39 protein-coding genes are annotated in these 53,199 nt (G+C 45.2%); 22 read left to right on the top strand and 17 right to left on the bottom strand.

Annotated elements, in window-relative coordinates; all coding sequences use genetic code 11:
- Window positions 1–182: 182 nt before the first annotated feature.
- From lysS to brnQ, 3 genes are all read right to left on the bottom strand, one after another.
- Window positions 183–1,700, bottom strand: a complete 1,518-nt coding sequence (gene lysS / locus QTN94_RS09645) for a lysine--tRNA ligase (protein ID WP_138972125.1) — start codon at window positions 1,698–1,700, stop codon at window positions 183–185.
- A 38-nt stretch (window positions 1,701–1,738) separates the two neighbouring features.
- Window positions 1,739–2,837 (bottom strand): peptide chain release factor 2 gene (gene prfB / locus QTN94_RS09650; RefSeq protein ID WP_138972126.1). Its coding sequence is split into 2 segments (ribosomal slippage): window positions 1,739–2,761 and window positions 2,763–2,837, totalling 1,098 coding nucleotides; the frame shifts between segments, so codons are not numbered across the junction.
- A 160-nt stretch (window positions 2,838–2,997) separates the two neighbouring features.
- Window positions 2,998–4,311, bottom strand: a complete 1,314-nt coding sequence (gene brnQ, locus QTN94_RS09655) for a branched-chain amino acid transport system II carrier protein (RefSeq protein ID WP_331427526.1) — start codon at window positions 4,309–4,311, stop codon at window positions 2,998–3,000.
- A 316-nt stretch (window positions 4,312–4,627) separates the two neighbouring features.
- On the opposite strand from brnQ, the gene QTN94_RS09660 reads away from it, so the two are divergent.
- Window positions 4,628–5,335 (top strand): tRNA1(Val) (adenine(37)-N6)-methyltransferase, encoded by a 708-nt coding sequence (locus QTN94_RS09660; RefSeq protein WP_331427527.1) that lies wholly within the window; start codon window positions 4,628–4,630, stop codon window positions 5,333–5,335.
- An 89-nt stretch (window positions 5,336–5,424) separates the two neighbouring features.
- The gene (srmB, locus tag QTN94_RS09665; protein ID WP_331416856.1) at window positions 5,425–6,663 is read left to right on the top strand and encodes an ATP-dependent RNA helicase SrmB; all 1,239 of its coding nucleotides are present in this window, start codon (window positions 5,425–5,427) and stop codon (window positions 6,661–6,663) included.
- Between the two features lie 303 nt (window positions 6,664–6,966).
- Here the strand turns inward: srmB and prfC are convergent, their stop codons facing one another.
- On the bottom strand, window positions 6,967–8,556 hold the full coding sequence (prfC, locus tag QTN94_RS09670; protein ID WP_331416857.1) for a peptide chain release factor 3: 1,590 nt from the start codon (window positions 8,554–8,556) through the stop codon (window positions 6,967–6,969).
- Between the two features lie 211 nt (window positions 8,557–8,767).
- Between prfC and QTN94_RS09675 the strand changes: the two genes are divergently transcribed.
- Window positions 8,768–10,819, top strand: coding sequence for a putative bifunctional diguanylate cyclase/phosphodiesterase (locus tag QTN94_RS09675; RefSeq protein WP_331427528.1), 2,052 nt, complete (start codon window positions 8,768–8,770; stop codon window positions 10,817–10,819).
- 7 nt (window positions 10,820–10,826) lie between these two features.
- Here QTN94_RS09675 and rimI read toward each other — a convergent pair whose 3' ends face one another.
- Both rimI and QTN94_RS09685 read right to left on the bottom strand, forming a co-directional pair.
- Window positions 10,827–11,270 (bottom strand): ribosomal protein S18-alanine N-acetyltransferase, encoded by a 444-nt coding sequence (rimI, locus tag QTN94_RS09680; RefSeq protein ID WP_331416859.1) that lies wholly within the window; start codon window positions 11,268–11,270, stop codon window positions 10,827–10,829.
- Between the two features lie 2 nt (window positions 11,271–11,272).
- The gene (locus tag QTN94_RS09685) at window positions 11,273–11,671 is read right to left on the bottom strand and encodes a DNA polymerase III subunit psi (protein WP_331427529.1); all 399 of its coding nucleotides are present in this window, start codon (window positions 11,669–11,671) and stop codon (window positions 11,273–11,275) included.
- A 55-nt stretch (window positions 11,672–11,726) separates the two neighbouring features.
- Here QTN94_RS09685 and QTN94_RS09690 point away from each other — a divergent pair, with 55 nt between their 5' ends.
- The gene (locus tag QTN94_RS09690; RefSeq protein ID WP_331427530.1) at window positions 11,727–12,176 is read left to right on the top strand and encodes a hypothetical protein; all 450 of its coding nucleotides are present in this window, start codon (window positions 11,727–11,729) and stop codon (window positions 12,174–12,176) included.
- A gap of 58 nt (window positions 12,177–12,234) precedes the next feature.
- On the opposite strand, the gene glmM is transcribed toward QTN94_RS09690, so the two are convergent.
- The 4 genes from glmM to rlmE form a co-directional block, all read right to left on the bottom strand.
- On the bottom strand, window positions 12,235–13,575 hold the full coding sequence (gene glmM / locus QTN94_RS09695) for a phosphoglucosamine mutase (RefSeq protein WP_331427531.1): 1,341 nt from the start codon (window positions 13,573–13,575) through the stop codon (window positions 12,235–12,237).
- A gap of 30 nt (window positions 13,576–13,605) precedes the next feature.
- Window positions 13,606–14,436, bottom strand: a complete 831-nt coding sequence (folP, locus tag QTN94_RS09700) for a dihydropteroate synthase (protein WP_331416864.1) — start codon at window positions 14,434–14,436, stop codon at window positions 13,606–13,608.
- A gap of 66 nt (window positions 14,437–14,502) precedes the next feature.
- Window positions 14,503–16,467 carry an ATP-dependent zinc metalloprotease FtsH gene (ftsH, locus tag QTN94_RS09705; protein WP_138972136.1) on the bottom strand — a complete coding sequence of 655 codons (1,965 nt, stop codon included), beginning with the start codon at window positions 16,465–16,467 and terminating at the stop codon, window positions 14,503–14,505.
- A gap of 108 nt (window positions 16,468–16,575) precedes the next feature.
- The gene (gene rlmE, locus QTN94_RS09710; protein ID WP_138972137.1) at window positions 16,576–17,205 is read right to left on the bottom strand and encodes a 23S rRNA (uridine(2552)-2'-O)-methyltransferase RlmE; all 630 of its coding nucleotides are present in this window, start codon (window positions 17,203–17,205) and stop codon (window positions 16,576–16,578) included.
- Between the two features lie 113 nt (window positions 17,206–17,318).
- Between rlmE and yhbY the strand changes: the two genes are divergently transcribed.
- Complete coding sequence (gene yhbY / locus QTN94_RS09715; protein WP_138972138.1) at window positions 17,319–17,615, top strand: ribosome assembly RNA-binding protein YhbY; 297 nt, start codon at window positions 17,319–17,321, stop codon at window positions 17,613–17,615.
- An 88-nt stretch (window positions 17,616–17,703) separates the two neighbouring features.
- On the opposite strand, the gene greA is transcribed toward yhbY, so the two are convergent.
- Window positions 17,704–18,177: a transcription elongation factor GreA gene (gene greA, locus QTN94_RS09720; protein ID WP_138972139.1), complete on the bottom strand. Its 474-nt coding sequence runs from the start codon at window positions 18,175–18,177 to the stop codon at window positions 17,704–17,706.
- A 537-nt stretch (window positions 18,178–18,714) separates the two neighbouring features.
- Between greA and QTN94_RS09725 the strand changes: the two genes are divergently transcribed.
- Entirely contained in the window at window positions 18,715–19,683 is a 969-nt protein-coding gene (locus QTN94_RS09725) for a porin (protein ID WP_331427532.1), read from the top strand.
- 104 nt (window positions 19,684–19,787) lie between these two features.
- Window positions 19,788–21,218, top strand: coding sequence for a serine-type D-Ala-D-Ala carboxypeptidase (gene dacB / locus QTN94_RS09730; protein ID WP_331427533.1), 1,431 nt, complete (start codon window positions 19,788–19,790; stop codon window positions 21,216–21,218).
- 479 nt (window positions 21,219–21,697) lie between these two features.
- Here dacB and tyrS read toward each other — a convergent pair whose 3' ends face one another.
- The gene (tyrS, locus tag QTN94_RS09735; RefSeq protein ID WP_138972143.1) at window positions 21,698–22,885 is read right to left on the bottom strand and encodes a tyrosine--tRNA ligase; all 1,188 of its coding nucleotides are present in this window, start codon (window positions 22,883–22,885) and stop codon (window positions 21,698–21,700) included.
- A gap of 129 nt (window positions 22,886–23,014) precedes the next feature.
- On the opposite strand from tyrS, the gene QTN94_RS09740 reads away from it, so the two are divergent.
- Entirely contained in the window at window positions 23,015–24,301 is a 1,287-nt protein-coding gene (locus QTN94_RS09740) for a peptidoglycan DD-metalloendopeptidase family protein (protein WP_331427534.1), read from the top strand.
- 32 nt (window positions 24,302–24,333) lie between these two features.
- Here the strand turns inward: QTN94_RS09740 and QTN94_RS09745 are convergent, their stop codons facing one another.
- The 3 genes from QTN94_RS09745 to erpA all read right to left on the bottom strand — a co-directional run bounded on the left by QTN94_RS09745 (window position 24,334) and on the right by erpA (window position 29,138).
- On the bottom strand, window positions 24,334–27,450 hold the full coding sequence (locus QTN94_RS09745; RefSeq protein ID WP_331427535.1) for an efflux RND transporter permease subunit: 3,117 nt from the start codon (window positions 27,448–27,450) through the stop codon (window positions 24,334–24,336).
- Between the two features lie 11 nt (window positions 27,451–27,461).
- On the bottom strand, window positions 27,462–28,544 hold the full coding sequence (locus QTN94_RS09750) for an efflux RND transporter periplasmic adaptor subunit (RefSeq protein WP_331427536.1): 1,083 nt from the start codon (window positions 28,542–28,544) through the stop codon (window positions 27,462–27,464).
- A 252-nt stretch (window positions 28,545–28,796) separates the two neighbouring features.
- The gene (gene erpA / locus QTN94_RS09755) at window positions 28,797–29,138 is read right to left on the bottom strand and encodes an iron-sulfur cluster insertion protein ErpA (protein WP_006878298.1); all 342 of its coding nucleotides are present in this window, start codon (window positions 29,136–29,138) and stop codon (window positions 28,797–28,799) included.
- A 252-nt stretch (window positions 29,139–29,390) separates the two neighbouring features.
- Between erpA and hemL the strand changes: the two genes are divergently transcribed.
- The 14 genes from hemL (at window position 29,391) to QTN94_RS09825 (ending at window position 51,831) form a co-directional block, all read left to right on the top strand.
- A complete protein-coding gene (gene hemL, locus QTN94_RS09760; RefSeq protein ID WP_331427537.1) occupies window positions 29,391–30,683 on the top strand; it encodes a glutamate-1-semialdehyde 2,1-aminomutase in 1,293 nt (430 codons plus the stop codon).
- 257 nt (window positions 30,684–30,940) lie between these two features.
- Window positions 30,941–32,026, top strand: a complete 1,086-nt coding sequence (locus tag QTN94_RS09765; protein ID WP_331427538.1) for an AI-2E family transporter — start codon at window positions 30,941–30,943, stop codon at window positions 32,024–32,026.
- Between the two features lie 79 nt (window positions 32,027–32,105).
- The gene (rsmC, locus tag QTN94_RS09770; RefSeq protein WP_331416878.1) at window positions 32,106–33,128 is read left to right on the top strand and encodes a 16S rRNA (guanine(1207)-N(2))-methyltransferase RsmC; all 1,023 of its coding nucleotides are present in this window, start codon (window positions 32,106–32,108) and stop codon (window positions 33,126–33,128) included.
- Between the two features lie 209 nt (window positions 33,129–33,337).
- Window positions 33,338–36,724 (top strand): response regulator, encoded by a 3,387-nt coding sequence (locus QTN94_RS09775; protein ID WP_331416879.1) that lies wholly within the window; start codon window positions 33,338–33,340, stop codon window positions 36,722–36,724.
- A gap of 656 nt (window positions 36,725–37,380) precedes the next feature.
- Complete coding sequence (locus QTN94_RS09780) at window positions 37,381–39,063, top strand: ABC transporter substrate-binding protein (RefSeq protein WP_331416880.1); 1,683 nt, start codon at window positions 37,381–37,383, stop codon at window positions 39,061–39,063.
- 172 nt (window positions 39,064–39,235) lie between these two features.
- Window positions 39,236–40,222, top strand: a complete 987-nt coding sequence (locus tag QTN94_RS09785) for an ABC transporter permease (RefSeq protein WP_331416881.1) — start codon at window positions 39,236–39,238, stop codon at window positions 40,220–40,222.
- A 2-nt stretch (window positions 40,223–40,224) separates the two neighbouring features.
- Complete coding sequence (locus tag QTN94_RS09790) at window positions 40,225–41,250, top strand: ABC transporter permease (RefSeq protein WP_331416882.1); 1,026 nt, start codon at window positions 40,225–40,227, stop codon at window positions 41,248–41,250.
- A 2-nt stretch (window positions 41,251–41,252) separates the two neighbouring features.
- Window positions 41,253–42,236: an ABC transporter ATP-binding protein gene (locus QTN94_RS09795; RefSeq protein WP_138972153.1), complete on the top strand. Its 984-nt coding sequence runs from the start codon at window positions 41,253–41,255 to the stop codon at window positions 42,234–42,236.
- A gap of 41 nt (window positions 42,237–42,277) precedes the next feature.
- Window positions 42,278–43,273 carry an ABC transporter ATP-binding protein gene (locus tag QTN94_RS09800; protein WP_331416883.1) on the top strand — a complete coding sequence of 332 codons (996 nt, stop codon included), beginning with the start codon at window positions 42,278–42,280 and terminating at the stop codon, window positions 43,271–43,273.
- Window positions 43,274–43,342: 69 nt separating this feature from the next.
- Window positions 43,343–45,064 carry a glycoside hydrolase family 9 protein gene (locus QTN94_RS09805; RefSeq protein WP_331427539.1) on the top strand — a complete coding sequence of 574 codons (1,722 nt, stop codon included), beginning with the start codon at window positions 43,343–43,345 and terminating at the stop codon, window positions 45,062–45,064.
- A gap of 1 nt (window position 45,065) precedes the next feature.
- Window positions 45,066–45,941 (top strand): N-acetylglucosamine kinase, encoded by an 876-nt coding sequence (locus QTN94_RS09810; protein ID WP_331427540.1) that lies wholly within the window; start codon window positions 45,066–45,068, stop codon window positions 45,939–45,941.
- Window positions 45,942–45,950: 9 nt separating this feature from the next.
- On the top strand, window positions 45,951–47,864 hold the full coding sequence (locus QTN94_RS09815; RefSeq protein WP_331427541.1) for a beta-N-acetylhexosaminidase: 1,914 nt from the start codon (window positions 45,951–45,953) through the stop codon (window positions 47,862–47,864).
- An 88-nt stretch (window positions 47,865–47,952) separates the two neighbouring features.
- Window positions 47,953–50,361 carry a GH36-type glycosyl hydrolase domain-containing protein gene (locus tag QTN94_RS09820; protein WP_331427542.1) on the top strand — a complete coding sequence of 803 codons (2,409 nt, stop codon included), beginning with the start codon at window positions 47,953–47,955 and terminating at the stop codon, window positions 50,359–50,361.
- A 57-nt stretch (window positions 50,362–50,418) separates the two neighbouring features.
- The gene (locus QTN94_RS09825) at window positions 50,419–51,831 is read left to right on the top strand and encodes a phosphoglucomutase/phosphomannomutase family protein (protein ID WP_138972159.1); all 1,413 of its coding nucleotides are present in this window, start codon (window positions 50,419–50,421) and stop codon (window positions 51,829–51,831) included.
- Between the two features lie 226 nt (window positions 51,832–52,057).
- Here the strand turns inward: QTN94_RS09825 and QTN94_RS09830 are convergent, their stop codons facing one another.
- On the bottom strand, window positions 52,058–52,471 hold the full coding sequence (locus QTN94_RS09830) for a hypothetical protein (RefSeq protein ID WP_331427543.1): 414 nt from the start codon (window positions 52,469–52,471) through the stop codon (window positions 52,058–52,060).
- Between the two features lie 166 nt (window positions 52,472–52,637).
- Window positions 52,638–52,760 (bottom strand): hypothetical protein, encoded by a 123-nt coding sequence (locus QTN94_RS09835; RefSeq protein ID WP_267967714.1) that lies wholly within the window; start codon window positions 52,758–52,760, stop codon window positions 52,638–52,640.
- Window positions 52,761–53,199: the final 439 nt, after the last annotated feature.

Here is a 53,199-nt window from a genome sequence, read left to right on the forward strand (position 1 = left end):
AAGCTTGATTGTATCTACTCATGTTATTTGTCCTCTTTGACTTCTGGAAAAATCAAAGACGCATTTAGCATGAGTAGTTTTACAGGCAAAGCCGAAACGGATGATAACCACCTACTGAAGTAGGTGGTTTAGGGCTGAAAATAAAAAAACCACCCGAAGGTGGCTTTTTAACTAATTGGTACTTACGCTTGAGGACGCATCGCAGGGAATAAGATTACGTCACGGATTGTATGAGTATTGGTAAATAGCATCGCTAGACGGTCGATACCAATACCTTGACCAGCTGTTGGTGGTAGGCCGTGCTCAAGAGCGGTGATGTAGTCTGCATCGTAGTACATAGCTTCATCGTCACCTGCATCTTTTGCATTTACCTGAGCTTTAAAACGCTCATCTTGGTCTTGTGCATCGTTAAGCTCAGAGAAGCCGTTTGCTACTTCACGACCACCAATGAAGAACTCAAAACGGTCAGTAAAGAACGGGTTATCATCACTACGACGAGCCAACGGAGAAATGTCCGCTGGGTAACCAGTAATGAAGGTAGGTTGAATTAGCTGAGGTTCTGCTGTTTCACCAAAGATCTCTTCAAGTAACTGACCACACGTCCAGAAAGTTTCCACTTCAACATGAACAGACTTGGCAATCGCAACCATCTTGTCGCGATCTTGAAGATCCGCTTCCGTTAGAGCTTGAATTTCTGCATGCTCAGGGTTGTAATGTTTGATCGCTTCAAACATGCTCATACGAGCGTATTTACCACCAAACTCAACCGTTTCATCACCGTAAGGCATTGATGTCGAACCTAGCACGTCCATCGCAACCGTACTTAACATCTCTTCAGTCAGATCCATCAGATCTTTGTAATCAGAGTATGCTTGGTAGAATTCCATCATAGTAAATTCAGGGTTATGACGTGGAGATAGACCTTCGTTACGGAAGTTACGGTTGATCTCGAATACGCGATCAAAACCACCAACAACTAAACGCTTTAGATATAGCTCAGGCGCAACACGCAAGTACATGTCGATGTCGAGTGCATTATGGTGAGTAACGAATGGACGAGCCGTCGCACCACCAGGAATAACATGCATCATTGGTGTTTCAACTTCTAAGTAGCCTTTTGAGCTCATAAAGTTACGAATCGCTGAAACCAATTTAGAACGAATGATGAATGCTTCACGAGAATCTTGGTTAACAATAAGATCAACATAACGCTGACGGTAACGCATCTCTTGGTCAGTCAGACCATGGAACTTCTCTGGAAGTGGACGAAGTGCCTTAGTTAGCAATTCGTATTCTTCCATGTTCACGTAAAGATCGCCTTTACCAGATTTATGTAGCGCACCTTTAACACCAACGATATCGCCGATATCAAGACCTTGGTATTTGTCTTTTAGAACTTTTTGAACGTCTTTATCTGCGTATGCTTGGATACGGCCAGACGTTTCTTGAATCACTAGGAACGGACCACGCTTAGCCATGATACGGCCTGCAACCGCGACGACATGGTTTAGCTCTTCTAGCTCTTCCTTGGTCTTTTCACCGAACTCTTTTTGAAGGTCGCCCGCTAGCGCGTCACGACGGAAGTCGTTTGGGTGGCCGTTTGCTTTACAGCTCTTACGGATCTCGTCCAATTTAGAGCGGCGTTCTGCAATCAGCTTGTTTTCTTCTTGTACGTTGTCGTTTTGAACAGCATCAGTCATTTTCGATGTATCCTGTTTCGTAAGTGTCGGTGAAAAGCTTAAAGACCTGATTTCAGGCTAGCTTCAATAAATTTATCTAAATCGCCGTCAAGAACCGCTTGAGTATTACGGTTTTCAACGCCAGTACGTAAATCTTTAATGCGAGAATCATCCAATACGTAAGAACGGATTTGACTCCCCCAACCAATGTCAGATTTAGCGTCTTCGTTCGCTTGTTTTTCCGCATTTTGCTTCTGAATCTCTAGTTCAAAAAGCTTGGCGCGAAGCTGCTTCATTGCTTGGTCTTTGTTCTTATGTTGAGAACGGTCATTCTGACACTGCACAACCGTATTGGTTGGTACGTGAGTAATACGTACCGCAGATTCTGTCGTGTTGACGTGCTGACCACCAGCACCAGATGCACGGTAAACATCAATACGCAGATCAGCAGGGTTAATGTCGATCTGGATGTTGTCATCAATCTCAGGATAAATAAACGCAGAAGCAAACGAAGTATGACGGCGGCCACTTGAATCGAATGGCGATTTACGAACTAAACGGTGAACACCTGTCTCGGTACGTAACCAACCATAAGCGTACTCACCAGAAATCTTAACCGTCGCGCCTTTTAGACCTGCAACTTCGCCTTCTGATACTTCAATAACCTCAGTTTTAAAGCCTTTTGCTTCAGCCCAACGCAAGTACATGCGCAGCATCATTGAAGTCCAATCTTGCGCTTCTGTACCACCAGAGCCTGATTGCAAATCAATGTAGCAATCCGAAGCGTCATGGTCTCCAGAGAACATGCGACGGAATTCTAGCTTTTCTAACTTAGATTCAAGCTCAGCAAGTTCAGGCTCGATCTCATCAAACGTTTCTTGATCTTCTTCTTCTACAGCCAGCTCAAGTAGCCCTTCAACATCTTCCACACCTTGAATGAGAAGGTCGATAGTTTCTACAACCGCTTCCAATGATGAACGCTCTTTACCTAGTGCTTGAGCACGTTCAGGTTCGTTCCATACATCTGGCTGTTCTAATTCTGCGTTGACTTCTTCTAGACGCTCTTGTTTTGCGTCATAGTCAAAGATACCCCCTCAGGATATTCGTGCGCTCAGACACATCCTTTAGGCGGTTTTTAATAGGATTGATTTCAAACATGTTTGCTCAACATTTATGAGTAGAATTTAACCGAGGAATTGTACTCAAAAGTGTGATGAAGATACAGGAATTTTTTATCGCTGCATAAAAACTCAAATGCAAAAAAATCCCCTGTCACGCCTTACGCGACAGGGGATTGTTAACTAGATAAGATGAGAAATTATGCGTTCTCTTCCGCCAATACTGGCTGTTCAACTTTGCCAACAAATAGCATTGCAACCATAGCCACAACCGTTGGTAGTAACCAACCCATACCGATATCAAATAACGGCAACATGTTTAGTGCTGACACATCAACACCCGCAACCTTCGCAGCGTCGATCAATGCAAACAGTAAAGAAACAAGGATCACCACACGGTATGCCGCTTTAGGGTTTGGTAATTTCTTGCGAAGGAAAGTCAGTGCCACCAACGCAATAGCAACTGGGTATAGTGCGAATAGAACCGGTACCGACAGAGCGATCAGTTGTGAAAGACCCACATTAGCAACAACCGCACAGGCTACACCGTTGATAATAACCCAAGTCTTGTATGAAATTGGCGTCAGTGAACTAAAGTAATCTGAACACGCTGACACAAGACCAATAGCCGTTGTCAAACACGCTAACAATACAATCACAGAAAGCACAAGCTGACCGTAAGGACCAAACAGAGACTGCACATAGAGGCTCAAGATCACGCCACCGTTATCTGCACCTGATGCAACCGTTGCACTTGTCGCACCAAGATAGAACAGAGATACGTACACAAATGTCAGGCCAGCCGCAGCAATACAAGCTGCACTGATCAAGTACTTAGACGTTGCTTTTTGCTCTGTAATGCCTTTCTGGCGAAGTGCATCAACAATCAATACACCGAACATTAATGAGCCGAAGGTATCCATGGTGTTGTAACCTTCAAGGAAACCTTTTTGCAACGGATGAGTAAGATATTCGCCCTGAGCCGCGATTAACTGACCTTGTGGATCAATGAATACCGCAACAGCCAATACGATCAGACCTAGGAACAAGACAGGTGTTAGAACTTTACCAATCACATCAATCAGCTTGCCTTGTGACCATGCAAAGAACATAGCAACAGCAAAGAAAAGGATTGAAAATAGAGTCAGATGAGACTGCGCCGCGTCAACAAAGAAAGGTTTCACCGCCATTTCGTATGCAACCAAGCCTGTACGTGGTGCCGCGAATGCTGGGCCAATGATGATAAAAATCAACACAGCCATAATCATGGCACCGCGTTGCGGAAGATCCTTAGTCAGATGCTCCCACGAGCCTCCAGCAACTGCAATAGCAACGATAGTAATAAGAGGTAGACCTACTGCAGTTAGAAGAAAGCCTGACATTGCAGGAATAACGTTTTCACCAGCCAATTGACCAGCTAGAGGTGGAAAGATGATGTTACCTGCACCCAAAAAGAAAGCGAATAGCATAAAGCCTACCGCAAGAATATCTGTTAATTTTAAAGTCTGATTCACTGTCGACCCTTTACTTATAATCTAATGAATGTTGTGTTTGTTGGATGGTCAATAATTGCCGTCCACTCTTTAAATTAAGGCGCGCATAATGACGAAAACCTCATCAACTCGCAACCCAAAGGCGAAAAACACCATATAAATTTATAATAACAAGCAAAAAACAGCATATATCACTATATCAAGCAGATTAAACAGTCGCATAAACCAGCCAAAGGCCGTTACACACTGAGAGCAAACAGCACAATAAACCACACAAATTATTAACAACAGATCAATTAACTCAAAAAACAACCAATTGACGATAAAGATAAAATTAATGAATAAAACTAAAAGCTTTGAGTTCAAACAATTTAAAATTGATGGTGGCTATTCTGGCATGCCAGTAAGTACTGATGGAGTCTTACTTGGTGCGTGGATGGATCTTAGCGAGTGCGCATCACTACTCGATGTGGGCACGGGAACAGGTCTACTAAGTTTGATGTGCGCTCAGCGTAAACCGACATTGTCTATCGAAGCGATCGACATAGAAAAAAATGCCATTGCAGCCGCGAATTTTAACTTCTTATCTTCGCCTTGGTCTGATCGAATAACACTCCATCATAACGATGTTCTCAAACATCAATTTGATCGTAAATTCGATGCCATCATCTGTAATCCACCTTACTTTAATAATGGAGAACAAGCAGAAAATAGCGCTCGGGCCTTGGCGAGACACACCGACAGCTTAAATCACACTCACCTCATTGAGCGCTGTTGGTCACTGCTGACCCCGACAGGTTGTGCCAGTTTTGTTCTACCTATTGTTGAAGGTGAACACTTTATCGCTATCGCGCTATCGCTCGGTTGGTCTATAAAAAGATGCTGCTCTATCAAACCAACCACCAACAAGCCGGTGAGCCGATTATTATTTGAACTGAGTAAACAATCCGTTGCGACCCAATATCAAAACCTGACAATTCACCAAGCTACTGGCTATTCAAGTGAGTTTATTGACCTAACCAAAGACTTTTATCTCAAGATGTAAAAAATAAGGTGTGATCCTTATCACCGATCACTCTATAATACGTCCCCTTAAATTATTGCTCACACCAACTCGCTTGTGGAGACATCATAGTGATCAGAAATTTTGCTGAATTAGAGTTAGATCCTAATCTACTCCTCGCAATTGAAGAAATGGGTTATGACCGCCCGACACAAATTCAGGCTGAAGCGATCCCACAAGCTTTAGATGGCCGTGACGTATTGGCTTCTGCACCTACTGGCACAGGAAAAACAGCAGCATTTGTGCTGCCTGCATTGCAGTTTTTGCAAGATTTTCCGCGTCGTAAACCAGGGCCAGCGCGTGTTCTTGTCCTGACCCCAACCCGTGAGTTGGCAATGCAAGTAGCCGATCAAGCACGTGCGCTAGCGAAGCACACAAGCCTCAACATATTTACCATTACTGGTGGTGTTCAATACCAAGAACACGCAGATATTCTTGCAACAACTCAAGATATCGTGGTTGCGACACCAGGTCGTTTGATGGAATACATCGAATCTGAGCGCTTTGATTGTCGCGCGATCGAATGGTTAATTCTGGATGAAGCAGATCGCATGTTAGACATGGGCTTTGGTCCAACCGTTGATCGTCTCTCATCAGAATGTCGTTGGCGTAAACAGACCCTACTCTTCTCTGCCACATTAGAAGGCAAAGGTGTTGAGGGCTTCACAGCCGATCTACTTAATGATCCAGCACAAGTTGATGCAGAGCCATCGCGTCGCGAGCGCAAGAAAATTTCTCAGTGGTACCACCGCGCAGACGATATGTCGCACAAACTGGATCTCCTGAAGAAGATCCTTACCGAGCAAGCAGAACGCTCCATCGTCTTCTTGAAAACACGTGAACGTCTCGCCGAGCTGCGTGTCGAGCTGGAAAAAGCACAAATTGCTTGTGCTTGGATCCAAGGTGAAATGCCACAAGATCGTCGTAACAATGCCATCAGCCGCTTCCGCGATGGAACGGTAAACGTATTACTAGCAACTGACGTTGCCGCTCGTGGTATCGACCTTCCAGATGTGAGTCACGTCATCAACTTCGACATGCCACGCAGTGCTGATGTTTACTTACACCGTATTGGCCGTACTGCCCGTGCCGGTAAGAAAGGCAACGCAGTTTCTCTAGTAGAAGCCCATGACCAACCAATGATGGATCGTGTAGCACGTTACGTTAAAGAAGAGATCAAAGAGCGTTTCATTAAAGAGATGCGTCCTAAACATAAAAAACCTGTGTTTAAGAAAAAGAACAAAAAGAAAGATGACAAGAAAAAAGTAGCGGCAAAAGGTAAGAAGAAAGTCGCTAAGAAAAAGAAATAGTTTCGAGTTTCGAGTGTCGAGTTTCGAGTTTCGAGTTTCGAGAAAAGTTTGAAGGGTTGGCACTTAGTGCCAACCCTTTTCTTTTAAAGTCAGATAATTAGGCTCAAAAAAGAACTAAAAGCTAGCGACTAACTCGATTCTCGGAGCGAAGCGTTCTCGCAGGGCGAAGCCCGATCTCGACTCTAAAAATAGTTGGAGTTCTGGCAAGGCAATGAACAAATCCGGCCCCATGAGCATAGTCCACTATGTGATTGGGGTGAATTTGCGAAGTTAACGCAGTTATCACCCCAAATACGACGAAGATTAGTGTTCGCGTGTTGCGCGGAACTCCACATCTGGGAAACGCTCTTTCGCCAAATTCAGATTGACCATAGTTGGGGCGATGTAAGTCAGGTTGTCACCACCATCAAGTGCTAAGTTTGACTGGTTCTTACGCTGGAATTCATCCAGTTTCTTACCGTCTGTACACTCAATCCAACGTGCTGTTGCTACGTTAACGCCTTCATAAATCGCTTCCACGTTGTATTCTGCTTTTAAGCGAGCAACAACAACATCAAACTGCAGCACACCAACCGCACCAACGATAAGATCGTTGTTTTGTAGTGGACGGAAAACCTGTACCGCCCCTTCTTCTGAAAGCTGAACAAGTCCCTTTAGCAACTGCTTTTGCTTCAAAGGATCTTTCAAGCGGATACGACGGAAGAGTTCTGGAGCAAAGTTTGGAATACCAGAGAACTTAAGTGTTTCACCTTGAGTGAAGGTATCACCAATCTGGATAGTACCGTGGTTGTGAAGACCAATGATGTCACCCGCATAGGCATCTTCTGCACGTGAACGGTCACCTGCCATAAAGGTCACCGCATCAGAAATATTCACCTGCTTGCCAATACGTACATGGTTCATCTTCATACCTTGCTTGTAGGTACCAGAGACAATACGCATGAACGCGATACGGTCGCGGTGCTTAGGATCCATGTTCGCCTGAATCTTAAATACGAAGCCAGTGAAGTTCTCTTCACTTGCTTTCACTTCACGTTCATTAGCCTGACGTGACATCGGAGCTGGTGCCCATTCAGTTAAGCCATCCAACATGTGGTCAACACCAAAGTTACCTAGCGCGGTACCAAAATATACTGGCGTCAATTCACCCGCCAAGAACAGCTCTTTGTCAAATTCAGGGCATGCGCCAATAACCAACTCGAGCTCTTCACGTAGCTGCTCTGCAAGATCGCTACCAACGGCTTCATCAAGTTCTGGATTCTCCAACCCTTTAATGATGCGAGACTCTTGGATGGTATGGCCCTGACCCGTGCTATACAAAATGGTTTCGTCGCGATGGATATGGTAAACACCTTTAAACTCTTTACCGCAACCAATTGGCCATGAGATAGGTGCACAAGACATCTTGAGTTCACTTTCAACTTCGTCTAGCAGATCCATTGGGTCGCGGATATCACGGTCCAATTTATTCATGAAAGTAACGATAGGTGTATCACGTAAACGTGTTACCTCCATCAGTTTGCGAGTACGGTCCTCGACACCTTTCGCAGCGTCTATTACCATCAAACATGAATCGACAGCAGTAAGCGTGCGATAGGTATCTTCCGAGAAGTCTTCGTGTCCCGGCGTATCGAGTAGGTTAACGAGGCACTCATTGTAAGGAAACTGCATAACAGAGGTTGTTACCGAGATGCCACGCTCTTTTTCCATTTCCATCCAGTCGGACTTAGCGTGTTGAGCAGAACCGCGACCTTTAACTGTACCCGCTGTTTGGATCGCGCGTCCGAACAATAGTACTTTTTCTGTAATAGTTGTTTTACCCGCATCTGGGTGCGAGATGATTGCGAAAGTTCTACGCTTAGAAACTTCGCCAAGAAAAGGTGTATTTGACATGAGAGAGTCTTCTTCTGTCTATAAGCTAAAGAGGGCTATTACTCTAGCCCTAGCGGTTCGATTCAATTTTGCGCGGTATTTTCGCTTATATTGAACTGGGGAGCAACTTCATCAATGAAAATGAGCAAAAAAGCACTTCAAATTAGTTACAAATTAAAATATCAATAAATATGAGCTATAACTAAAGGAGTAGAGGGAACTGATCTGAACTATGGCTAAAAGCAAAAAAATTAACTCATTAGCTTTTCGGCAAGCTAAAACCGTTTTCTTGGTATCGGTGATATTGGGGATCTGTTTTAGCTTGTACCATATTTTGGTGGATCTCCATCAGGAGCAGAAGCGAATTCAAGAGCATTATCAGTTCAAGTTACTGCAAAATTACTCCAATGCGAGTCAAGCGGCTTATCACTTGAACCAATTGCTTGCTGAACAGGTAGCTTCCAGCCTGATGATGGATAATGCCGTATATAAAGTCCAAATTGTCGATGACTTTGGTGATACCTTAACTCAGAAAGAGCGCAATATTTCTCTGCAAAGCAAATTCACAGAAGCGCTATCCAGTTACCTAACACCCACTGCTCCCGTTTTTACTACAGACCTACATCAACCGAACTCTCATGTTGTGGTAGGTTCATTAAGCTTCTCAGTCAATGGCGCCTACATCGCGAAAAATTTCATTGCAAAGACAACGCAAATTCTACTGTTTGACCTGTTCCGTAACATCTTGCTGACCTCTATCTTGCTGATGTTTTTCTATCAGAAGTTGTCTAAACCTCTCGTGACACTTATTGAATGGGTCAGATCACTCCAAGACAATAAGAGTGATCTCCCGCCTCCAACTCAGTATCGCGATGATGAACTAGGTCAACTTGCTCAAACCTTCCATACACTTTGGAAGGACAGAGAAGCGGCCGAGGTTAAACTCAATCAACTCGCTTATTACGATTCATTGACTGGCCTTGCTAACCGCAGCCTGCTGTTACAGCTTTTGAGTAAAGCCATCGACGATGCCAATGGCAGTAAACAAGCTGGGACACTGTTCTACCTCGACTTAGATCGCTTTAAGACTATCAATGACTCTTTGGGGCATACCATAGGTGATAACCTTATCAAAGCCATCTCAAAACGTATTGAAGCTTGGTTGAAGACAGACTTCACGGCTGCGAGAATCGGCGGGGATGAGTTTGCCCTACTGTTACCTCACACAAATGCAGAAAAGGCTCACGAACTGGCTCAGCAATTACTGGCACTCGTCTCTAATCCTTATTCTATTGATGATCACCAACTTTACTGCACCGTTAGTGTTGGTATCGCCGTTTTCCCTTCGGTGGGCAGCACGAATATCGATGTTTTGCGTCAAGCCGATACCGCACTCTACCGCGCCAAAGTCGCAGGCCGTAACAAATACATGTTTTACGAACCAGAGATGCAAGCACAGGTCGAGTCGTTTCTGGAAATCGAAAAAGGATTGCATGAAGCGATCAATAAAGGACAACTGGAACTCTATTACCAACCACAGGTTGATGATAAGCACCATATCGTTGGTGTCGAAGCGTTGATCCGCTGGAACCACCCAGAAAAAGGGTTGTTGCCCCCAGGGGTGTTTATGCCGATAGCGGAAGAAACTGGACAAATATTGCAAATCGGTAACTGGATTATCGAACAGGCTTGCTATCAGTATGCCTCTTGGAAAAAGCAGAATATTCTGCCTGAGACATTCCGCCGATTAGCCATCAATATCAGCCCTTTGCAGTTCTCACAAAACTCCTTTGTAGAACACATCGTCGACTCACTGACACAAGCTGGCATCAGTGGTGAGCATATTGAGTTGGAAATCACTGAGAACTTGCTGCTAGAAAATGTCGATGCTGCGATTCAAAAAATGACGGAGCTTAAAGAGCACAACTTAAAGACATCGATCGATGATTTTGGCACAGGTTACTCATCTCTGCGCTACCTGAAACACCTATCCGTCGACGTCCTTAAAATAGATCGCTCATTCGTCACCCAACTACACTTAGATGAGAGTGATCAAGCGATAGTTGATACCATCATCATGACGGCTCAAAGATTAAAACTGGAAGTCATTGCAGAAGGTGTCGAAGACGCTTACGAGTTACAAGCGCTCAAACAGTTGGGCTGTGCTCAGTTTCAGGGCTATTTGTTTGATAAACCCCTCCCCGTAGCAGAACTGACAGAGCGCTTCGAGAGAAACCACTATCAAATCGACGAGCCGACTCCGGTAAAAGCCGTGCAAAAGTAATCAGGGCCTAAAAGAAGATGTAGCTCATGATAATTGCATCTTCTTTGCCTGATGCTGTTGGGTAGTAGTTCCGGCGACGGTCGACTTCGTTAAACCCGATAGACTCATACAAACCAAAAGCATTGTGGTTGCTTTCTCTTACCTCTAACCATGCGCTGTCAGCCTGTGCTTGTTCGCACATATCGAGAAAAGCTTCCATAAGTTGTTTGCCATATCCTTTCCCTTGATAAGCGGGAGAAACGGCAATATTCAGCAAAGTGACTTCACCTACAATGTTTTGCGCATAAAAATAGCCAACAACCTGATTATCATCGCACAACACATGGTGGCAACCACCACGACTATTGATATCTCGAACCATGTTTTCTGACCATGGATGAGAGTGTGCCTGACGTTCAATGTTCCAGACTTGATCTAAATGTTCTGGCAGTAATGGGGAGATGTTTAACATGGCTATTTGTACGAACAGATTTGTTGCCACAGCGATCGACGCTGATCGTTATTACCATCAATATCACTGAGCAAAGGAGAAGATAATACCTTCCCTTGCACATCAGGCTGTACTTCACAGCCCGCAAACCAAGCCCACTCTAACGGGTGATCAGGTAACTGACTCACTTGGTGAGGAAAGATGTGTTGTGTTTGTTCCAAGTTTAGATTGATGCTTTTCAATACCCTTTCAAACATAATTGCTGTCTCATTTTTCGGATATTGGGGTGAGATCAGCACAAGTTGACAAGACTCTTGCAAAACGATGCGAGGGGCTTGATAGCCTTGCAGTCGTTCTGGATGGGTCAGCTCATAGCACTGAATACCCATCTCTTGTAAATACTCTAGCTCGTGTTGTGGCATAAGGATTCGTCACTGGTTTGAACGAGCCAATCGTAACATAAAACAAAGAGGCACTATGAAACATTTCATCACCCTTTTGCTTTCCTCACTGATTATCCTTATCGCTCCACAAACTTTCGCGCAAAGCAGCGATGACTGGGTAATGATCAGCGATAAAGTGGTCAACTACAAATCTGAAACTGATACCGTAGAACCCCTTGCGTACGTCAGCCAGCGCAACTTTAGCAAACTAAAGATTAAAGTCGTTCAAGGTACCGTTAACTTAAAGAGTATCGTGGTGACTATGTCTGATGGTAGTAGCAAAGAACTTCAATCGATGGGCACGTTAACCAAAGGTATGTCAACCAGAGTCTGGACTCTGCCTGGCGGCAAAGATGCCAAGTTTAAGAAACTTGAGATGACATACGATAGCTGGGGAAGTACAACTCTAAGTGCAGTCGGCCTCAGTAAGAAAGCAAAGATCGAAGTTTGGGGTAAAAAGCGTACCGAAGAAGATGAAGAATAGCGTCCTGCGATAAACAAACGCCACCGATATCGGTGGCGTTTTTGTATTGGATTTGCCGTTAGAAGCTCGCTTTCACTGCCGAGGCAATTTTAAGTGCCGAAGATTGAACCAGTTGTGCATCCTCGCCTTCAACCATCACTCTGATCAAAGGCTCTGTGCCTGATTTACGCAATAAGACTCGACCTTTTTCGCCTAACTCTGCTTCAACTTCAGCCGTCGCTTGCTTGACTGCATCAGCATCTAGTGGATTAGAATCTCCTTGGAATCGAACATTTTCCAGTACTTGAGGGTACAATGTCATTCCCTGAGATAAGTCATGTAGCGACATATCGCTGCCCACAACTGACGCTAAAACCTGTAGTGCCGCAACAATAGCGTCTCCCGTCGTTACCTTGTCCAACAAGATAACGTGACCAGAGTTTTCTGCACCGATTTTCCACCCTTTTGCAAGAAGTTGCTCCATCACATAACGATCACCAACAGCCGCGCGGACAAATGGAATACCCAGTTGTTTCAGACCATTTTCCATACCAAGGTTAGTCATTAGCGTACCAACAACCCCCCCCTTTAACTCACCACGACGCATGGCATCACGAGCGATGATATACGCGATTTGGTCACCATCCACTTTATTGCCTAAATGGTCAACCATGATGATACGATCGCCATCACCATCAAAAGCCAGACCAAGTACTGCACCTTCCTCTACAACTCGCTTTTGCAGAGCACGTACATCCGTCGCACCAACTTCATGGTTAATGTTCGTACCATTTGGTTCGATGCCCATCGCCACAACATCAGCACCTAGTTCGCTAAATACTGCCGGTGCAATATGGTAAGTTGCACCATGAGCACAATCGACAACGATTTTAAGACCCGCCAAACTTAACTCTGATGGGAAGGTGCTTTTACAAAACTCGATGTAACGGCCCGCAGCATCGTTTAAACGAGAGGCTTTACCTAGCAGGGCTGACTCAACACATTCGATATCTTTATCAAGTTCGGCTTCAATCGCTAACTCGATATCATCAGGTAACTTAGTACCTTCAGAAGAGAAAAACTTAATACCGTTGTCATAATACGGGTTGTGAGATGCAGAAATCACAATCCCCGCTTCTGCGCGGAAAGTTTGCGTCAGGTATGCGACAGCAGGCGTTGGCATTGGGCCCGTAAAGGTTGCTTTCAGTCCCGCAGCGGCTAAGCCCGCCTCTAAAGCAGATTCAAGCATATAGCCAGAAATACGTGTATCTTTGCCAATAATGACCTTCTTCGTCCCCTGTTTAGCCAGTACACGGCCCGCAGCCCATCCGAGTTTAAGGACAAAGTCTGGTGTAATCGGGTATTGGCCAACTTTGCCACGTACACCATCGGTACCAAAATAGCGTCTCTTATCAGACATAGTGAATCCTTTTTATAATCATTTTTCTGCTCAGTGGTTTTGACTAACCATTGAGACAATCTTCATAGCATCAAGCGTTTGTTCAAAATCGTGGACACGGATGATTTGTGCGCCCTTCATGGCTGCGATTGTAGCGCAACTGACACTCGCTGCAATACACTCATCAGGTGCTTTATCAAGCAACTTAAACAACATAGATTTACGCGACATTCCCGCTAGAATCGGCAAACCAAATTGATGGAACTGTTCTAAATGCGCCAACATATGATAGTTGTGCTGTAAAGTTTTGCCAAAACCAAAACCTGGATCAAGAATAAGCTGACTACGCTGGATACCGACCTTTTCACACGCTTCTATACGCTCTTGCAAAAACTCGCCCACTTCTTTGAGTAAATCTTCGTAGTGAGGATTCGACTGCATAGTCCGTGGCTGACCTTGCATATGCATAAGACAAATTGGCAACCCAGATTGAGCCGCGACATCTAGTGCCCCTGGCTCTTGTAAAGCACGGACATCATTAATAATATCCGCACCAGCTTCAATCGCTTGGCGCATCACTTCAGCTTTGCTGGTATCGATAGAAATCCAGACATCGTGTTGCTTTCTAATCGCTCGAATAACCGGAATCACACGTTGCAACTCTTCTTCCAACGCGACATCAGGCGCACCTGGGCGCGTCGATTCACCACCGATATCGATGATAGTTACCCCAGCTTCAATCATTCGCTGCGCCTGAGCGAGCGCATTATCTAGTGAGTGGTATCTACCGCCGTCAGAAAAGGAATCAGGGGTGACGTTTAGAATTCCCATGACCTGTGGTTGTGACAGGTCCAGCGATTTATTGTTTGCTTTCAGAATCATACTTGGGCTCTTTACCTTTAAATACAAAAACCCCGAGTTGCCTCGGGGTTTCTTTTAAAAGCTTAGTTACTCAGAGTCTTTTTTCTCTGCTGCTTCTGCTGATGTTGTTTCTTGAGAAGTCGTCGGCTCTTCTGATTTTACTTCAGAATCTTGTGCTTCACTTTTCTCTTCAGGTTCAGACTTTTCTTCTTGCTTGCTATTAGCGTTACTTCCCCAGCCAGCAGGCTCACGAATGACTTCTTTACGTTGCATTAGGTCTTCAATTTGACCTGCATCGATCGTTTCATACTTCATCAACGCATCTTTCATTGCGTGCATAATATCCATGTTGTCTTGGATAAGTTTTAGTGCACGATCGTAGTTGCGGTCGATAATGGCACGAATTTCAGAGTCTATCAGCTTAGCAGTATCGTCAGACACGTGTTTAGTCTGCGTTACGCTACGGCCTAGGAATACTTCACCTTCTTCCTCTGCGTATAGAAGAGGACCAAGTTTTTCAGAGTAACCCCATTGCGTCACCATGTTACGCGCTAGGTTTGTCGCTACTTTAATATCGTTTGACGCACCCGTTGATACTTTATCAGCACCGTAGATCAGATCTTCAGCGATACGACCACCGTAAAGTGTCGCAATCTTACTCTCAAGGAACTGACGGCTGTAGCTGATTGCATCTTGCTCAGGCAAGAAGAACGTCACACCCAATGCACGGCCACGAGGAATAATCGTTACCTTGTGTACAGGATCGTGCTCAGGAGATAAATAACCTACAATCGCGTGACCCGCTTCGTGGTATGCCGTCGACTCCTTGATCTCTTCCGACATAACCATCGACTTGCGCTCAGCACCCATGTTGATCTTGTCTTTCGCTTGTTCAAACTCGACCATAGACACATTACGCTTGTTGCCACGAGCGGCAAATAGCGCCGCTTCGTTAACAAGGTTAGCAAGGTCTGCACCAGAGTAACCCGGTGTACCACGAGCTAGAAGTGATGGCTCGACGTCTGCTGCTAGTGGTACTTTACGCATGTGAACTTTCAAGATTTGCTCACGACCACGTACATCTGGCAGACCAACGACAACCTGACGGTCAAAACGACCAGGACGAAGAAGTGCAGGGTCTAGTACGTCTGGACGGTTAGTCGCCGCAATCACGATAATACCTTCGTTGCCTTCAAAGCCATCCATTTCAACCAGCATTTGGTTTAGTGTCTGTTCACGCTCATCGTGACCACCACCAACACCAGCACCACGTTGACGGCCTACCGCATCAATCTCATCGATAAAGATAATACACGGCGCAGCTTTCTTCGCTTGTTCGAACATATCACGTACACGAGATGCGCCAACACCAACAAACATTTCAACGAAATCAGAACCAGAAATGGTAAAGAATGGAACCTTCGCCTCACCAGCAATCGCTTTAGCAAGTAGCGTTTTACCGGTCCCCGGAGGACCTACCATCAAGACACCCGTTGGAATCTTACCTCCCAGCTTTTGGAAGCGGCTTGGGTCACGTAAGAAATCAACCAGTTCTTTGACGTCTTCTTTTGCTTCATCACAGCCAGCAACATCACCAAACGTGGTTTTGATTTGCTCTTCGCTCATCATTCGAGCTTTGCTCTTACCGAAAGACATCGCGCCTTTGCCGCCACCGCCTTGCATCTGGCGCATGAAGAAAATCCATACACCAATCAGTAAGATCATTGGGAACCATGAAATGAAGATAGTACCTAGCAGGCTTTGCTCTTCTGGAGGTGTACCTTGTACTTTCACATTTTGATTAATTAGGTCATCAAGTAGCTTCTGGTCGTAGACTGGCATGTAAGTAACATAACGCGCGCCGCCGCCACGACGTGTGAAAGAAATTTCACCGTCTTTAAAAGTTGCTTCCTGAATCTGGCCTTGGCCAACTTCCTGTACAAATGTGGTGTAATCCACCGCTCTGCCATTGCTTTCTCCAGGGCCAAAGCTCTGGAAAACCGACATCAAGACGACGGCGATAACAAGCCACAGAATTAAATTTTTTGCCATGTCACTCAAGGTGTAAGCCTCTCGATAACTAATTGTAATTAAAGGTAGGGTACTACAGTTTATAACCTGTAGCTATAGTGTTAACCTGCCCAGCAAGGGGCAAAATAGTTAACCTTTGTAACCAGTGGCTACAACAAAGACTTCTCGTGAGCGAGCTCGCGATGAGTCTGGTTTTCTGACTTTGACGACTTTAAAAGTATCGCGGACTTCTTTAACAAACTGATCGAAGCCTTCCCCCTGGAAAACCTTCACAACAAAGCTACCATTAGGGGCTAGAACTTGTCGACACATATCTAAAGCCAATTCAACTAAATACATTGCTCTTGGCTGGTCCACAGAGTTATTACCAGCAATATTCGGAGCCATGTCAGACATCACAACGTCAACCATTGATGGTTGGATTCTGTCCAGCAGAGCTTCTAGTACGGCTTCTTCACGGAAGTCACCTTGGAGGAAGCTTACCCCTGCAATAGGATCCATAGGTAACAGGTCACAAGCAATAATTTGCCCCTCCTCACCTACAATCTTAGCAGCATATTGCGACCACCCACCAGGTGCTGCACCTAAATCGACCACAGTCATACCAGGTTTTAGTAATTTATCTTTGGTTTGGATCTCTTCCATTTTGAAATAAGCGCGTGAACGATAGCCTTTTTTTCGCGCTTCGTTGGCGTACTTATCATCAAAATGTTCTTTCAACCAGCGACCCGAGCTGGCCGAATGTTTTTGTTTACTCATTCGATACCTAACAGATAGAGGGAGCAACTAACCCAATAAATTATAGTCTTCACGGTTAGATGGCGTTAAAATGGTATTTTTCAACCCTTATAGTAAAGAAAATTGGCCGCGTAATGAACCTAAGCACTAAACAAAAGCAGCATCTCAAAGGCCTAGCGCACAGTCTAAAACCTGTTGTGCTTATGGGCGCAAATGGACTTACTGAAGCTGTTCTGGCGGAAATTGAAATTGCTCTAAATCACCATGAGCTAATCAAAATCAAAGTAGCCTCTGAAGACCGTGAGACTAAAGGTCTTATCATTGATGCTATTGTACGTGAAACTGGCGCTGAAAAAGTACAAGTAATTGGTAAAACTCTTATCCTGTACCGTCAAACTGAAGATCGCAAAATCGAGCTTCCACGTAAATAATGGCTAACCAATAGCAACATCAAAAAAGGTCGCGACTGCGACCTTTTTGCTATCTCTGTTCTAAAGAAATGCTCTCACATCTCTGAACTTAGATATATTCAACTTTATCGATTTCGAAATCACGGTCGCCGCCTGGTGTAGAAATAACGACTTCGTCACCTTCCATCTTACCAATCAAACCGCGTGCAATCGGTGAACTTACAGAGATACGACCAGCTTTAATATCCGCTTCGTCTTCACCGACGATTTGGTAAGTTTTCTCTGCTTCAGTATCACAATCGATCAAAGTCACCGTCGAACCGAAGATAACCTTGCCAGTATTGTCCATCTTAGTCACATCGATTACCTGTGCGACCGACAGTTTGTATTCGATATCACGAATCTGAGCCTCACAGATACCCTGCTCTTCACGTGCAGCATGGTACTCAGCGTTTTCTTTAAGATCTCCAAGCTCACGAGCTTCAGCAATCGCTTCAGAAATCTTTGGGCGAAGCTTCAATAGTCTTTCTAATTCTTCACGCAGCTTCTGTTCGCCACGCAACGTCATTGGGACTTTTTCCATTATGTACCTCATTCCAAAGCAATCTTTGGACAAAACAAAACTACCTAATCCACACTGAACTAGGTAGTGAGCTAACTAATCAATTTCTCTTAGTGTAAACAAACTTGGAGACTAAATCATCTTAAATCCATCGCTCAAAAAAAACAGTGCTTACACAGCGATTTACTCATTATTTTTCGTTACCTAAAAACACTCAAACACCCCGCAAGTTAATAAAAAAAACTAAAATTTTTCTTAATGACAACAAATTCAACAACAAGAAAAAAACCTTAATAATCATGACTTTGATATTTTTTAATCCAAAATAAAACAGTGTTCAAAAAGCTGTTTTATATCGTTTTACTACCAATAGGCGGAACTTTAGCGGTACAACAATGCTCACCAATTACTCGCTCGGTGAATACCAAGTGCAAAGTATTTCTGACAGAAGTCTTACATATGAGCATTGATTCATTGCGGTAATAGTAAGAGGATTGACTCAAGTGAGTCATCACTCGCATAACAACTATTTATGGACAGTAAATTAGGACTAATAAGATGAACAAAACTCTGATTGCTCTAGCAGTTTCAGCTGCAGCAGTGGCAACTGGCGCAAACGCGGCAGAAATCTACAGCCAAGACGGTAACTCTATCGAAATGGGCGGCCGTGCTGAAGCACGTCTATCACTTCAAGATGGTAAAGCTGCAGACAACTCTCGTGTACGTCTAAGCTTCCTAGGTAAAGCGCAAATCACTGACGGCCTATACGGCGTAGGTTTCTACGAAGCTGAATACAACGCTAATGACAACACTGGCGGTGATGACATTGATCACCGTTACACTTACGCTGGTATCGGCGGTGACTTCGGTGAAGTAACTTACGGTAAAAACGACGGTGCGCTAGGTGTAATCACTGACTTTACCGATATCATGTCTTACCACGGTAACACTGCAGCTCACAAAATTGCCGTTGCTGACCGTACAGACAATATGATTTCTTACAAAGGCCAATTTGCTGACCTAGGTCTAAAAGCAAGCTACCGCTTTGCTGACCGTCAAGATGATACAAACACTGGTGGTTACACTGATAACAAACAAGACGGTTACTCATTATCTGCAGTATATGCTCTAGGTGACACTGGTCTAAAACTTGGTGGTGGTTACGCTGATCAAGACGAGCAAAACGAATACATGCTTGCAGCATCTTACCGCATCAGCGATTTTTACGTTGCAGGTACATTCACAGACGGTGAGCTAGCGAAAGACAACGGAGACTACACTGGTTACGAATTCGCGACAGCGTACACTCTAGAGAAGACAGTATTCACAGCAACGTACAACAATGCAGAAACTAACAATGAAACTTCTGCTGATAACGTTGCAATCGATGCAACTTACTACTTCAAGCCTAACTTCCGTGGTTACGTATCGTACAACTTCAACCTGCTAGATGTTGATGCTGCTAAAGGTATCACTAAAGCAGACGCTGAAGATGAGATCGCTCTAGGTCTACGTTACGACTTCTAATTTCCTGACCTTAAGTCAAGAATCTAAGACGCCCGCTCTATAGCGGGCGTTTTTTTTACTCGCTATACTCTTCTTCTGGCTCACGACTTGCGATACCCATTACTATGCAACGCTCAATTTTTTTCTCATCCCTACTATGGGTTTTAGGTCTATTTTCTTCGCAAGTATCGGCTTATGCGCCATTAAACGAATTACCTTCAGGTAGCCGAGCGGCATTGCGCGTCGAGAGCTTACAGAGTCAAGAGAGCTACCAAGGTTCAGCAAACCAAGATCAACTGTTTCCACCAGCCAGCACATTAAAAATAGTGACCGCTCTTGCTGCAAAACTCGAGTTAGGTGATCAGTTTCGCTACCACACCGCGATAGAACAGGCGGGTCAGGATGTTGTGATTCGTTTTAGTGGCGATCCAACCTTTACCACAGATAATCTAAAACAACTCTTATCTCAGGCTCGTAGCAAAGGCATAAAGCGAATCGAAGGTGACCTGTGGTTAGATAATAGTGCTTTTACAGGTTACGAACGTGCGGTTGGCTGGCCTTGGGACATTCTTGGCGTTTGCTATAGCGCACCAGCGAGCGCCATCTCACTTGACGGAAATTGTGTTCAGGCTTCTATATACACTCAGCAAGACGGCAAAACTCGCGTCTATGTACCCGAACATCAACCTATTTATGTCACCACACTAGCAAAAACCGTTTCTAAAGCTGAACAAGAGAGCGCTCAATGCGATTTAGAGCTGCTCTCATCACCAGACAACCACTATCAGTTACAAGGGTGCCTACAAAGCCGTAGCCAACCTCTACCGCTCAAATTCGCCGTTCAAGATCCTGCTCTTTACACGCAGCGTATACTCCATACATTGCTCAGTCAGCTAAACATTGAACTTATTGGCAACATCAAAGTGGGAGTTCCCCAGCGACAAGGTCAAGCATTAGCAAGCCATCAATCTTCTCCACTCCCTGAATTGCTCGAAACAATGCTCAAACAGTCAGATAACCTGATTGCCGATAACCTAACGAAGACTCTTGGTAGCAAGTTCTTTGTTCAGTCAGGCAGTTTTGGTAATGGGACTGAAGCAATCAAACAGATCCTCTTCGCTAAAACCGGCATCGACTTACAACAAACGCCAATGGCAGACGGCTCAGGCTTATCACGTAACAATCGCTTTACCAGCCAAAATATGGCCGCCGTTTTACGCTATATCTGGAAACATGATGATCAACTGGGACTGATCGACTTAATGCCAAAGGCAGGAACTAACGGCACGCTAAAATATCGCCGAAGTATGCGCCAGGAACCGATCAAAGGAGAGTTGATTGCCAAGAGTGGCTCCCTTTACGGAAGCTACAATATGGCGGGTTACGGTTTAGATAATAACGGTAAACCTAGCACCTTGTTTGTTCAGTTTGTCGCTGACTATCATCCACCAAAAACGAAGAGCGACGCTCAACCGACCATCGCTCCTATCACTAAGTTTGAAACATTGTTCTACCAAGATGTGGTGAAATTTAGTCAGGCAATGCCCAAAAAGTAATTCACGAGAAAAGTGCGGTGTGTTTTCAATGTAAGTATTGCTCATTACCGCCATGGCGAATCTCCCGATTGGCAGTAGGTAACGACCATCAAACACAGTGGTGTACAAGCACAAGACGCCGTCTCGCCAGCCCAAAGAAGCTAGAGAGATACTGTGTTGATTCTAGAATTTAGAGGAGAAAAACGTGAGGATACAGTTCAATAGAAAGGATGCTCTACCACTTAGGTAGAGGCGTGAGACGACAATACCGAAGCGGTTTATTTTTCCCCTCTCATACTAGGAGGATGGTCGATATTGTTCATAAAAGTCTCCGAATAAGCTGCCATACTGGCAGCGTGCGCATAGTACCAGAGTCATCAAAGAAAATCAGTCATTTTTAAACAAAAACGCATAACATTTGAGCAGACTATAAGTTTGATAACAAACATAAAAAAAGCGCCTAGTAAGGCGCTTTAATTCACGATAATTTCAGGCAGTGACTATTTAATTGTCACGCGAGCGAACTTACGCTTACCAACTTGGAACACGTAAGTTCCTGCTTCAGGTGTAAACTTAGCGTCTGCCACTTTTTCGCCATCCATCTTAGCCGCACCTTGCTTAACCATACGCATTGCTTCTGAAGTTGAAGCGCACAATGCTGCTTCTTTCAGTAAGTTGCTCACTGGCAGGCCAGCTTCAAACTCAAACTCTGGCATCTCATCAGGAATTTGGTTTTTCGCAAAACGGTTAACGAACTCTTGCTCAGCCGCATCTGCATCTTCTTGGCTATGGAAGCGAGCGATGATCTCTTTTGCCAGAGCAACTTTCACATCACGTGGGTTTTTACCCGCTTCAACACCCGCTTTCAGTTCGTTGATTTCTTCAAGCGGACGGAAAGAGAGCAGCTCGTAGTAGTTCCACATCAATTCATCAGAAATCGACATGATCTTACCGAACATCTCACTTGGTGCTTCGCTAATACCGATGTAGTTGTGCGCAGACTTAGACATTTTCTTCTCGCCGTCTAGACCAACAAGAAGAGGCATAGTTAAAACAACCTGCGGCTTCTGACCGTGTGCTTTTTGCAGCTCACGACCCATCAGCAAGTTGAACTTCTGGTCAGTACCACCGAGTTCAACGTCTGTTTCCATTGCTACTGAGTCATAACCTTGTAGGAGTGGATACATAAACTCATGAATAGCAATTGGCTGACCACCAGTGTAACGCTTTTTAAAATCATCACGTTCCAGCATACGAGCAACCGTTTGATTTGCAGCAAGGCGAATCATACCCTCTGCACCTAGCTCAGAAAGCCACTCAGAGTTAAATTGAATCTTAGTTTTCGCTGGATCAAGAATCTTAAACACCTGCTCTTTATACGTTTCTGCGTTACGCAGTACGTCTTCGCGAGTTAGAGGTGGGCGAGTTGTGTTCTTACCTGTTGGGTCACCAACCATACCAGTGAAATCACCGATTAAGAACGTCACATCATGGCCAAGTTCTTGGAACGCACGTAGCTTGTTCAAAATAACTGTGTGGCCTAGGTGGATATCAGGAGCCGTTGGATCGGCACCCAGTTTGATGCGAAGAGGACGCCCCTCTTTCAACTTAGCAATCAGTTCTTCTTCTGGAATCAGTTCATCAACACCGCGCTTAATCTCCGCTAGTGCAGCTTCAATGCTCGCCATTCTTGTTCACTCCCACAGATTTGGCAAAAATTTGTTAGTTTGCCATCTTACTTGAATAGCGATGCTTTTTGAAACCAGTTAGACTAAACAGCTGAGCTTTTTTACTGAATTTTTTAGAACGGACATACGATGTTGTCTCTTTTTGCTCGACTACCTTGGATTCATCGAGCCCTTATCACCTCTTTCAGCGCATTAATTGTCATCGCGCTATTTCTGCCTGCCCCTAACGATCTCCGCCAAAAAGAGAGCAACTATCAAGTGGGTAAAGCTTACCCATTAACGCTGAATATCGATCAACTTGCTCAGCAAGAGTCCATCTCCCCACTTGCTGTTTTACGTTGGGAAAAACACACCATTGGATCTGGTGACAGTATGGCTCTGCTGTTTCAACGTGCTGGGCTATCATCTCGTTTGCTTTATCAACTGACCTCGACCAATAAGGACATTGAGACGCAACTGACTCGAGTGAGACCGGGAGACACCTTCGAGCTGGGCTTTGACACCGACAATGAGTTGATACAGATTAAACGAACTCTCAGCCCCTATGAGAGCTTTCTAGTGACTAAATCCGAAGCAGGTTATCGATCGTCATTTGACAAAAAAGAACTGTTTTACCAATACAACTACGCTGAAGCGAATATCACCTCAAACTTCTGGAATGCAGGCGTCAATGCCGGTTTAACCGCAAACCAAATTATGGAGTTAGCCGGTATTTTTGGCTGGGATATCGACTTTGCGTTGGATATTCGTAGTGGTGACAACTTTAAGATTCTCTATCAAGAGAAGGTGGTTGAAGGAGAAGTCATCGGAAGAGGAAAGATCATTGCAGCGGTATTTACCAACCAAGGGGATACATTCAAAGCCATTTTGGATGATAAAACGGGCAACTACTATGACGAAAATGGCCGTGCAATGAAGAAGGCATTCTTGCGCTCTCCCCTTGATTTCCGTCGTGTGACATCTAACTTTAACCCGACTCGACGCCATCCAGTGACGGGCAAAGTCGTTGCCCACCGAGGAACAGACTATGCTGCACCTGTCGGAACGCCTATTTGGGCTGCGGGTGACGGTATTGTGCAAAAATCTAGCTACAACCAGTTCAACGGCAACTACGTCTTTATTAAGCACAGCAATACTTACATCACTAAGTATCTCCACTTAACAAAACGTACCGTGAAAACCGGCCAGAGGGTTAAGCAAGGCCAGACAATCGGTACCCTTGGAGGCACAGGTCGTGTCACTGGTCCACACCTACACTATGAGTTTCTAGTTAATGGCGTCCACAAAAACGCCAGAACGGTCAAATTGCCACAGTCTAAATCACTCACAGGTTCAGACAAGGCGACCTTCATTGCCAACGCCAAGATCAGATTAGATAAACTGAATCGCTACGGTGAGTTACTTGCTACACCATAAGTCAAAGGCCCGGATAATCCGGGCCTTTGTCATTAATCGGCTTCAATAACTCTATTACCCTGCTCTTCCACTTTATGCTCTTTGCCCAGCATTAATAGACACGGAGTCAATACTAGAGTGAGCACAGTGGCAAACGCTAGGCCACCAGCAACCGCCGTGGCGAGTTGCGACCACCACTGGGTACTGGGTGCACCAAATTCAATTTTTTGGCTGATCAGGTCGATGTTCATTTCCAGTACCATCGGCAGTAAGCCAAGAATCGTCGTTACCGTCGTCAGCATCACCGGTCGCAAACGTTGAACTCCAGTTCGCAGTATTGCTTCTCGCTTATCTAAGCCACGATGACGCAGTTGGTTATAGGTATCGATTAAAACAATATTGTTGTTGACCACAATGCCAGCCAACGCAATAACCCCTATCCCAGACATTATGATACCGAATGGCTTCTGGAATATTAGCAAGCCAACAAACACCCCAACGGTTGAAAATAGTACAGCACTTAAAATTAAGAATGCCTGATAGAAACTATTGAACTGAGTAATCAGAATAAGCGCCATCACCACCAATGCCACAAGAAAGGCATTTTGTAGAAACGCAGAAGAGTTTTCTTGCTCTTCATTCTGCCCACGAATTTTAAACTCAACACCATCAGGTAAACCGAGCTCAGCGACCGCTTTATTTATTTTGGGCAACTCGAGAGCCAAGTTATAACCCTCTTTCATATCCGCCATAATATTGGTGACCCGATGCCCATCAATGCGTCGTATCGTGTCTTGTTTGTGCTCAGGTACGATAGTCGCAAAGTTAGTGATAGGAACTAAGCCAGCTTGAGTTTTGACTCGAAGCTGATCAAAACGACCTATGTCGCGCTTGTCCTGCGGATAACGAACTAAAATGTCGACTTCTTCATTGGCATCATCAGGCAGATAATCACCGATTTTCAGACCATTCGTCACAAACTGGACGGTATTGCCAACTAAAGTAGCATCGGCAGCAAAACGAGATGCGTCATCACGACGAATGTCGATCTGCCAATCTATGCCGTCTTTACTTGACGTATCACTGAGATTGGTAAAAGCCGGATAATTGTCAGCCCAATGCCTAACTTTTTTAGCCGCCGCGTCCAATTCAGTAGGGATCCGAGCCGATAATTCTATCACCAGATCATGTTCAACCGGTGGACCAGCATCAGGGAATTTATACTCAATTTCGACACCAGCATAACCATCCGTTTGGAGCTTGAGTTCCTCTATTATCTCTTTGACCTTACGGCGATACTGCCAATCAACAGGAGTAATCTGAATCTGACCAATTTCATCATCACCACCAGTGCGAGTGTAAACACTCTCAAACTCATCATGATTGAGCATTACCGCTTCAATATCACGAATAATCAAGTCTTTCTCATCCAAGGAAAGATCACCATAAGATCGAACTTTAACCGTGAAAAATGGTGGATCTACCTCGGGGAAAAACTCCGCCCCCAAACCTGCTTTGGCGTAGGTAAAACCAACGCCAATCGCAAGCAAAATAGCGCTAATGAGGATTTTGAACGGGTGCTTTATCGCAATGTCTAAGGTATGGAAGTAGAGCTTAGTGATACCCGTTGCCTTAGAAAAATCGCCATCATGTAGCGCAACCATTTTCTCCCGTTGCGCCTTAGTAACATGCTGAGGTCGTCCTATTAAACTGCCTAAAACAGGCACCAATAGTAGCGCCATCGCTAGAGATGCGCTCAAAGTAGCAATGAGAGTCAGCGGCAAATACTTCATAAATTCGCCCGTGACATCTGGCCAGAAAAGCAAAGGAGCAAAAGCCGCTAGTGTGGTCGCCGTGGAGGCGGTAATCGGCCATGCCATTCGCTTGGCGGCATCACGATAAGCTTCCCTTCTTGGCGTGCCTTCTTGCATACGTCGATCGGCAAATTCAGTCACAACGATAGCGCCGTCAACCAACATACCTACCGCCATAATCAGTGAAAAGAGCACGACAATATTGATGGTTAGACCAAAAACAGACAGAACCAGCAAACCGGTTAAGAATGAGCCTGGAATCGAAATGCCCACCAACAAGGCAGTACGAACACCAAGAATGGCAATGATGACAATCACAACCAGAATGATCGCTGACAAGATATTGTTCTGTAGATCGCTGAGCATCATCTCAACATCTTTAGACTGATCCCAAGTGTATTTGACCATCAGGTTATTCGGCCAATCTGGACGCGTTTGAGCTTCTGCCAACACCGCTTTTATTAACGCAACAGTCTCGATGATATTCTCGCCAGCGCGTTTTTTCGCATCCAGTACAACGGCAGATTTTCCATCTAGCCGTGCGTAGCTTTCTGGATCTCGGAATGCCCGTCTAACGGTTGCCACATCACCAAAGGTAATGACCTGCTTACCATCAACCTTTACAGGTAATTCAAGCACATCTTTCAGCGAATCGAAGACCGAAGGAACCTTAACCGAAAAGCGCCCATACCCGGTATCAACGAAACCTGCGGCAACCACTCTGTTATTTAGTGCGATCAGGTTGTAGATATCCCCCTGATCTAAGCCATAACTTTCCATCAGTAGTGGATCAACAATGATCTCAACAATATCCTCGCGATCACCTGCAATATCCACTTCTAGGATTTGGCGGTAACTTTCCAGCTTATCTCTTAACTGACGCGCTATCTGCACAATAGTCCGCTCAGGTACCGTACCGTAAAGTACGATTGAAAGCGCAGGTTCCTCCGACGCTAAAGTCACTTCATTGACCGTCGGTTCATCGCTGTCGCTGGGTAATTTGGGTTTTGCCAAATCAACCGCTTCACGCACATCAGCCATCGCTTTGTTCAGGTCGACACCAACACTGAACTCAAGCATGACTGAGGCATGACCTTCAGAAGCGGTAGAGGTCATCTCTTTGACCCCTTCAATGGTTCTCAATTCTTGCTCAATCGGGCGAACAAGCAATCGTTCGGCGTCTGATGGCGATATCCCCTGATGGCCTACCGACACATAAATAATCGGAATTGTAATGTCAGGGCTAGATTCTTTAGGAATGGTGATATACGTTCCCGCACCGGCGAATAGAATAAAAACCAGAAGCACCATCATGGTTCTAGTACGAGATAGAGCCGCATCAATCAATGCATACATAGTGTCGGCTCCTATCTGTTTTGCTCAATCGCAATGACACTATCACCATCGCGCACAAATCCCTGCCCGGTAGTGATGATATCGACTTGCTCACCGAGTCCCGTTAACCAAACCCCATCTTGTTCCGCTTTAACCAGCTTTATTGGCACAAATTTGACCTGATTAGCGACCAGTGTTTTGACACCTAAGTTGCCCATTTCATCCAGAGCCAGCATTGCAGGGGTAATTTTAATTGCCAGCTGGTCTTGAAGGTTGAGTTTCACTTCAGCACTGACACCCGCAGGGATTTTCTGCCCAGGGTTTGCCAGTTCAATTTCAATTGGGAAAGTATTGGTTGCAGGAGAGGAGACTCGTGATATGTAACGCACCGCCCCCATGGTTTGGTCACCATTAATAAAACGAACACTCGCTTGCTGATTAAGCTCTAACGCTTGAATGTGTCGCTCACTCACATCTGCTTCAATCACTATCTTGCTGAAATCGAGTAATGTCGCGACAGGATCACCTACTCCAACAAAATCACCCGTTTCAATAAACAGGTGATCCACTACGCCTGTAAACGGGGCTTTTACCGAGGTATTACGCAAAGCGATTTGAGCATTGCTCACCATCGCTTTCGCTTCGACTAAACCTGCCTGAGCAGTAGTAAATGCTACCTCACCTTGCAAGCCTTTACTTTTAAGAGACTGTGCGGCTTTATATTCCTTCTCTTTCACTTTCAGCAAGGCTTCGGCACGCTGCAACTGACTCTCTAAATCGCCCTTATCAATCAGCGCAATCACCTGCCCCTGTTTAACACTTTCACCCTTGTTTACCTTTAACTGGACAATTTTGCCGGCAATTTCTGCCCCGAGTCTGGCCTTTTTATTCGGCGCAGTCCGTCCGTAAAGCTCAATGGTTTTGTGTGTGGATTCGGCGACAAAGGAGGTGAACTGAACTTTGGCTAATGGAATGTCTTCACTCTCTTGGTGAGGCGCGGTGTCTTGTGCTTTCAACATTCCTACCCCTAACCAAAGAGAGAGGAGTAATACCAATATCAGTGACACAAGATAAGGTCTAACCGCAAGAAAACGCAGAGGAGAAATACTCGCCATAACTATCCTTATTATTTCTATATCACATCCAAAATAAACAACAGTAGCGATTTACGGCTACACGTTGTGGATATAGCAATTCACAGTGTTCTACTGCGAATGTATCAATTAGGATATAAATTAACCATCTAAAAATAAAATGACATTGATAACTATTTATCTGGGGTCTCAGTTTCTGGATAAATAAGGAAGGAAAAGCCAATAGTAGATAGGCGATAGGCTGCAGAGGGACTGCAGCCTAGAAAGAGATATTTAAACGCTGAATGAAGCACCGCAGCCACATGTTGTGGTCGCATTTGGGTTATTCACAAAGAAACGCGAGCCCTCAAGCCCTTCAGTGTAATCCACTTGGCCACCCACTAAATATTGAAGGCTCATAGGGTCAACCACCAAAGTCACACCACTGTTGACAATGGTTGTGTCTCCTTCATTCACGTTCTCGTCAAAAGTGAAACCATATTGGAAACCACTGCAACCACCACCAGTAATGTAAACTCGCAGTTTCAGGTTCGGGTTCTCTTCTTCAGCAATCAATGCACCTACTCGCTGAGCCGCTGCATCTGAAAATGTTAGTGGAATATTTACTTCGCTCACGATGATCTCTCTCAGTCGTTTGGCTCCAGAATGACTGAACTTTCTGGAACTTCATCTTTTAATATTAGGGGGATTATCTAATACCTGAGTGAAGCGTTCAAGTATTCACCACTTTTGAAGCAACTTTTTATGCCAATTCTTCTTTATTTGCTGTGAAAGTACGCAGAATGTGCAGCAAAGCGTTTTATTGTATGGGAATCGACAGGTACAATGCGTCCCAAATTGGTCCGAGCAATCAAAAGAGGATATCCCATGACCAAATCCGCAGATCTATTTGAGAAAGCACAGCAAACCATTCCTGGTGGCGTGAACTCTCCTGTACGTGCTTTTAACGGCGTTGGTGGCGCACCGATTTTCGTTGAACGAGCTGACGGCCCGTTGATTTTTGATGCTGACGGCAAAGCGTACATTGATTATGTGGGTTCTTGGGGTCCGATGATTCTTGGTCACAACCACGCGGTAATTCGTGAAGCGGTTATTGACGCAGCGCAGCGCGGCTTGAGCTTTGGCGCACCAACCGAAATGGAAATTGCGATGGCTGAACTGGTTTCAGAACTTGTCCCATCGATGGAACAGATTCGTATGGTGAGTTCAGGCACTGAAGCAACCATGAGCGCAATTCGTCTTGCTCGTGGTTACACAGGTCGTGACAAAATCATGAAATTTGAAGGTTGTTACCATGGTCATGCAGACAGCCTGCTAGTTAAAGCGGGGTCGGGTGCTCTGACGCTTGGTCAACCAAGTTCACCAGGTGTTCCAGCGGATTTCGCCAAGCACACACTAACGGCAACATTTAACGATCTAGACTCAGTGCGCGAACTCTTTGCGGCAAACAAAGGTGAAATCGCATGTATTATCGTTGAACCTGTTGCTGGCAACATGAACTGTATTCCGCCAGTGGAAGGTTTCCATGAGGGGCTACGTCAAATCTGTGATGAAGAAGGCGCGCTGCTGATTTTTGATGAAGTAATGACAGGTTTCCGCGTGGCTCTAGGTGGTGCTCAGGCTTACTACAACATCAAACCAGACCTAACAACATTAGGTAAAGTTATTGGTGGTGGTATGCCAGTGGGTGCGTTCGGTGGTCGCAAAGAAGTGATGCAGTACATTGCACCTACAGGCCCTGTTTACCAAGCGGGTACTTTATCAGGTAACCCTGTAGCGATGGCGGCAGGTTTCGCTTGTCTGAACTTACTCAAACAAGAAGGTAACGAAAAACGCCTTGCTTCTAAAACTAAACAGCTAGCAGATGGCTTTAAGCAACTAGCAGACAACCACGATATCCCTCTTGTCGTCAATCAAGTTGGCGGAATGTTCGGTTTCTTCTTTACCGATCAAGAAAGCATCACCAGCTACGAAGACGTGACTAAGTGCGACATCGAGCGCTTCAAACGTTTCTTCCACCTAATGCTGGATCACGGCGTTTATCTTGCGCCATCGGCTTTCGAAGCGAGCTTTACTTCTCTGGCACACGGCAGCAAAGAAATTGAAGCAACGCTGGAAGCGGCAGATCGCTGTTTTGCTATCATCGCACAACAAGCTTAACCTCTACTGCATATGGAAAAGGCTGCATTGAGCAGCCTTTTTATTGCCAGTTAAACAAGACTAACAAAACCAATCCTGCCATTACCAAGGCAAACCAAGGTATAGAAGGTTTGCTTTTTGATGCTGACTTGCAGCCTTTGTCATTATTACAGCATCCCATGTTTTGACTCACCTCTGATACAAATCTGATTCTTGATTGATAACTGCCTGTTTTAAAGCCATTATACTGATACATCGTCAAACAATTGGACAAGATTGTGTCAGATAAAATTAAAATCACCTCCAGTCACTGGGTACTAGTGATAGCCCTGTTGGCTGCAGCGTTCGCGTGTTTTTTATTGGTAGAGCCTTACATCAATTCGATCGTAATGGCGTTTATCATTTCGCTGTTGATGTTCCCTATTCATGATTGGATTGAGAGCAAACTGCCAAATCATAAAAATGTTGTTTCTCTGCTCTCCTGTATTGTGTTGACCTTTATCATTGTCGTCCCACTGTTGTTTGTCTTTGCTGCTATCGTTCAGCAAGGCTCTGCATTTTCTCAAAACGTTTATCAATGGGTCACTCAAGGGGGCATCCAAACACTCTTCGAACACCCTTGGGTTGTGAAAGGTTTGTCTTTAGCGAACACTTACTTACCTTTCGATAAGGTAGAGCCTCAAGAGATTGCTCAGAAAGTCGCTCAGTTTGCCACGAGTTTTGGCAGTAATCTGGTCGGTATCAGCGCGAAGATTTTAGGTGATGCGACTAACTTCCTAATGGACTTTTTCCTGATGTTATTCGTGCTATTTTTCTTACTTCGAGATCACGATAAGATCATCAGTGCTATCCGCCATATCCTTCCTTTGTCACGCAGCCAAGAAGATAAACTACTAGATGAAGTTGAGCAGGTGGCAAAGTCTGCCGTCATGGGTTCATTCCTGACTGCAATTGCTCAAGGTATCGCGGGTGGACTCGGTATGTGGCTCGCCGGATTCCCAGGTCTATTCTGGGGAACCATGATGGGCTTTGCTTCATTTGTTCCGGTTGTTGGTACTGCGCTCATTTGGATCCCAGCAGCAATCTACCTCTTCCTCATAGGGGATACTACGTGGGCTATCTTCCTGACCGTTTGGAGCGTAGCTGTGGTAGGTTCGATAGACAACTTGCTCCGTCCATTCCTAATGCAAGGTAGCGCTGGAATGAACACACTAATGATCTTCTTCTCTTTGTTAGGTGGTCTACACTTATTTGGCTTAATTGGCCTAATCTACGGCCCGATCATCTTTGCTGTGACCATGGTATTGTTCAACATCTATGAAGAGGAGTTTCAAGGCTTCTTAGATCAACAAGATCGCAGCTAAACAGCAAAACGGTTTAATACTTCAAGATGAGGGAGGATTGTGCGAAAATCCCCCCTCATTTTTTTCTACTGAGTGCTCTATGTCTGCCTATATCGCGCCAAGTCAAATTGCCGAGCGACAACTTGCTTACTTCGAAGGTAAACACGTTCTTGTTGCTGGTGAAGCTGAAGACCTATTTCCTGTTGAACTGGTGAAACACTGTCAGTCTGTAACAGTATTTACCACTAACTATGGTTATCATCGTCAGCTTGAATCCTATTCGCAAATTACCCGTGTCTTTGGTGCAGAGTTCACACAACAAACTCAGGCAGATTTGGTCCTGCTCTACTGGCCAAAAGCGAAAGCTGAAGCCGAGTATCTGCTGGCCATGTTGATGTCCAAACTAGGAACCGGAACTGAAATCGTGGTTGTGGGTGAGAATCGCTCTGGTATTAAAAGCATTGAGAAAATGTTTAAGGACTATGGCCCGATTACCAAATACGACTCCGCACGCCGTTGTTCTTTCTACTGGGGGCAATGTACTCAGACACCCGCAGCTTTCCAACTAGATGAATGGTATAAAACCTATCAGGTTAACTACAAAGAGCGCACTCTGACCATTAAAAGCTTACCGGGCGTGTTCAGTCACGGAGAGTTTGATATTGGCAGTAAACTGCTGCTCGATACCCTACCCGATCTGACTGGCAAGGTTTTAGACTTTGGCTGTGGAGCGGGCGTCATCGGCAGCGTGATGGCGCTCCTTAATCCAGACATAGAGCTAGAAATGTGTGATATCAGCGCACTCGCGGTCGCGTCTAGCCAAGCCACACTCGAAGCTAACGGTTTGACTGGTCGTGTGTTTGCCTCTGATGTTTATTCAGATACCAGCAAGGATTACAACTTCATTATCAGTAATCCTCCTTTCCATGCTGGTCTCGATACTAGCTACAGCGCAACGGAGACGCTGTTGGCAAAAGCACCACAATATCTAAACCCACAGGGACAACTATTTATCGTTGCTAATAGTTTTCTTAAATATCAGCCGATTATTGAGCAAGCCTTCAGTAATTGCGAGACGCTAAATAAGACCAATAAATTCGCGATTTATCACGCTAAGAAGTAGTCGACTTGCCCAATTCTTGCCAAGGATTGGGCAACATCTCCCCTGCCAAAGTAAAAACTGCGCTTTTCTCCACGCTTTCCTTGCAACTTACTTGTCAAAGTAAAAAAACTCGTTAATTTTGTCACTATAGGAAAATAACGTTTTTATCCCGCTTACAGGTTTTTAGGCCCCAACCTTTAAGCCGAACTCTTGGAAACTCTAGTTAGATCATGTTTAAGTTGTATCGGAAACAGAAATTTAAGCGTCTTCAAAACACTCTGATGCTGGCATTTCTGGTCTTAAGTATCACGCCTCTTACCGTTATCGCTATCTTCTTCTTGCAGTCACACACCACTGACTTACAAGAGCAGAGCACATTGCATTTGGTTTCTGTTCGCGATAGCAAGCAGCAGCAAGTCGTTGACTACCTATATGCGAAAGAGTCGGAAGTCATGGGGTTTGTACGCTCAGAGTTAGCGTATGCGAGTGGTGGTCGATTCTACGGCTTGGTCAACGCATTTGGCAGCTTAGGCCTTGATATTGAGCAGGCACGCGAGTACGCACAAAAGCGTTATATCCAAGGTTCGGGCGATCAAATCAAAACCTCTATTTTGCCTCAGTCTAGCCTCTTTAATGGTACAGAACGCTACCGCTTGCTTCATAAACGCTATCACTGGGCTTATCTGGAACTTCTCAAGCGCTCTGATTTCGATGATATCTTATTGGTTGATCGAGAAGGAAACGTCACTTACTCGGCGTTTAAATATGACAATTTCGGCACTAACTTGCTAACTGGCAAATATAAAGATGCCAACTTAGGACACACTTTTACCAAACTAAGAAATCTGGTCACTGAAAAACGTAAAACGAACGAAGACTTTACGCCGGTTATTATTTCAGATTTTGCCCAAGAGCAAGGCAAGTCAGTTGCATGGCTAGGCGCACCCATTGTGCAGCAAGGTTATCTGCACAGCTATGCCATGTTTCGTCTGCCGAATAACGGCATCACCAAGCTCATAGCTGATACCAAAAACATCCCTTCGATGAAGACCCTTTTGGTTGGTGCCGATCATCAATCCCGTACTCTCGCATACGAGCAGGAAGATATTGATAAAAGTCGACAAGTGGTGGAGCTCGCCTTGTCTGGATTAACCAGCTTTGGAACCTACTCTAACTCAGAGAAAGAGGCCATCATTGCCGCCTACGCCCCGATTTCGGTTAAAGGTATCGACTGGGCACTGGTCGTTGAAGTACCAGAAAGTGTTGCCTTTGCTCGCATTCATCAACTTGAAACTGTGTTTATTTTCGCGATGTTAACGGCAATCTTACTGGTTGTTATGGCCTCCCACTACCTGTCCAATTTCATCACATCCCCACTTCTTAAATTGACTTGGGCTGCCGAGAAGGTATCTGCTGGCGATCTTGATGCCACCATGATCAACACGCAGCGTAAAGATGAAATCGGACGTCTTGCGGTCAGTTTTGAGCGAATGCAACGCTCAATTCGCGAAAAGATCCTCTTAATCAAAGAGCAAAATGAAGAGCTAGAAAGCAACCTCAAACTCATTCAAAAACAAAATGATGAGTTACAGCTCGCCAATAAACTCAAAGATGAATTCTTAGCGACAACCTCTCATGAGTTACGAACGCCTTTACACGGTATGGTGGGGATAGCCGAAGCACTCACTTCAGGAGCTAACGGCCCAATCACAGCAGAACACAAATACCAGTTAGATATCATTATCAGCAGTGGTCAGCGTCTTGCTACCTTGGTTGATGACTTACTTGATTACCATAAGATGCGTTATGGAAACTTGGATATCGACACCAGTGCCGTAGATTTATCCGGTTCAACGCGCTTAGTACTTGAGCTTTCTTCCCATCTGCTAGGCAACAAACCCATCAGAATTATCAACCAAGTACCTAGTGAACCCGTGTGGGTCAGTGCCGACCCGCAAAGACTTGAACAGGTGCTATATAACTTGGTTGGCAATGCAATCAAATACACCAGCGAAGGCAAAATTGTCATTTCCGCGAACGTTATCGACGATCATATTCGTGTTCAGGTCGTTGATACTGGCCAAGGTATTCCAGCTGACCAGCTCGAACATATTTTTGAGCCTCTGATTCAAGCAGGCAGCGACTCAAGCCGATACCGTCAAGGCGCAGGATTAGGTTTGTCTATCAGTCGTCAGTTGATCGAACTGATGCAAGGTTCTTTGTATGTGAGTAGTCAGCCTATGGTTGGCACCACGTTCAGCTTTACATTACCTATCGCGAGTGAAGAGCAAATTCAGCAAGCAAACCACTATGAAGCGCCCCACTTTATCGCGCCGGATAGCGGAGAGATAGAGTTAGCCGAACCTGTTAGCCTACCAGAAAACCCTGAAGGTCCTCTGCTACTCGTAGTTGATGACGAGCCCGTGAACCTTAGAGTCTTGGATAGTTTCCTAAGACTGGAAGGCTATCGCGTACGCACGGCTAAAGATGGTCACGAAGCACTGGAATCGATTGAGAAAGAGAAACCAGAGCTACTGTTACTGGATATTATGATGCCAGGTATGAGCGGATATCAGGTGTGTGAAACGGTTCGTAAAAAGTACGATCATGCCGCCCTGCCTGTCATCATGCTGACTGCTCTTAATCAAACGGATGACCGAATTCGCGGGTTTAACGCTGGGGCTAACGATTACCTGTCGAAACCATTTAACAAGCAAGAGCTTGCTGCCCGTATCGTTGCCCATCTAACGGCCAGCAAAGCTGAACTACGCCGACTTGAGAACCAGCAACTCCAGCTTGAACTCAAGCACCGAGCAATGGTTGAAGCCAGCCTGTTAGAAACACAAGGACGCCTACTAGAGCAACTAGAAACGGCGCCAGAAGCCATCATCTGTATTCGTGAAGATAACAAGATTCGCTTTGCCAATGAGGCGGCTTCAAAGCTATTTAAACGTTCCACCGAACAGCTAAAACGCTCAAGCGCTGACGAACTTATCGCACCCAAATTCCTTAATGTTGAACAAGAGCATTACTGCGGTACGATTGATGTTTACGTCGAAGATGTCCGACAGCACCTTTCTGCGGATATTTTGAAACTTCCACAAGGTTCAGGCCTGCGTTCGATTTACATCTTCAACGTTGGCGGCAGCATCAATGCAAGCCGCATTAATAACTTGGAAAGCGCAATTGAAGCGTTGTCCAGTTTTGCCTTTGAAGGTGATAAAGCCAAACTGCAAGAACTCAAAGAGCTGGGAGGAGAGTTTACGCGATTGGCTGATCGAGTTGCCGGAGACAGTAAATCCAAACAAGATATTATGCGCGAAGTGTTAGTTGACGCGATGACAAGCGCACTCAACTACTGGGAGTCCGTCACAGGACAAACCAAGTTCTCGTTCGCAGAACAAAGTGGTTTATGGCGCGTCTATCTCGACCGCAGTACTTTGCAAACGCGCACACTCGACAAATATCTACGTGCCGAGACGCTACCGAAAACACCACGCTGGAGAACGGTTCTAAGCTCACTGGATTACATCCTAGAGCACTGCAATGAACAAGGCCCAGAGAGAACGCATATTGAAGGGCTAAGAGATAAACTTCAGCACTTACTGACAAGCTAATACACCTTCAATGCCAAACTAAAAAGCCCGCAGTAAGCGGGCTTTTGATTCTCATCATTTTGCCTTGATTAATACTCAAATACAGTTATTACGACTCGTAAAACAACCTATTGCTTGCCGCCATTTAGCCGCTATTTTTTTGTCTAGCAGGTACCCCAATTGATACAAAACCACCAACAATGCGTAAAAAGAACTCAGTTTGCGAAGCCAATCACAACAAGACGGCAGTTTTAATTTAACCCCAAAAATTAACAGAAAACCTCCAAGTGACCCACATCTCACATTTTACTTCCATAAAAGCAAGCCTTATAAAATAAAGAAAATGAAGTTAGCAACCACTCACAAAAAAAACTGGTGCACATGGACTATTGCGACTCACTTCAAAGGCCTTTTCGTGATTACAATTTAATCAAATTTGTTTTTTTTAACAGTATTAACGGAGATGGTGATGGTTTTGACGTTTTTAACGGGAATAGCAATTGCGAAAATTGACGTTAAGGTGTTTTCTTAGTGTGCCTAAGGCCTACAGGCCACTCTGGATTTTCATATCACCTCCGATTGAAAATCATTAACAAGAGGTGGGCCTTAGTGAGTGTTTATCAATTGATGACATTCCATTCCATAAGTGAAATGAAAGCAAATAGTAAGGAACAGCTATGCTTGCCAACATAAAAAAAACAGCACTAGCAACAGCAATTATTGCTACAGCAACTACCGGATTCGCATCGGTAGCAACAGCCGCTGAACGTAGTGAACTAACTATCCACCCTAAAGAGTTCACAACTTTTGTTCGTAACTTTAACCCATACTTAGGTGCAACTCACTTGCACACTACTTGGGACTTCATCTACGAGCCTCTAGTTGTGTTCAACGAAATGCACGGTAACACACCAGTATTCCGTTTAGCAGAAAACTTTAAAATGGCTGACGACCTAAAGAGCGTAACTTTCGATATTCGTAAAGGCGTGAAATGGTCTGACGGCGAAACATTTGATGCTAACGATGTCGTGTTCTCTTTCAACCTAGTTAAAGAGAAGTCAGAGCTAGACCAAAGCGGTATCAACTCTTGGGTATCTTCTGTTGAGAAACTAAATGACTACCAAGTTAAATTTAACCTAACAGAAGCGAACTCAAACGTTCCTTACGAAATTGCTAAAGTACCAGTTGTACCTGAGCACATTTGGAAAGACGTGAAAGATCCTTCAACCTTCACTAACGAGAACCCTGTAGGCTCTGGTCCATTTACAGAAATCGATACGTTCACTGCTCAGCTATACATCCAGTGTGCTAACCCGAATTACTGGGATGCAGACAACCTAGATGTTGACTGTCTACGTGTTCCTCAAATTGCAAACAACGACCAGTTCCTAGGTAAAGTTGTTAACAGTGAAATGGACTGGACGTCTTCATTCATTCCTGACATCGACCGTACTTACGCTGCGGCAAGCCCTAATCACCAGTACTGGTACCCGCCAGCAGGTACTCAGGCATTCGTTGTTAACTTCAAAAACCCTGATGCAGCGAAGAACGAAGCACTTACTAACGTAGACTTCCGTCGTGCATTCTCTATGGCTCTAGACCGTCAAACTATTATCGACATCGCGTTCTACGGTGGCGGTACAGTGAACGACTTCGCATCTGGCCTTGGCTATGCATTCGAAGCTTGGTCTGACGAAAAGACTCACAGCAAGTACAAAGGCTACAACACATACAACGTTGAAGGTGCTAAAGAGTTACTGAAGAAAGCGGGCTTTAAAGATGTAAACAAAGATGGTTTCGTTGACACTCCATCTGGTAAGTCTTTCGAGCTACTAATCCAATCTCCAAACGGTTGGACTGACTTCAACAACACCGTTCAACTTGCAGTTGAGCAACTTGCTGACGTAGGCATTAAAGCGAAAGCACGTACTCCAGATTTCTCTGTTTACAACCAAGCAATGCTTGAAGGTACGTACGACGTAGCTTACACAAACTACTTCCACGGTGCAGACCCATACACTTACTGGAACAGTGCTTACAACTCAGCACTTCAATCTGGTGAAGGTATGCCTCGCTTCGCGATGCACTTCTACAAAAATGACAAGCTAGATGGCCTACTAAACAGCTTCTACAAAACAGCTGATAAGAACGAGCAGCTAGAAATCGCTCACGGCATCCAGCAAATCATCGCTTCTGACCAAGTTACGATTCCTGTAATGTCTGGTGCTTACATGTACCAATACAATACAACTCGATTCACTGGTTGGTGGAACGAAGAAAATCCAAAAGGCCGTCCAAACATTTGGGCTGGTATCCCAGAGCGTCTACTACACGTACTGGACCTAAAACCAGTTAAATAAGTAGTTGTTCTAACGATGCGGCATACGCTCTGTATGCCGCAAAATCCCCCAACGTTTTGATGTGTTCTTTATATGGCGCCAGTCGTCAGGGGATTGTTCGCTCTAAATTTTGTTTTCGCTAGGAGCGACCTGAAACCAGAAACAGGGAAAATCTGGGTAAGTAAGGTGAGTTATGGGTTATTTTTTAAGACGTTTGTCGTTCTATTTGGTCGCATTGTTAGTTGCTGCGACATTAAACTTTATTATTCCTCGTGCAATGCCGGGTGATCCGGTTACCATGATGTTTGCTAACGCTTCGGTCCAAGTAACGCCGGAACGTATCGCTGCAATGAAAGAGCTATTAGGCTTTGTTGATGGCGGGTTGTTTACTCAATACATCGCCTACATGAAAAACATCCTAAGCTGGGAACTTGGAACATCAATCCAGTTCTACCCACTATCTGTTAACAAACTTTTGGGTGGAGCATTTGGTTGGTCACTATTCCTAGCTGGTAGCGCCGTTATCCTCTCATTCTCAATAGGTTCGATACTAGGTATCTTTGCTGCATGGAAACGTGGCAGCAAATATGACGCCTTCGTAACTCCTGGCATGCTTATTATTCAGGCCGTGCCTCAAGTTGTAATCGCAATGTTGGCGCTATTTATCTTTGCGATTGGCCTAAAGTGGTTCCCAACTGGCTATGCATATACCGCAGGCACCGTGCCTGATTGGACAAGCTGGGCGTTCTATAAGGATGCCGCATATCATGCTGTGCTACCTCTATTCTGTGCTTCGATCATTCAAATTGGTGGCTTCCTAGTCAACATGCGTAACAACATGATCAACCTGCTTGCAGAAGACTACATCACGATGGCCAAAGGTAAGGGTCTGAGTGAGAACCGTGTGGTATTCAACTACGCAGCGCGTAACGCTCTACTTCCTAGTGTTACTGCACTTTCAATGTCGCTAGGTATGGCCATCGGTGGTCAGCTAATCGTTGAAATCATCTTCAACTACCCGGGTCTAGGTACTGTATTACTTAACGCTATCAACGCTCGTGACTACCAAGTTCTTCAGGGTCAATTGATCATCATGACGATGTTTATGCTGTCATTTAACCTTATCGCCGACATGCTTTACGTAGTACTTGATCCTCGCCTTCGTAAGGGAGGGAAATAATTATGAAAGATCTATTTAAACTGATTCTAGGTAACGCTTACGCTCGTACGGGCTTAACCATTGTTGTACTGTTCATTTTCATGGCGATTGCCGCACCTTTGATTACCAAACACGCGCCAGATAAGCGCACGGGCAATCCACATGAATACCCAGGTTTCGTCGTTAAGTCAGCCAAAGCAAATCCAGATGGCTGGATCGCACAAAACCTAGCTACCGATCGCCGTACTATGCTGTTGTCGAAAAAAGCAGATCACGTACTGGGTACTAGCCGTATGGGTCGCGACATCTGGTCACAACTGGTTTACGGTGCTCGTATCTCTCTAGGTGTTGGCTTCGGCGCAGGTATCACTGTTTGTTTCCTAGCGACGGTCATTGGTATCTCTGCGGGTTACTTCGGTGGCCGTGTTGACGATTTCCTGACCGCAGCAATGAACATCATGTTGGTTATTCCTCAGTATCCTTTACTGTTCGTACTCGCCGCCTTTATCGGTGAAGCAGGCCCGTTAACCATTGCCATCATCATCGGCTGTACATCCTGGGCATGGGGGGCAAGGGTAATCCGCTCTCAAACTCTGTCTTTACGTGAAAAAGAGTTTGTAAAAGCGGCAGAAGTTCTCGGTGAATCATCGTTCCGTATCATCTTTGTTGAAATCCTACCAAACCTTATCCCAATCGTAGGCGCGAGCTTCATTGGTTCGGTTATGTACGCAATCGGCATGGAATCTATTATTTCGTTCCTAGGTCTAGGCGACCCTAGCACCATCAGTTGGGGCATCATGCTTTACAACGTACAGACCTCTTCAGCAATGCTAATCGGCGCTTGGTGGGAAGTTCTTGCACCTTGTGCAGCCTTAACTCTACTCGTAACAGGTCTTGCTCTACTGAACTTTGCAGTTGACGAAATTGCGAACCCGCAGCTTCGCTCTCACAAAGGTATGAAACGCTGGAAAAAACTGGCTGAGCAGGACAAGAAAGAGCGTCAGCCAGAACTGCCACCACAAAATGCACTATGGAGCGGAGATAAATAATCATGACAGCACCACTCATTTCTATCCGCAACCTTTGCGTTGACTACATTACTGATGCAGGTGACGTACGTGCCTGTAACAATGTCAGCTTTGATATTGCACCTGGCGAAGTATTCGGCCTAGCAGGCGAGTCTGGTTGTGGTAAATCCACCGTTGCTTTCTCTCTGATGCGCCTACATAAGCCACCAGCGTTTATCACCGGTGGCGAGGTTATCTTCAATGGTGAGGACATCCTTAAATACAGCGATGAACGCATGCAATCGTTCCGTTGGAGCGAGATGTCCATGGTCTTCCAAAGTGCGATGAATGCGCTTAACCCAGTATTGACCATGGAAGATCAGTTCTGCGACGTAATCATGCGCCACACGAACATGACTCGTGAACAGGCTCGTAAACGCGCAGAAGGATTGCTTGAAATCGTAGATATTCACCCTAGCCGTTTGAATGACTACCCTCACCAGTTCTCTGGTGGCATGCGTCAACGTCTGGTTATCGCGATTGCACTGGCGCTAAATCCCAAAATGATCATTATGGATGAGCCAACCACCGCTCTCGACGTAGTGGTTCAGCGCGAAATACTGCAAAAGATCTACGCGTTAAAAGAAGAGTTTGGTTTCTCTATTCTGTTCATTACTCACGATCTCTCTTTGATGGTCGAGTTCTCAGATCGCATCGGCATCATGTATTCCGGTGAGTTGATTGAAGTCGCACCATCAAAGCAGATTCTGGAAAGTCCTTACCACCCTTACACCAAAGGTCTGGGTAGCTCTTTCCCTCCATTAACTGGCCCAAAAACGAAGCTTACTGGTATTCCAGGCAACCCACTTAATCTTCTAGAGATACCACAAGGTTGTCGCTTCCAAGCTCGTTGTGACCGCGTGCATGAAACATGTACTCAAGTCCCAACCGCACTAAGACAAATTGAGCCAAATCGTTTCTCTAACTGTCACCTCTATGGCGAGCCGATTGCACAGAGAAAACTCTAGCAAGACGCTGAGAAACAAAGAAAAGATTACTGGAGACAAATATGAGCAAAGATTTTGGCCAACTACTTGTTGAGGGAAAAAACCTTGTAAAGGATTTCCCGATCAACAGTAATGCCTTAAACCAACCTATGATGCGTGCTATCAACGACGTATCGTTCAAAATGTACAAAAGCCGCGGCCTATCCGTGGTGGGTGAATCCGGTTCGGGTAAATCCACTACAGCGAAGATGATCGCAAAAATGTACGCACCAACATCAGGTGTGATTGAGTACAAAGGCCGTGATATTCAAACCATCGATTCTCGTTCGGATCTGATGGCATACCGTGAAGGCGTGCAGATGGTTTGGCAAGACCCATTTGGCTCTCTAAACCCTACTCATAATATCTTTCACCATATTGCACGACCACTGCTTATCCACAAGAAGGTGTCACCTGGCAATAAGAAGGAACTGGAAGAGCGCGTTTATGACCTGCTTGAACAAGTTGGTCTGATCCCGCCAAAAGAGACATCACAAAAATTCCCGCACCAGTTATCAGGCGGTCAGCGTCAACGTGTCAACCTTGCACGTAACATCGCGGTAGGTGCAGAAGTTGTGCTCGCCGACGAACCAACATCAATGCTGGACGTATCGATTCGTGCAGGTGTCCTAAACCTGATGGAAGAGATGAAATTCGAAAAGCAGATGTCTCTGCTTTACATCACTCACGATATCGCAACCGCTCGTTACATTGCGGAAGATCTGGCAGTTATGTACGTGGGACACATGGTTGAATGGGGAGATACTGACGAGATCATCCACGATCCTCAACACCCATACACGCAACTCTTGGTCTCAGCAGTACCAGATCCAAGTAAGTCGATTCACGAAAAACTCAAAGGTAACAAAGGCGAGATTCCGTTGTGGACACCAGCCTCAGTGGGCTGTCCATTTGCCGGACGCTGCCAACACGCTACTGATAAGTGCAGTGAGAAATTACCAGAAGTCACTCAATTGTCTGACAACCACTTTGTGCGTTGTTACCTATACGAAAAATAATGCCATAAGAGCCAGGAGCGCAAGCTCTTGGCTCAACAACTCAATCACCCCCTATTTTCGGAGATTTTGATGCTGCTACTTACTAACCATATTGGTTATGAAGCCCTTGGGCCAAAGCAGGCTGTTTTGATGACACGTAAAGCACGTCTTTCATCTACCACTGCGCTGTTAGTCTGTGCTGATAGTCACCAAACTGTCGCAACTTTTGCTGTCGAAAAAGGCACAAAAGTGGCCAATTGGCACCAAGGGAATTTTTTCCGCATCGAGTTCTCATCATTCGAACGCTCAGGTCGTTACTACCTGCGTGTCGATAACCTACGCTCTGAAGTTTTTAGCATTGCACAGGGATTACTGTTGAACACCACGCTTTCAGATGTCCTGCACTACTTTAAGTCTCAGCGCTGCGGCGGACACTTTGACAAGCAAGATCATTCGATCCCTCTGCTTGGCTCAGAGACTCGCGTTGACGTACACGGTGGCTGGTATGATGCATCCGGAGATGTGAGCAAATACCTTAGTCATCTCTCTTATGCCAACTATCTCAACCCTCAGCAGACCCCTATGGTGGTCTGGAATCTACTTCAAGGGTTAGAACAACTCGAAGAGAATGAGCAAGTCGCTGCATTTACTAAAGTACGCATGACAGAAGAAGCGCTGTTTGGCGCAGACTTCTTAGTTCGAATGCAAAATGAACAAGGCTTTTTCTATATGACCATTTTTGACAAGTGGTCAAAAGACACCAAGCAACGCGAAATCTGTGCATACGAAACACAGCAAGGGCATAAATCAGACGATTTCCAAGCCGGCTTCAGACAAGGTGGCGGCGTTTCAATTGCCGCTTTAGCCGCTGCGTCACGCCTTGATGAAAGCGGTGAATACTCATCGAATGATTACCTTGAAGCCGCAGAAAAAGGCTACTGGCATTTACGCGAATGCAACACGCAATATCTCAATGATCAGCAAGAGAACATCATTGATGAATATTGCGCCCTACTTGCCGCCGTCGAGTTGTACAAATCGACACAGAAATCAGAGTACTTAAGTGAAAGTCGTCAATGGGCTGCAAAGCTTCACAACAGGCAGTGTAGCGATGACCGCTTTGAACATTTCTGGTCAGCAAACCAAGACGGCTCTCGCCCTTATTACCATGCCGCAGAAGCAGGTTTACCCACCCTTGCTCTATGCCACTATTTATCGATTGAAAACGACCCACAACAGACGGCTATCAGCCAATCTGTTGTACAGCGAAGTGTTGAGTTTGAACTGGCGATTACTCAAGCGACAGCCAACCCATTTGGTTACCCACGCCAATATGTAAAAGGTGTGGGAGAACAAAAACGCGATGCTTTCTTTGTCGCCCAGAACAACGAAACAGGTTACTGGTGGCAAGGTGAAAACGCCCGTTTAGGTTCCTTATGTGCAATGGCATTTTTCGCACTACCGCATATCCAAAACCAAGAAACCAAACAGCAACTGCTGCGTTTTTCTCAAAACGCTTTGAACTGGATCCTTGGTCTCAACCCATACCACATGTGCATGCTTGATGGACACGGACACAACAATCCTGACTACCTTCCTCAGTATGGATTTTTTAACGCAAAAGGTGGTGTCTGTAACGGTATCACCGCTGGCTTTGAAGATGCACAAGATATCGCTTTTAATCCGCCGGGACAAAAAGACGACATGTTGCAGAACTGGCGTTGGGGGGAGCAATGGATCCCACATGGTGCTTGGTACCTATTGGCTGTAATTACTCAATTTAGCCACTTTTCTCAGCAAGAGGAGCAGTAACATGACGCTTTACTATGTCGGGATAGACGGTGGCGGTACTTCATGTCGAGCACGCATTCGCGATGCGGCAGGTCAGTTGGTCGGTGAAGCCAAAAGCAGCAGTGCCAATATCTTACTGGGTGTCAACGTCGCCATGGAGTCGATTATCGATGCGATTGCTCAGGCAGCCACGCTTGGTGGCCTGACAGAAGCCGATTTCAGCAAGATGCATGTGGGTTTAGCTTTAGCAGGGGCTGAGCAAAAGTCTGCATGGCAAGATTTTATGGCACAACCTCATCCTTTTGCTTCCGTCGTACTCAATACCGATGCATACGGTGCTTGTATCGGTGCCCATAACGGTGACGAAGGCGCCATTATGATTGCAGGTACGGGTTCGTGCGGTATCTATCTTAGCGGTAATCAGCAGCATGTGGTTGGTGGTCGTGAGTTTCCGATATCTGACCAAGGTGGTGGCGCAGTTATGGGTCTACGCCTAATTCAACAAGTATTGCTGGCTGACGATGGTATCGTCGAGAAAACGCCACTTGCCGAGCATGTTCTTGGCCACTTCAACCATGATATCGACCAAATCGTCACATGGTCTAAAAGCGCGTTACCACGCGACTATGGTCAGTTTTCCCCTGCGATTTTCCACTATGCAACCCTAGGCGACAGCCTTGCTATCTCAATGCTTAAGCAGACGGCTGCTGACATTGAGATGTTCCTAGTCGCTCTACACCAAAAAGGAGCCACTCGTATCTGCTTGATGGGTAGCATTGCTGAGCGAATCAAGGCTTGGCTATCACCTCCGGTACAAGCTTGGGTGGTTGACGCTCAGTTTGATGCCATTGAAGGTGCCCTTATGTTCGCGGCTAAACCCGAACATAACTTGTATTAAGGATCTGTCATGAGCTTTCGTGTCGAACTCGCCGTTCTAGCTGAACAAAAACAGTTTTGTCGCTTTGGCTTAACTGTCCATAACCTTTCTGATCAGGATCTTGCTCAGTGGCAGCTCCAATTCATTACTGATCGCTATATTCTGCCAGACAGTTTCACTAACGGGACGATCAAGCAGATCGGTAGTTTCTGCACCGTAGTGCCTGAATGTGACATTCTGACGGCTAATCAACACTACTACTGCGAGTTCAGCATCAACACGGCGCCCTTGCGTTTTTACACTGATGGGTTCAAAGATGCCCTGATCATTGCCAACGACGGTGCAACGCAGTACCCAGTAACCTTAACGCCGATAGCGCTTGCCTCTCCCTATAGAGAGCGCACCCAATTGCCAGAGGTCGAGAGTAGGTCAATTGCATTGATTCCTAGACCTCACAAAATTGAGCAACTGGACGGAAGTTTTCGACTGACTCGTTCCAGCCAAATAACATTGCAAACTTCGCTGGCTGAAAAAGCCGCGACGTGGCTGCAAGTTGAACTTGAGCGATTGTTTGAGTTTACAGTACAGACCATCGGGCAAAGCGATATCGTGTTTCGCAACAATCCAACCCTTGACGAAGGTGAATACCATCTTACCGTCAGTGGAACGGGGATCAGACTAGAATCAGGGTCACATGCAGGTTTTGTTCATGCCAGTGCCAGCTTGCTTCAACTCATTCAATTCAGTGAGCAAAATAAAGAGTTATCGGTACCTTATGTAAAAATTCATGATGAACCACGCTTTAAATACCGTGGCATGATGCTTGACTGTGCACGTCACTTTCACTCGGTGGATATGGTCAAACGGCTGATTAACCAATTGGCACACTACAAGTTTAATACCTTCCATTGGCATCTCACTGATGATGAGGGCTGGCGAATTGAAATAAAGGCATTTCCTCAACTAACCGAGTTGGGAGCCTACCGCGGTCCAGGTACCGTGCTGGAACCACAATACAGTCACTTAAATCAACGTTACGGCGGTTACTACAGCCAAGAGCAGATTAAGGACGTCATCACTTACGCGCAAGAACGAGGCATCAACGTCATTCCGGAGATTGATATCCCTGGCCACTGCCGTGCGGCAATCAAATCACTACCAGAGTTGTTGTGCGATCCTGCTGATCAATCCCAATATCACAGTATTCAACATTATGACGATAACGTCCTATCACCAGCTTTGCCTGGCACTTATCAGTTTTTAGACAAGGTACTAGAAGAAGTTTCTGAACTCTTCCCTTCTCCTTGGGTACACATTGGTGCTGATGAAGTCCCTGCTGGTGTCTGGCTAGAAAGCCCTGCCTGTCAGGCGTTGATGGCTCAAGAGGGCTACCAAAACGCTAAAGAGCTACAAGGACACCTACTCCGTTACGCAGAACAGAAACTGCGTTCACTGGGTAAACGTATGGTCGGATGGGAAGAGGCTCAACACGGTAATAAAGTCAGCAAAGACACGGTTATCTACTCTTGGCTGAGTGAAGAAGCGGCTCTTAACTGCGCTAAGCAAGGTTTTGACGTCATTCTCCAACCGGGTCAATCCACTTATCTCGACATGACTCAAGATTATCGTCCAGAAGAGCCTGGCGTTGATTGGGCGGCAGTGATCCCACTGGAGAACGCCTACCGCTATGAGCCATTGGCGCAAGTGCCAGATAGCGATCCGATTCGCAAACGTATTCTAGGAATTCAGTGTGCACTGTGGAGTGAAATTGTCACTCACCAGTCACGATTGGATTACATGATATTCCCAAGACTCACTGCGCTGGCTGAAGCCTGCTGGACTGACAGAGCAGGTCGAGATTGGCTCGACTATCTATCACGGTTGAAAGGCCATTTACCTTTGCTCGACAAACAGCAAATCGAATATCGCCAACCGTGGAATTAACAAAGGTGCAAATGCATGGCATTTGCAGTTTTCTCTAGCATTAAAGTTTTGGCTACCAAAGTGGTAGCTTGGTAAAAAGGAAATTAACATGAAATACGGCTATTTCGATAACGACAATCGTGAATACGTCATTACTCGACCTGACGTCCCTGCACCATGGACGAACTATTTAGGCACAGAGAAATTCTGTACGGTTATCTCGCATAACGCGGGGGGATACTCTTTCTACAACTCGCCTGAATATAACCGTGTTACTAAATTCCGCCCGAACGCGACATTTGATCGCCCAGGGCACTATGTGTACCTGCGTGATGACGAAACTGGTGATTACTGGTCAATCTCATGGCAACCAGTAGCGAAAAGCCTAGACGAGGCGAACTATGAAGTTCGCCATGGTCTTTCATACTCGAAGTTCAAGTGTGAGTACAACGACATCACTGCAACCAAGACACTATTTGTTCCTAAAGGTGAAGATGCAGAAATTTGGGATGTTGTGATTAAGAACACTTCAGACAAGCCTCGCACTATCAGCGCCTTCTCGTTTGTTGAATTCTCATTTAGCCACATTCAGTCGGACAATCAGAACCACCAGATGTCTCTATACTCGGCAGGTACGGCATACAAAGATGGTGTGATTGAATACGACTTGTATTACAACACCAACGATTTTGAAGGATTCTACTACCTAGCTTCTACATTTGAACCAGACTCTTACGATGGTCAGCGTGACAGCTTCCTAGGTTTATACCGCGACGAAGCAAACCCGATTGCTGTAGAGACAGGTAAATGTTCGAACAGCGCTCAAACCTGTTACAACCACTGTGGTTCACTGCATAAACAATTCACGATTCAACCGGGTGAAGAAGTCCGTTTTGCTTACATTCTGGGTATCGGTAAAGGCAACGGCGAGCGCTTACGTGCTAAGTATCAGGATCTAGCAAACGTTGACGCAGCATTTGCTGGTATCAAAGCTCACTGGGACGAACGTTGTTCTAAGTTCCAAGTCAAGTCACCAAACGAAGGCCTCGATACCATGATCAATGCTTGGACTCTTTACCAAGCTGAAACATGTGTTGTCTGGTCTCGTTTTGCTTCCTTCATCGAAGTAGGTGGTCGTACTGGTCTTGGCTATCGTGATACCGCTCAGGATGCAATTTCAGTCCCACATGCCAACCCTGCGATGACACGCAAGCGCATTGTTGATCTTCTTCGTGGTCAGGTAAAAGCGGGATACGGTCTGCACCTATTCGATCCAGACTGGTTTGATCCTGAAAAAGCTGACGTTAAGCCTTCAAAATCACCAACAGTCGTACCGACACCATCAGATGAAGATAAGATCCATGGCATCGAAGATACTTGTTCTGACGATCATCTATGGCTCGTTCCTACCATCTGTAAATACGTAATGGAAACAGGTGAACACAGCTTCTTTGATCAAGTCATCCCATACGCAGATGGCGGTGAAGCAAGTGTTTACGACCATATGAAAGCCGCTTTAGATTTCTCTGCTGAGTACGTAGGTCAAACTGGCATCTGTAAAGGTCTGCGAGCAGACTGGAACGACTGTCTAAACCTAGGTGGCGGTGAATCTTCAATGGTTTCTTTCCTCCACTTCTGGGCACTGCAAGAGTTTATCGACCTTGCTAAATACCTTGGCAAAGACGCTGATGTTGCTAAGTACACCGAAATGGCAGCTAACGTACGTGAAGCGTGTGAAACTCACTTGTGGGATGACGAAGGTGGTTGGTACATCCGTGGCCTAACTAAGAACGGCGACAAGATTGGTACGGCACAACAGAAAGAAGGCCGTGTTCACCTAGAATCAAACACACTCGCGGTTCTATCTGGCGCGGTATCGCAAGAACGTGGTGAAAAAGCAATGGACGCCGTAGATGAGAACCTGTTCTCTGAATACGGTCTACACCTAAACTCACCATCATTTGCAACGCCAAACGACGATATTGGTTTTGTTACTCGCGTTTACCAAGGCGTGAAGGAAAATGGTGCGATCTTCTCGCATCCAAACCCTTGGGCATGGGTTGCTGAAGCTAAGCTAGGTCGCGGTGACCGTGCAATGAAGTTCTACGACGCACTGAACCCATATAACCAGAATGACATTATCGAAAAACGTATCGCTGAACCATACTCGTACGTTCAATTCATCATGGGTCGAGACCACCAAGATCATGGTCGTGCTAACCACCCTTGGTTAACAGGGACTTCTGGTTGGGCTTACTTTGCAGTGACCAACTTTATTCTGGGTGTGCGTACTGGCTTCGATGGTCTAACGATTGACCCTTGTATTCCAACTAGCTGGCCAGGCTTCGAAGTAACTCGTCAGTGGCTTGGCGCAACCTACAACATCAAGGTTGAAAACCCGAGCTCTGTAAGCAAAGGCATCAAGTCAATCACAGTGAACGGTCAGGCCGTGGAAGGAACATCTGTACCGGTTCAGCCTGAAGGCAGTGTAAACGACGTGGTGGTTGTGCTTGGTTAATCACCAGCAATGAGCCTCTTTCGAGAGGCTCATTACTTTCAATAAAGGATTATTCATATGATCAAATTTGGTACTGGTGGCTGGCGTGCATTCATAGGCGAAGAGTTCACCAAAGATAATGTCCGTTTAGTGGCACAAGCGGTTGCCAATATTATTAACCACGAGAACGTTGCCCAACGTGGCTTTGTGATCGGTTACGATCGACGTTTCCTGTCCGACAAAGCAGGACGCTGGTTCGCGGAAGTTCTCGCGGCTAACCGCATCAAGGTTAGCTTTATCGACAAGTTCGTTCCGACGCCAATCGTCATGTTCAAAGCTAAAGAGATGGGCTGTGCGTACTCTGCATGTATTACCGCATCTCATAACCCAGCCGATTACAACGGCATCAAAGTGTTTATTGAAGGCGGACGTGATGCGGATGAGATCATTACTGAAAAGATCGAGTCTCAAGTCGCCACCTTGACTCAACAACAAGTTCAGTCCGTCGACTTTGAGCAAGCCGTCGAAGACAAGTTGATCGAAATTATCAATCCGATGAACGAATTCGTTGACTCGATCATCGACTTTATCGACATCGAGGCAATCAAAAAAGCCAATCTAAGAGTGTTGATCGATCCCATGTTTGGCGTGGCTAAGAATGCGCTACAAACCGTGCTGATCAACGGTCGATGTGATGTTGATGTGATCAACGACGGTAAAAACCCAGACTTTGGTGGATTAATGCCGTCTCCAAGTGCCGCAACCTTGTACCGTCTAAAACACCTGGTCGCAGCTGAAGGATACGATATCGGCATTGGTACCGATGGTGACGCAGACCGTTTAGGCATTATCGATGAGAAAGGGAACTTTATTCATCCAAATGAAGTTCTGATGCTGCTCTACTACTACTTGCTCGAATACAAAGGCTGGAAAGGCTCTGTCGTGCGTAATATTGCGACCACTCATCTGCTCGATAAGATCGCGGCTGATCATGGTGAGAAGAGCTTTGAGGTACCCGTTGGTTTCAAACACATTAGCTCACAGATGGAAGCCGATGACTCTCTTATCGGTGGCGAAAGCTCAGGTGGTTTAACGATTCGTGGTCACATCAAGGGCAAGGATGGCGTTTTTGCTTCAAGCTTACTGGTCGAAATGATCTCCGTTACAGGCAAAAAGCTTTCTGAGCTGCTTAACGAAATTTATGGTAAGTACGGCTATGCCTACACGGCGGAAGGCGATTGCACATTCAAGCCAGCGCAAAAACAAGCTCTGTACGACAAAATCTACGTAGAAAAACAACTGCCTCAATTTGAGTTCGAGATTGATAAAGTGAGCTACGAGGATGGGGCAAAAGTTTACTTTAAAAACGGTGGTTGGGTGATTGCACGTTTCTCTGGAACTGAACCACTACTGCGCATTTTTGCCGAAATGGAAGATAAACAGACAGCGGAATGTGTTCTTCAACAAGTCAAAGAGTTTTTGCAATTGTAATGCTCTCATGACCCATCCTACCCTATAGGTGAAGAACACTTGCCCGGCTTAATCGCCGGGCTTTTTTTGTTGCAACATCTTGGAGTTCTACACCGAAACCGCCGAAATTTCCGCTCTGATATTTTCATGATCTTTGCCAACTTCAATAACACCATCATCATTAACTATTTGAGCCAACGGCTATTGCTCTGTGGTTAAGAAGACTATGATTATCCTCGAAATAGCATTAATCACATGTTTCCGGTGGAAGAACGTACGTTCTGCTTGAGTATTTAAGTGTGAGCTCTCTCTCAGATGTGCATTCTATGTAGTTTGATATTTTTACTTTATCCCTTAACGAGGTATCTACATAATGTCCTATCAGAGCACCAATTAATGCACCAAATAGCATTAACCTTAGAGTTAATCTAGGGAGTTGAATACCTGTAACAATATTGAGTAATGCCATTGGGATAGAAGGAAGGAAAAAACTAAATAATACAAATGACGATGTATTGTTAAGGTATCCCGACACCTTTATTACGGGTTCAATTCCTACACCTTTCACGCTATGAATCAAATCATAAATTCCCAACCCACACCATGCCGAAAACCCTATAAAAAATATTAAAAATGTAAGCTTTTTTAATAAATCTATCATGCTAATCAATTAAAGACTCTACTGTTTCTTTCATAGGTTTGGTGAATTGGTGCTGATTATCCAAGTCAGATATATAGCCCCCGATCTTAAATGCTGAATAAGCAAATAAACCTAATCCAATTGTTGATCTGTGGTTAAGAAGACCATGATTATCCTCAAGATAGCGTTAATCACACGTTTCTGGGGGAAGAACGTACGTTTTGCTTGAGTATTTCAATGCAAACTCTCGTTCAGATGTACATTCGATGTAGCCTTTTTCATCAAGTTCTTTCTTTGTGATTGTTGTCATTGTCCATCCTGCTATAAAGCTAATCAAAACCATTCCAGATAAGATGAACAGAATGATCTTAGGCATCCATCTTAGAGACTTACCAGTGAGAAGAACTACGATCGTGAATGTTGTTACTATCAAAGTGATGCTAAATAATGCGAATAATGAAGCGTTGTTGAGGGCACTATAAATTGTAACGATGCTTTCGTAAGCAGTTAAGGTATTGATTACTTGCAATGAAAAGTAACCAAATATTGATAGAAATGGAGCCAAGAATAAACCAAGGTATAGAAATACCTTGAAGCGGTTAATTTTCATCAATCAATCTCTCAATTTCTTTTTTCATTGGTTCCGTCCAAAAACTAAGTTGGTAAATAGTCGAATTTTCCTCACTTTGGAATCTAACCTCATTTACTGCTTTTAGGAGTCTTTATTGTTGAGATAGAGCAGTTACATC

Source organism: Vibrio sp. M250220, assembly GCF_036533795.1.
Lineage (GTDB): Bacteria > Pseudomonadota > Gammaproteobacteria > Enterobacterales > Vibrionaceae > Vibrio.

Coding starts and splice junctions, on each gene's coding strand:
- QTN94_RS09745 (WP_331427535.1), bottom strand. CDS start 27,450: ATGTATGCATTGATTGATGCGGCTCTATCTCGTACTAGAACCATGATG.
- lysS (WP_138972125.1), bottom strand. CDS start 1,700: ATGACTGATGCTGTTCAAAACGACAACGTACAAGAAGAAAACAAGCTG.
- tyrS (WP_138972143.1), bottom strand. CDS start 22,885: ATGGCGAGCATTGAAGCTGCACTAGCGGAGATTAAGCGCGGTGTTGAT.
- QTN94_RS09685 (WP_331427529.1), bottom strand. CDS start 11,671: ATGCCACAACACGAGCTAGAGTATTTACAAGAGATGGGTATTCAGTGC.
- QTN94_RS09820 (WP_331427542.1), top strand. CDS start 47,953: ATGAAATACGGCTATTTCGATAACGACAATCGTGAATACGTCATTACT.
- rsmC (WP_331416878.1), top strand. CDS start 32,106: ATGTCTGCCTATATCGCGCCAAGTCAAATTGCCGAGCGACAACTTGCT.
- QTN94_RS09805 (WP_331427539.1), top strand. CDS start 43,343: ATGCTGCTACTTACTAACCATATTGGTTATGAAGCCCTTGGGCCAAAG.
- QTN94_RS09795 (WP_138972153.1), top strand. CDS start 41,253: ATGACAGCACCACTCATTTCTATCCGCAACCTTTGCGTTGACTACATT.
- QTN94_RS09780 (WP_331416880.1), top strand. CDS start 37,381: ATGCTTGCCAACATAAAAAAAACAGCACTAGCAACAGCAATTATTGCT.
- QTN94_RS09675 (WP_331427528.1), top strand. CDS start 8,768: ATGGCTAAAAGCAAAAAAATTAACTCATTAGCTTTTCGGCAAGCTAAA.
- QTN94_RS09830 (WP_331427543.1), bottom strand. CDS start 52,471: ATGATAGATTTATTAAAAAAGCTTACATTTTTAATATTTTTTATAGGG.
- QTN94_RS09815 (WP_331427541.1), top strand. CDS start 45,951: ATGAGCTTTCGTGTCGAACTCGCCGTTCTAGCTGAACAAAAACAGTTT.
- folP (WP_331416864.1), bottom strand. CDS start 14,436: ATGATTCTGAAAGCAAACAATAAATCGCTGGACCTGTCACAACCACAG.
- QTN94_RS09835 (WP_267967714.1), bottom strand. CDS start 52,760: ATGACAACAATCACAAAGAAAGAACTTGATGAAAAAGGCTACATCGAA.
- QTN94_RS09790 (WP_331416882.1), top strand. CDS start 40,225: ATGAAAGATCTATTTAAACTGATTCTAGGTAACGCTTACGCTCGTACG.
- glmM (WP_331427531.1), bottom strand. CDS start 13,575: ATGTCTGATAAGAGACGCTATTTTGGTACCGATGGTGTACGTGGCAAA.
- hemL (WP_331427537.1), top strand. CDS start 29,391: ATGACCAAATCCGCAGATCTATTTGAGAAAGCACAGCAAACCATTCCT.
- QTN94_RS09660 (WP_331427527.1), top strand. CDS start 4,628: ATGAATAAAACTAAAAGCTTTGAGTTCAAACAATTTAAAATTGATGGT.
- QTN94_RS09825 (WP_138972159.1), top strand. CDS start 50,419: ATGATCAAATTTGGTACTGGTGGCTGGCGTGCATTCATAGGCGAAGAG.
- ftsH (WP_138972136.1), bottom strand. CDS start 16,467: ATGGCAAAAAATTTAATTCTGTGGCTTGTTATCGCCGTCGTCTTGATG.
- QTN94_RS09800 (WP_331416883.1), top strand. CDS start 42,278: ATGAGCAAAGATTTTGGCCAACTACTTGTTGAGGGAAAAAACCTTGTA.
- greA (WP_138972139.1), bottom strand. CDS start 18,177: ATGGAAAAAGTCCCAATGACGTTGCGTGGCGAACAGAAGCTGCGTGAA.
- QTN94_RS09740 (WP_331427534.1), top strand. CDS start 23,015: ATGTTGTCTCTTTTTGCTCGACTACCTTGGATTCATCGAGCCCTTATC.
- QTN94_RS09750 (WP_331427536.1), bottom strand. CDS start 28,544: ATGGCGAGTATTTCTCCTCTGCGTTTTCTTGCGGTTAGACCTTATCTT.
- QTN94_RS09725 (WP_331427532.1), top strand. CDS start 18,715: ATGAACAAAACTCTGATTGCTCTAGCAGTTTCAGCTGCAGCAGTGGCA.
- dacB (WP_331427533.1), top strand. CDS start 19,788: ATGCAACGCTCAATTTTTTTCTCATCCCTACTATGGGTTTTAGGTCTA.
- QTN94_RS09810 (WP_331427540.1), top strand. CDS start 45,066: ATGACGCTTTACTATGTCGGGATAGACGGTGGCGGTACTTCATGTCGA.
- QTN94_RS09785 (WP_331416881.1), top strand. CDS start 39,236: ATGGGTTATTTTTTAAGACGTTTGTCGTTCTATTTGGTCGCATTGTTA.
- rimI (WP_331416859.1), bottom strand. CDS start 11,270: ATGTTAAACATCTCCCCATTACTGCCAGAACATTTAGATCAAGTCTGG.
- yhbY (WP_138972138.1), top strand. CDS start 17,319: ATGAACCTAAGCACTAAACAAAAGCAGCATCTCAAAGGCCTAGCGCAC.
- QTN94_RS09690 (WP_331427530.1), top strand. CDS start 11,727: ATGAAACATTTCATCACCCTTTTGCTTTCCTCACTGATTATCCTTATC.
- prfC (WP_331416857.1), bottom strand. CDS start 8,556: ATGTCAAATACACCTTTTCTTGGCGAAGTTTCTAAGCGTAGAACTTTC.
- QTN94_RS09775 (WP_331416879.1), top strand. CDS start 33,338: ATGTTTAAGTTGTATCGGAAACAGAAATTTAAGCGTCTTCAAAACACT.
- rlmE (WP_138972137.1), bottom strand. CDS start 17,205: ATGAGTAAACAAAAACATTCGGCCAGCTCGGGTCGCTGGTTGAAAGAA.